The 57,671-nt window shown below is 50.1% G+C and carries 50 protein-coding genes, 1 rRNA gene, 1 pseudogene and 1 riboswitch (1 of these 53 running past the window's edge); of the genes and pseudogenes, 20 read left to right on the forward strand and 32 right to left on the reverse strand.

Going from position 1 to position 57,671, the window contains the following annotated elements:
* From DFP94_RS19165 to DFP94_RS19175, 4 genes are all read right to left on the reverse strand, one after another.
* Positions 1-310 (reverse strand): 16S ribosomal RNA (locus DFP94_RS19165); the annotation flags it as partial.
* Positions 311-976: 666 nt separating this feature from the next.
* Positions 977-1,147, reverse strand: coding sequence for a hypothetical protein (locus DFP94_RS26545; protein ID WP_181873221.1), 171 nt, complete (start codon positions 1,145-1,147; stop codon positions 977-979).
* Positions 1,148-1,490: 343 nt separating this feature from the next.
* Positions 1,491-1,916, reverse strand: a complete 426-nt coding sequence (locus DFP94_RS19170; RefSeq protein ID WP_114498092.1) for a VOC family protein — start codon at positions 1,914-1,916, stop codon at positions 1,491-1,493.
* A 50-nt stretch (positions 1,917-1,966) separates the two neighbouring features.
* The gene (locus DFP94_RS19175) at positions 1,967-2,233 is read right to left on the reverse strand and encodes a hypothetical protein (RefSeq protein ID WP_245954982.1); all 267 of its coding nucleotides are present in this window, start codon (positions 2,231-2,233) and stop codon (positions 1,967-1,969) included.
* Positions 2,234-2,434: 201 nt separating this feature from the next.
* Here DFP94_RS19175 and DFP94_RS19180 point away from each other — a divergent pair, with 201 nt between their 5' ends.
* Both DFP94_RS19180 and DFP94_RS19185 read left to right on the forward strand, forming a co-directional pair.
* A complete protein-coding gene (locus DFP94_RS19180) occupies positions 2,435-3,664 on the forward strand; it encodes an aminopeptidase (RefSeq protein ID WP_114498093.1) in 1,230 nt (409 codons plus the stop codon).
* Between the two features lie 155 nt (positions 3,665-3,819).
* Positions 3,820-5,136 carry a glycosyltransferase family 2 protein gene (locus DFP94_RS19185; RefSeq protein ID WP_114498094.1) on the forward strand — a complete coding sequence of 439 codons (1,317 nt, stop codon included), beginning with the start codon at positions 3,820-3,822 and terminating at the stop codon, positions 5,134-5,136.
* Between the two features lies 1 nt (position 5,137).
* On the opposite strand, the gene DFP94_RS19190 is transcribed toward DFP94_RS19185, so the two are convergent.
* Both DFP94_RS19190 and DFP94_RS19195 read right to left on the reverse strand, forming a co-directional pair.
* Positions 5,138-5,341: a hypothetical protein gene (locus DFP94_RS19190; RefSeq protein ID WP_114498095.1), complete on the reverse strand. Its 204-nt coding sequence runs from the start codon at positions 5,339-5,341 to the stop codon at positions 5,138-5,140.
* Positions 5,342-5,368: 27 nt separating this feature from the next.
* On the reverse strand, positions 5,369-6,127 hold the full coding sequence (locus tag DFP94_RS19195; protein WP_114498096.1) for a hypothetical protein: 759 nt from the start codon (positions 6,125-6,127) through the stop codon (positions 5,369-5,371).
* A gap of 200 nt (positions 6,128-6,327) precedes the next feature.
* Between DFP94_RS19195 and DFP94_RS19200 the strand changes: the two genes are divergently transcribed.
* Positions 6,328-8,958, forward strand: a complete 2,631-nt coding sequence (locus DFP94_RS19200; protein WP_245954985.1) for a glycosyltransferase — start codon at positions 6,328-6,330, stop codon at positions 8,956-8,958.
* Positions 8,959-9,071: 113 nt separating this feature from the next.
* On the opposite strand, the gene DFP94_RS19205 is transcribed toward DFP94_RS19200, so the two are convergent.
* From DFP94_RS19205 to DFP94_RS19235, 7 genes are all read right to left on the reverse strand, one after another.
* Positions 9,072-9,821: a glycosyltransferase gene (locus tag DFP94_RS19205; RefSeq protein ID WP_114498097.1), complete on the reverse strand. Its 750-nt coding sequence runs from the start codon at positions 9,819-9,821 to the stop codon at positions 9,072-9,074.
* The gene (locus tag DFP94_RS19210; RefSeq protein ID WP_114498098.1) at positions 9,822-10,538 is read right to left on the reverse strand and encodes a galactosyltransferase-related protein; all 717 of its coding nucleotides are present in this window, start codon (positions 10,536-10,538) and stop codon (positions 9,822-9,824) included.
* A gap of 32 nt (positions 10,539-10,570) precedes the next feature.
* Positions 10,571-11,692 carry a class I SAM-dependent methyltransferase gene (locus tag DFP94_RS19215; protein WP_181873222.1) on the reverse strand — a complete coding sequence of 374 codons (1,122 nt, stop codon included), beginning with the start codon at positions 11,690-11,692 and terminating at the stop codon, positions 10,571-10,573.
* A 22-nt stretch (positions 11,693-11,714) separates the two neighbouring features.
* Complete coding sequence (locus DFP94_RS19220; protein WP_114498100.1) at positions 11,715-12,278, reverse strand: class I SAM-dependent methyltransferase; 564 nt, start codon at positions 12,276-12,278, stop codon at positions 11,715-11,717.
* 26 nt (positions 12,279-12,304) lie between these two features.
* Entirely contained in the window at positions 12,305-13,261 is a 957-nt protein-coding gene (locus tag DFP94_RS19225; protein ID WP_114498101.1) for a glycosyltransferase family 4 protein, read from the reverse strand.
* A 378-nt stretch (positions 13,262-13,639) separates the two neighbouring features.
* Complete coding sequence (hemG, locus tag DFP94_RS19230; RefSeq protein ID WP_114498102.1) at positions 13,640-15,031, reverse strand: protoporphyrinogen oxidase; 1,392 nt, start codon at positions 15,029-15,031, stop codon at positions 13,640-13,642.
* Positions 15,032-15,168: 137 nt separating this feature from the next.
* A complete protein-coding gene (locus DFP94_RS19235; protein ID WP_114498103.1) occupies positions 15,169-15,936 on the reverse strand; it encodes a MerR family transcriptional regulator in 768 nt (255 codons plus the stop codon).
* A 1,038-nt stretch (positions 15,937-16,974) separates the two neighbouring features.
* Here DFP94_RS19235 and DFP94_RS19245 point away from each other — a divergent pair.
* Both DFP94_RS19245 and DFP94_RS19250 read left to right on the forward strand, forming a co-directional pair.
* Entirely contained in the window at positions 16,975-20,343 is a 3,369-nt protein-coding gene (locus DFP94_RS19245) for a DEAD/DEAH box helicase (protein ID WP_114498105.1), read from the forward strand.
* A gap of 201 nt (positions 20,344-20,544) precedes the next feature.
* The gene (locus DFP94_RS19250) at positions 20,545-21,348 is read left to right on the forward strand and encodes a helix-turn-helix domain-containing protein (protein WP_114498106.1); all 804 of its coding nucleotides are present in this window, start codon (positions 20,545-20,547) and stop codon (positions 21,346-21,348) included.
* Between the two features lie 64 nt (positions 21,349-21,412).
* On the opposite strand, the gene DFP94_RS26145 is transcribed toward DFP94_RS19250, so the two are convergent.
* The gene (locus DFP94_RS26145; protein WP_281269512.1) at positions 21,413-21,817 is read right to left on the reverse strand and encodes a discoidin domain-containing protein; all 405 of its coding nucleotides are present in this window, start codon (positions 21,815-21,817) and stop codon (positions 21,413-21,415) included.
* Positions 21,818-21,838: 21 nt separating this feature from the next.
* Positions 21,839-23,065 (reverse strand): annotated as a pseudogene (locus DFP94_RS19255) (family 8 glycosyl hydrolase); the annotation flags it as partial.
* 284 nt (positions 23,066-23,349) lie between these two features.
* Between DFP94_RS19255 and DFP94_RS19260 the strand changes: the two are divergent.
* From DFP94_RS19260 to DFP94_RS19275, 4 genes are all read left to right on the forward strand, one after another.
* Entirely contained in the window at positions 23,350-23,532 is a 183-nt protein-coding gene (locus tag DFP94_RS19260) for a hypothetical protein (RefSeq protein ID WP_114498108.1), read from the forward strand.
* 200 nt (positions 23,533-23,732) lie between these two features.
* The gene (locus tag DFP94_RS19265) at positions 23,733-24,572 is read left to right on the forward strand and encodes a MerR family transcriptional regulator (protein ID WP_114498109.1); all 840 of its coding nucleotides are present in this window, start codon (positions 23,733-23,735) and stop codon (positions 24,570-24,572) included.
* Positions 24,573-24,592: 20 nt separating this feature from the next.
* Positions 24,593-25,576, forward strand: coding sequence for a serine hydrolase domain-containing protein (locus DFP94_RS19270; protein WP_114498110.1), 984 nt, complete (start codon positions 24,593-24,595; stop codon positions 25,574-25,576).
* A gap of 357 nt (positions 25,577-25,933) precedes the next feature.
* Positions 25,934-26,800 carry an SDR family oxidoreductase gene (locus tag DFP94_RS19275; RefSeq protein ID WP_220270926.1) on the forward strand — a complete coding sequence of 289 codons (867 nt, stop codon included), beginning with the start codon at positions 25,934-25,936 and terminating at the stop codon, positions 26,798-26,800.
* Between the two features lie 14 nt (positions 26,801-26,814).
* Here the strand turns inward: DFP94_RS19275 and DFP94_RS19280 are convergent, their stop codons facing one another.
* The 10 genes from DFP94_RS19280 to DFP94_RS19325 all read right to left on the reverse strand — a co-directional run bounded on the left by DFP94_RS19280 (position 26,815) and on the right by DFP94_RS19325 (position 40,924).
* Entirely contained in the window at positions 26,815-27,495 is a 681-nt protein-coding gene (locus DFP94_RS19280; protein ID WP_114498111.1) for a succinylglutamate desuccinylase/aspartoacylase family protein, read from the reverse strand.
* Positions 27,496-28,078: 583 nt separating this feature from the next.
* Entirely contained in the window at positions 28,079-28,711 is a 633-nt protein-coding gene (locus DFP94_RS19285; RefSeq protein WP_114498112.1) for a phosphatase PAP2 family protein, read from the reverse strand.
* Between the two features lie 372 nt (positions 28,712-29,083).
* Complete coding sequence (locus DFP94_RS19290; RefSeq protein WP_114498113.1) at positions 29,084-30,343, reverse strand: MFS transporter; 1,260 nt, start codon at positions 30,341-30,343, stop codon at positions 29,084-29,086.
* Positions 30,344-30,373: 30 nt separating this feature from the next.
* On the reverse strand, positions 30,374-30,829 hold the full coding sequence (locus DFP94_RS19295) for a MarR family winged helix-turn-helix transcriptional regulator (protein WP_114498114.1): 456 nt from the start codon (positions 30,827-30,829) through the stop codon (positions 30,374-30,376).
* 182 nt (positions 30,830-31,011) lie between these two features.
* The gene (locus DFP94_RS19300) at positions 31,012-31,428 is read right to left on the reverse strand and encodes a PaaI family thioesterase (RefSeq protein ID WP_114498115.1); all 417 of its coding nucleotides are present in this window, start codon (positions 31,426-31,428) and stop codon (positions 31,012-31,014) included.
* A gap of 59 nt (positions 31,429-31,487) precedes the next feature.
* Positions 31,488-33,179, reverse strand: coding sequence for a long-chain-fatty-acid--CoA ligase (locus tag DFP94_RS19305; RefSeq protein WP_114498116.1), 1,692 nt, complete (start codon positions 33,177-33,179; stop codon positions 31,488-31,490).
* A gap of 28 nt (positions 33,180-33,207) precedes the next feature.
* Entirely contained in the window at positions 33,208-34,992 is a 1,785-nt protein-coding gene (locus DFP94_RS19310) for an acyl-CoA dehydrogenase family protein (protein WP_114498117.1), read from the reverse strand.
* 53 nt (positions 34,993-35,045) lie between these two features.
* A complete protein-coding gene (locus DFP94_RS19315) occupies positions 35,046-36,260 on the reverse strand; it encodes an acetyl-CoA C-acetyltransferase (protein ID WP_114498118.1) in 1,215 nt (404 codons plus the stop codon).
* A gap of 19 nt (positions 36,261-36,279) precedes the next feature.
* Positions 36,280-38,676 (reverse strand): 3-hydroxyacyl-CoA dehydrogenase/enoyl-CoA hydratase family protein, encoded by a 2,397-nt coding sequence (locus DFP94_RS19320; protein WP_114498119.1) that lies wholly within the window; start codon positions 38,674-38,676, stop codon positions 36,280-36,282.
* Positions 38,677-38,740: 64 nt separating this feature from the next.
* Positions 38,741-40,924, reverse strand: coding sequence for a (Fe-S)-binding protein (locus tag DFP94_RS19325; protein ID WP_181873223.1), 2,184 nt, complete (start codon positions 40,922-40,924; stop codon positions 38,741-38,743).
* Between the two features lie 182 nt (positions 40,925-41,106).
* Between DFP94_RS19325 and DFP94_RS19330 the strand changes: the two genes are divergently transcribed.
* The 4 genes from DFP94_RS19330 to DFP94_RS19350 all read left to right on the forward strand — a co-directional run bounded on the left by DFP94_RS19330 (position 41,107) and on the right by DFP94_RS19350 (position 45,698).
* Positions 41,107-41,688, forward strand: a complete 582-nt coding sequence (locus tag DFP94_RS19330; protein ID WP_114498120.1) for a fatty acid metabolism transcriptional regulator FadR — start codon at positions 41,107-41,109, stop codon at positions 41,686-41,688.
* Between the two features lie 43 nt (positions 41,689-41,731).
* Positions 41,732-42,499, forward strand: coding sequence for an electron transfer flavoprotein subunit beta/FixA family protein (locus tag DFP94_RS19335; protein ID WP_114498121.1), 768 nt, complete (start codon positions 41,732-41,734; stop codon positions 42,497-42,499).
* 34 nt (positions 42,500-42,533) lie between these two features.
* The gene (locus tag DFP94_RS19340) at positions 42,534-43,508 is read left to right on the forward strand and encodes an electron transfer flavoprotein subunit alpha/FixB family protein (protein ID WP_114498122.1); all 975 of its coding nucleotides are present in this window, start codon (positions 42,534-42,536) and stop codon (positions 43,506-43,508) included.
* A gap of 351 nt (positions 43,509-43,859) precedes the next feature.
* A complete protein-coding gene (locus DFP94_RS19350; protein WP_114498124.1) occupies positions 43,860-45,698 on the forward strand; it encodes an SgrR family transcriptional regulator in 1,839 nt (612 codons plus the stop codon).
* 36 nt (positions 45,699-45,734) lie between these two features.
* On the opposite strand, the gene DFP94_RS19355 is transcribed toward DFP94_RS19350, so the two are convergent.
* Positions 45,735-46,331, reverse strand: coding sequence for a nitroreductase family protein (locus tag DFP94_RS19355; protein WP_114498125.1), 597 nt, complete (start codon positions 46,329-46,331; stop codon positions 45,735-45,737).
* A gap of 187 nt (positions 46,332-46,518) precedes the next feature.
* Between DFP94_RS19355 and DFP94_RS19360 the strand changes: the two genes are divergently transcribed.
* Together DFP94_RS19360 and DFP94_RS19365 are read left to right on the forward strand one after the other, a co-directional pair.
* Positions 46,519-47,673: a DUF4062 domain-containing protein gene (locus tag DFP94_RS19360; RefSeq protein ID WP_181873224.1), complete on the forward strand. Its 1,155-nt coding sequence runs from the start codon at positions 46,519-46,521 to the stop codon at positions 47,671-47,673.
* Positions 47,670-47,861 carry a hypothetical protein gene (locus DFP94_RS19365; protein ID WP_114498127.1) on the forward strand — a complete coding sequence of 64 codons (192 nt, stop codon included), beginning with the start codon at positions 47,670-47,672 and terminating at the stop codon, positions 47,859-47,861. The genes DFP94_RS19360 and DFP94_RS19365 overlap by 4 nt, the downstream gene beginning before the upstream one ends.
* Positions 47,862-48,082: 221 nt before the next feature.
* Here DFP94_RS19365 and DFP94_RS19370 read toward each other — a convergent pair whose 3' ends face one another.
* Positions 48,083-48,397: a DMT family transporter gene (locus DFP94_RS19370; RefSeq protein ID WP_114498128.1), complete on the reverse strand. Its 315-nt coding sequence runs from the start codon at positions 48,395-48,397 to the stop codon at positions 48,083-48,085.
* A gap of 3 nt (positions 48,398-48,400) precedes the next feature.
* Entirely contained in the window at positions 48,401-48,736 is a 336-nt protein-coding gene (locus tag DFP94_RS19375; RefSeq protein ID WP_114498129.1) for a DMT family transporter, read from the reverse strand.
* Between the two features lie 99 nt (positions 48,737-48,835).
* A riboswitch (guanidine-I (ykkC/yxkD leader) is annotated at positions 48,836-48,936 on the reverse strand.
* A 179-nt stretch (positions 48,937-49,115) separates the two neighbouring features.
* Between DFP94_RS19375 and namA the strand changes: the two genes are divergently transcribed.
* The 3 genes from namA to DFP94_RS19390 are packed head-to-tail and all read left to right on the forward strand — an operon-like array spanning position 49,116 to position 51,727.
* Positions 49,116-50,126, forward strand: coding sequence for an NADPH dehydrogenase NamA (gene namA / locus DFP94_RS19380; RefSeq protein ID WP_114498130.1), 1,011 nt, complete (start codon positions 49,116-49,118; stop codon positions 50,124-50,126).
* A 51-nt stretch (positions 50,127-50,177) separates the two neighbouring features.
* Complete coding sequence (locus DFP94_RS19385) at positions 50,178-50,897, forward strand: futalosine hydrolase (protein WP_114498131.1); 720 nt, start codon at positions 50,178-50,180, stop codon at positions 50,895-50,897.
* Positions 50,894-51,727 carry a 1,4-dihydroxy-6-naphtoate synthase gene (locus tag DFP94_RS19390; RefSeq protein ID WP_114498132.1) on the forward strand — a complete coding sequence of 278 codons (834 nt, stop codon included), beginning with the start codon at positions 50,894-50,896 and terminating at the stop codon, positions 51,725-51,727. Before DFP94_RS19385 ends, DFP94_RS19390 begins: the two co-directional genes overlap by 4 nt.
* A gap of 412 nt (positions 51,728-52,139) precedes the next feature.
* Here DFP94_RS19390 and DFP94_RS19395 read toward each other — a convergent pair whose 3' ends face one another.
* From DFP94_RS19395 to DFP94_RS26330, 3 genes are all read right to left on the reverse strand, one after another.
* Positions 52,140-53,024, reverse strand: coding sequence for a radical SAM/SPASM domain-containing protein (locus DFP94_RS19395; RefSeq protein ID WP_114498133.1), 885 nt, complete (start codon positions 53,022-53,024; stop codon positions 52,140-52,142).
* Positions 53,025-53,219: 195 nt separating this feature from the next.
* Positions 53,220-53,639, reverse strand: a complete 420-nt coding sequence (gene fosB, locus DFP94_RS19400) for a metallothiol transferase FosB (protein WP_114498134.1) — start codon at positions 53,637-53,639, stop codon at positions 53,220-53,222.
* A 116-nt stretch (positions 53,640-53,755) separates the two neighbouring features.
* On the reverse strand, positions 53,756-54,940 hold the full coding sequence (locus DFP94_RS26330; RefSeq protein WP_114498135.1) for a DUF4183 domain-containing protein: 1,185 nt from the start codon (positions 54,938-54,940) through the stop codon (positions 53,756-53,758).
* A 194-nt stretch (positions 54,941-55,134) separates the two neighbouring features.
* On the opposite strand from DFP94_RS26330, the gene DFP94_RS19410 reads away from it, so the two are divergent.
* A complete protein-coding gene (locus DFP94_RS19410; protein ID WP_114498136.1) occupies positions 55,135-55,548 on the forward strand; it encodes a DUF4183 domain-containing protein in 414 nt (137 codons plus the stop codon).
* A gap of 119 nt (positions 55,549-55,667) precedes the next feature.
* Positions 55,668-56,759, forward strand: coding sequence for a S1 family peptidase (locus tag DFP94_RS19415; RefSeq protein ID WP_245954986.1), 1,092 nt, complete (start codon positions 55,668-55,670; stop codon positions 56,757-56,759).
* 97 nt (positions 56,760-56,856) lie between these two features.
* On the opposite strand, the gene rpoD is transcribed toward DFP94_RS19415, so the two are convergent.
* Positions 56,857-57,671: the 3' portion of an RNA polymerase sigma factor RpoD gene (gene rpoD, locus DFP94_RS19420; protein ID WP_114498137.1), read on the reverse strand. 82 nt of this gene lie beyond the right edge of the window; 815 of the gene's 897 nt are visible here — the last part of the coding sequence; its start codon lies off the right edge, out of view; its stop codon occupies positions 56,857-56,859.

The raw sequence follows: 57,671 nt of genomic DNA on the forward strand, positions 1-57,671 counted from the left end.
CTACGCATCGTCGCCTTGGTGAGCCGTTACCCCACCAACTAGCTAATGCGCCGCAGGCCCATCCGTAAGTGACAGCCCTGATTAGATCAGAACCGTCTTTCATTATCTCTCCATGCGAAGAAATAAATTATCCGGTATTAGCTACCGTTTCCGGTAGTTATCCCAGTCTTACAGGCAGGTTACCTACGTGTTACTCACCCGTCCGCCGCTAACTATCCGGAGAGCAAGCTCTCCATCAAGTCCGCTCGACTTGCATGTATTAGGCACGCCGCCAGCGTTCGTCCTGAGCCAGGATCAAACTCTCCAATAAAGTGAAACTTTATTCGAAAGAGCGATGAGCTCATTCAGTTACTACTGACGAGAAAATTAATTCTCATAGGATGGAATTTCAAACGATACAAAGTCGATTCAAATTCATCCATTTTAATACTCACTCGTTGTTCAGTTTTCAAAGATCAACTTCGTTTTTGCTCTCGGCTTCGTTCAAAAGGCCGGAACAATAATGTACCATATCCGCTAGCGTGTTGGCAAGATGAAATTCTTACCAAGCCGCTTAGCAACCTGCCGTTTCAGCGGCCGGAATAATAATCTATCACGGATGCTACCAAAAAACAAGTGATAATTTTTCCAGTCGAGCTTGATCATACATCGAATTGAATCGCGGATCTAAGTGTTGCCCGAACAATCCATCGAGTGTTCTTAACCGGACACTTATCGTATCATTTCTTATTCCGAATAGCTATTTGTAAATAAATCCAAACAGATTCCAACTCCCAGCCCAATCCAATGTGCGGTGACACTTCTATACAAAGTGCCCCGGCCATGGTTAATCCGATTCGTCTTATCGGAAACCGTTTTGCGGTTACCGCTTGGCTTCCTGGGCAAGTCGAACCATATTGCATCCGAAAATAAGATCTAGTCCTGGGATATGCCAGTTTTGGCGATATGAATCTTTCCGCTCGGCTATGTTCAACGATCATGCGCGCCGCATCCGGCAAATAAACGTATTATTTAGGTGTTGCTGATTCATTATTGTTTCGTATTCCTGGATCACCCCCGTTTCTAGTTGTTCCTTGCCCGCCGTCTCAATCACTTCTTTTAAAGCTTGTAAAATCCGCTGAAACGACACTTCCAGTGCTTCCACCATCAGCGATTCCTTTGTGAAAAAGCGAAATACGTAAGGCTGAGAAATTTCCGCACGCTCCGCTTATCTGAGCCTTCGTAGCCCGGTAATAACCAATTTCCGCAAAACACCTCGATGGCGGAATTGACGATATCGGTGCACCGGTTTGCAGAAGCAGTTTCTTTTGCCATAGCTAATTACACCTTCTCAACCATGAAATCATTTATTGATTGACCAATCACTATCTTGATATCGCTTATTTCATTACCATCAACCCGCAAAAGAATATTAAAATTGTGATTTTCTAAATGAAATTAGCCATGAAAAATCCGCGTAATCCGCGGATTAAGGGAATGATATCTTACTCTCAGTGCGGTCCTTGAGTGAAAACTTGAAACACCACGCCGAATTTGTCCGCTACGATGCCGTAATTGGGGCTGAAGAATGTTTCCTGCAAAGGCATCTCAACTTTACCACCCTGCTTCAAGGCTTCGAAATATTGTCCTGCTTGTTCCGGACTGTCCGTAGTAATACAAATGGACAACAGATTACCGTTTTGGGAAGCTTGACCGGGAAAAGAGTCGGAGAACATCAGTACGGACTCGCCTATTTTTAGTGTGGCATGGGACACGCGGTCTTTCATTTCAGCAGGTAAAGGGAACTCGGGATTTTCGGGCATTTCCTCAAAATTTTGAATAAAGAGGACTTCCGCCTCCAACGCTTGTTGGTAAAACTGAATGGCTTCCTTAGCGTTTCCATTCATGGTTAAGTAAGGGGTCAGTTGCACAGCCAATGAATTTCCACTCCTAGTCAGATAAGATTTTTCTTACGACTTCATCCTTATTAAGTTAAGTGATTTTCCACTTGCGCTAAATTCAAGCGATCTTCTTCCAGGCTTTCCTTCGCCCGTTCAATCGGCTCCTGGTTCATGCGCCCCTCGGCTTGGGAAATTGCACTTTCGGCATTATCCAGTGCATTGCGTGCATTTTGCACCGTTTCTTCACTTGGATGAGACTGCGCTTGCTTTACGGCACGGTGCACATTTTCAACGGATTGCTGGGCAAGCGAAATTGGATTTTGGGATTGCATACTGGAAAATGGATTCTGCACGGTCACGCCCTCCTTGATGAGTCATTCATTTTTCGTTCCTACGGTTCTAATTTGTGGCTAAGTGCCGGATATTATACTTCAAGTACCGCGGACCGGACTTTGATCGTTATAGGGCACGCCAAGCACATGTTGTCTTTGCCCCTGCCTTCTCTTTCCATGTATAATCTTTAGATAAACCAATTTGTCGGGGAGGACATTCTATTGAAAAATTTCGATATTTTATTGGAAAAATACGCTGAACTGGTCGTAAAAGTGGGCGTAAACATACAACCCGGCCAGGTACTGATCGTTCAATCGCCTTTGGAGACCGTAGAATTTACACGACTGGTCGTTGCCAAAGCTTATGAAGCCGGAGCGAAATATGTACAAGTCGAGTGGGACGATGAGATAATCTCGCGCATCCGCTACGAAAAGGCTCCGGACGACTCTTTCGGATATTATCCGAAATGGCAGGCGGACATGATGGAGCAGTTGGCTGAGGGTGGCGGCGCCCTGCTGCATATCAAGGTGCCCGATCCTTTGCTGTTAAAAGGCGTAGATGGGACGAAGGTCTCCACCGCCATCAAGGCAGCGGCCGTCGCCCGCGAGAAGTTCCAGGGCTACATCCGCACCAACAAGGTCAGCTGGTCGCTGATCAAGGCTCCGACCCGCGCCTGGGCGAACACCGTATTTGCTGATCTGCCGGTGGAAGAGCGGATTGAAGCCATGTGGGAGACTGTCTTTTCCATGAACCGGGTAGGCAGTGATGATCCCGTTGCCGCCTGGCGTGATCATATCCGCGAACTCAAACAAAGACAGGAATACATGAACAACAAGCGCTACAAGAGCCTACACTACCGCGCTCCGGGTACCAATCTGAAAGTGGAACTGCCTGATGGGCATCTGTGGCTTGGCGGAGGGGATAACAATGAGGCCGGCGTTTATTTCGTCGCGAATATGCCGACCGAAGAAATCTATTCCATGCCCCACCGGTCGGGAGTCAACGGCACCGTAGCGAGCACGTTGCCGCTCAATTTGAATGGACGGCTGGTGGAAGGCATTCAGCTTACGTTCAAGGACGGAAAAGTGACGGACTATGCCGCAAAATCCGGCCGGGAACATCTCACGTCCCTGCTAGCCACCGATGAAGGGGCTTCCTATCTTGGCGAAGTCGCGCTCGTTCCGCATAACTCGCCAATATCGCGATTGAATCGAATTTTCTATAATACCGGCATCGACGAGAATGCCTCCTGCCACTTTGCATTAGGCAGTTCTTATCCGGTCAACATTGAAGGCGGCACCAAGCTTTCGAAAGAAGAACTCTTGGCTAAAGGCGCCAACGTCAGTTTGACGCATGTTGATTTCATGATCGGCTCCGCCGAACTGGACATTGACGGCGAACTGGAAGACGGTACGATCGAGCCGGTTTTCCGTAAAGGAAACTGGGTCTAATCCTGGCCGCATCTAATAAAAAAGATCATTGTCATCCCTCATCCAACGGATCAGCAAAGACAATGATCTTTTTTTATCTTTCATTTTATAGGACCACTTAGGCTAAAGCCGCATATACTGTAGCGTGAACTCCAACCATTCAAGGGTGATGCTTAATGATCGCGTTTATCCTTTCCAGACATGCCCCGCCGCATCAGCAGCAGCTTACGGAACGTTCTCTGCTCATGTCCTTTCCACACATCCATGTCGTTCATGTCCAGCCCAGAGGAATGGCGGAGCAAATGAATTCCGTTCTGAGCCTAACCAACGATCCCTGGTTCCTTACGCTTGAAGCTGGGGAAATGGTACGACCGGAAATGGATGAAGAATTGATGCAACTGATTCAAGGATTAAAAGAACCCGTTGCGGGAGGAATTATCCAATACAGCAACTTGCATTTCCCGAAACCGGGGTCATCGCCAGTGCCTCGCGGTCCACTGCTTTGGTTCAGGGATGCCGTCATGGCTAGACCGAATGCAGGATTTCAGGAGGCTGCTTGCTTCCCGTTCGAAAGATACTTTTTGCTCGAAAAACAATATGAATTAGCCAGCCGATACGAATGGCTGGAGATCATAACCGATTCCTTGATTCTCAGTCCCCTGCAGACTCCCTTTTGGAAAAAAGAAACGGAGGAATGGAAGTTCCTTTCCCCCTTGCTACAAGCGGTATCATCCCGAACAACCGGTGTCGGCACGGACGCACTGCCGGAAGAGCCGATGGTCACCATTGTCATCTGTGCCCATAATGATAGCGCTTATCTTCCTTGGGCCGTACGTTCCGTGATGGCGCAGTCCTTCTCGCAATGGGAGCTGATTGTGATCGATGACGGGTCTACCGATGACACGAAGTGCGTCATTCAGCAGCTTCCCAAAGACACTAGAGTCAGAACTTATCTGCTTGAGGAGAATTGCGGTAAATCCTTCGCCTTGAATTATGCCCTGGAACGGGCTCGCGGCCAATGGCTCCTGGAACTGGATGCGGACGATTGGCTTGACCCGGCTTGTGTGGACACATTGCTCGAAGCCGCCCAAGACCGGCCGGACGCCATAGCGGTTTGCGCCGGCCATGTGGAATGGACCGAACGGATGAACAAGCAATTGCTTTATAATGGAGTCAAACTGCCTGTTCCCCCGCATTCCTCGCGGAGCCTAATCGATGAAGCGATGCCGGTAGCCCCGCGAATGTTTAAAGTAGCCATCTTGCGGGATCATTCCGGTTGGAATATGGAGGCGCCTTTCGAAGGCCGCTTGTATGAAGATCTGGAGATTCTGACCAGATTGGCACTACGCCATGAAATTCATTTCGTTTTCGAACCGCTGTACCACCGGCGGATCAGAAGCACCAGCATCACTCACCGTCAGCAATTTGATACTTACCGTCAGTGGCGGACCTGGATGCTGGACCAAATAAGGAAATCCGCTCCGATTCCATGAATTATCTTGGCGGAATCCGTATGAAACTTACATTCTCGGTAAATATCAATACCTCTCTGGGCTCCGGTATATAGTTGGAACTTTCCGCTTGTACGACAAATACTTCATTAGCCACTCTAAGCAGTCTGCCTTGAATAAATTGATTCGAATAGACGACCTCGATGACTCTCCCGATAAATGCGCTAAGTCTTTCCTCAAAATTCATAGCAATTCGTCCCTCCCCTATTCCTGATTATGATATGGACAGCACCTGGCCAAACGGAATCAGAACGAGGCTTCCGTCCGGCTCCAGAATTTCTATATAATCTTCGCCCACAGCCACCAAGATGCCGAATACGGGGCCAGCGGCGGTATCTACCGTTATGTTGGTATTCAATCGTGGAGTTAGGGATTCAATCAATGCGTCCCATTCTTCCGTATAGGAACCTCCGACTTGCTGTAATTGTTGCCTAAGTGTGCTGATATTGCCTAACGCATCGTCTATTTGCTGTTGTTGCGAGTTAATGCGTCTGAGAATGCTGTCCACTAGTTGATGAAGCGAGCTGATACGCGCGTTTACGGCCTCGATCGTATCCTGGGGCACGCCGCCTCGCGGAGATATTTCAATCACGGATTGCTGAACCGACGTTGCACTGGTTGCGTTAGAGTTCCGTTGAATTGTTGTATTCACCGGTCCGGGCGGCGGATTAAGAGGCGGCGAGCTTGGAATGACTTGTACGGGCGGGGTCGTTTGCTGGTTGGTGCCCATGCGAGCGGTAACCGTGTCCACCTGTTTTTGCAGATTATTTACTTGTGATATCAAGTGATTCACACTTTCGCTAAGACGGCGGATCTGCAGCTTTAAGCGTACAAACTTACTCTGCCAACTATGCCGCAAAATGCTGAGCTTCCCTGACCAAAGTTTCGTTCTTTTTATTCCGGATCCTCTTTTTTTCTTATACGCAGGTTTCGGGCAGTCCGGGACCCGTTCTTTTTCCCACAAGGTCGTCACTTAACCTACCTCCTTCGATTGATACTGGTAACATATGTAATCCGCCCCCAAGCGGTAACCCAATCAGTCAAAGTTAATAAAATGGCCTACTGGTTTCTTTTTCCGATTCATTTACATAGGTGATAGGTATTCTACCCAATCGGAACTCCTATTTGAATCATATTTTGTAAATAGACAATAGCATAGGGAGGAGAGCACAGTTGAAAAAGCCCAAAAACCGGCTCCGGAAAAAAAACACGTCTAAAGGAAACTCTCTATTTTCGAAGTCGCTTGTAAGCAATACTTTATTCCGGGAGGACCATGCTCCAACAAATAAGTCTGATCCGGCGGGAATTGAGTTACAGGCCGGAGCCTGTGAACTGTTTCCGTCAGCCGCTGCCCTTTTAGATTCTTCCACTCTGAAGGTTGCGGAGTCACGTCCTCTCAGCGACATCCGACCCCAGGACGGAGAAACGGGCGAATATCCTTTCAAGCCCGGAGTGTATGATATTTTCCGGTTTCCGGTGATTGACTGGGATTTCAGATGGCAACGGCCGCAACAAATCTCCCGGCAATTTGCTGTACACGGAAAGCGCGTTTTTTACATTACGACCGATATGACCGCCGTTTCGAAGGAAACATTAACGAAGGATGAAGTGGCCCGTTATGTAAGAATCAAAAAAGCCGCCCCGGGCGTTTGGCTCGTCACACTTTGCACAAACCGCAGACTGAACCTTTACCAGGATGAAATGAGTTCTCAGGATTTAACCTTTCTGCGATGGTCGATCGAGCACGTGAAGTCCAAATTCAACGTATCCCAGATGATTTCGATCGTCGATCTTCCCTTCTGGACTCCATTGGTCGAGAGCCTGGAACAGAATAAAATCATTTACGACTGCATGGATGATCATTCCGGTTTTTCTACAAATTCGCCTTCCATGCTGCTTCAAGAGGACCGGCTGATCCGAAGTTCCGACCTTGTTCTGGCTTCGTCACAATTGCTTTTTGATAAACTAAGCGCCCTTCATCCATCCGTATTCCTGCTGCGTAATGCGGCGGACGTTCATCACTTCAACGCGACCGGCGTTGCGCCCGCTTCCGAACTGGAGGCGTTGAAGGGGCCGGTTATCGGATATTACGGAGCGATCTCGGACTGGTTTGATATCCACTTGATTCATGAGCTTGCTTTGAAACGGCCGGAATGGAATTTTGTGTTGATCGGTCATACATTTGGCTGCGACACTTCGGTTGTAGAAGGAATGGACAATGTAATGCTGCTCGGGGAACAGCCGTATCATCGCCTCCCCTCCTTTCTTTGCCGTTTTGATGCCGCCCTGATTCCTTTTAAGGAAAACGCGCTGACCAAAGCAACCAATCCCGTTAAGCTGTATGAATATTTGGCCGCCGGGAAACCGGTAATTTCGAGTGATCTTCCTGAACTTTCCGCCGTGGCTCCCCATCTCGTAACCATGGTTTCCGGACCAGGTGCTTTCGAGCAGGCCATCGGGAAAGCCCTCGAGCTTAAAGATCCGGAACAACCGACGCAAAAGAGACAATTTGCGCAGCTTCATTCCTGGGAACATCGCTTCGAGGAACTCCAGACGGCGATCCAGCTCCATCTTTTCCCCAAAGTCAGCATCGTTTTGGTAACGTACAATAATTGGCCGTACACCCAGCAATGCCTGCGCAGCTTGCTTCGCCCCGGACATTACCCGAATCTGGAGATTGTCATTGTCGACAACGCTTCAACCGACCAGACGCGGAACCGCTTGGAAAGCATCCGGGATGAGCGGATCAAAGTGGTCGTTTCCGAGAACAATCAGGGATTTGCCGCCGGAAATTCCTTGGGCTGCCAACACGCCACCGGAGAATATTTCATTTTGCTCAATAATGATACGATCGTTCCAGACAGCAGTTGGGTATCCAGGCTTCTCCGGCCGCTTATGGAATATCCCGACGTCGGTATGTCCGGACCGATGTCCAACTTTGTCGGCAACGACCAGGCTCTCGATCATTTTGTCGGAGATCCCGTCACGGGAGCCCATCCGAACTGGCTGCAGGATTACTATTTGTTTCATAAGGGCGTATCCCGCGAAACCGATCTGCTCGGATTTTTCTGCGTCGCCATGAAAAAAGAAGTGTGGGAAGCCGTCGGGCCGCTCGACACGGGATACGGGATCGGCATGTTTGAGGACGACGATTACTGCGAACGGGTCAAAGCAGCCGGTTACCGTCTGATGATCGCGGAAGATGCATTTGTTTATCATCACGGCAGTGCAACAATCAAGAAATTGGAGCCGGATGTGTACAAATCCCTGTGGGAGAAAAACAAAGCGTATTTTGAACGAAAATGGGAAAAACCTTGGAGAGATCCCAAACGCCCGGAAAATTGGTTTCACGGCGCTGAGACCCCGGAGGAAGTCGCTTCCCGATTGAAAAAATCAAATCAACGAAGCATTTTGGTGCTCGGAGGAAAAAACTGGACGGCTAACGCTTCGCATTGGCAATCCATTGTAAGGGAACTAGGGTCTCGTCAAAGCCGCATGCTGATTATTAACGCCTTGCGGCATTACAATCAGCCTATCATGGGCATTCGTAAAGCAGGGCCACAAATATATTTGACTAATGTGGTCGATCTGTTTAGTCAAGCTTATTTCGATGTCGTGATATACTGCGGGGAGCAGTTGGCCTACCCGATACACGCCGGACGGCAAATTGCTATTTCGGCCTCTTATACCCAAGACCAGCTTGCTGCGCTCGGCAACGCATTACCAAGTCTGGAATATTGGAGTGGTACTGATCAGGTCTCCTTGATCGACATGATCATGGACCCCGCCCCTATTTTAAGCTAAGACAAATCATTCGCCAGTCCTGTATAAATGTTGCAAAAAAACAAGAAAGCCCTCACCAGATCAGGCATGTTAAGCGCCTGTCGGTGAGGGCTAATTTTGTTCATCTTTTTCTCCTAATTGGACTGCTTCCGCAAATACCGCCGAATAACCGCCGGATGCTGCCCGACAAACGCTGCGGTCGAGATCGCGTATTCGGAATGGGTGAAGTTCCAATCCGCATCTCCTTCATTTTGAAATAAATTCACGTCCCCGCGCCGGTTGTCATTGAATTTGATTCTTTTTCCGATGGCATAATGGTAATGATACACTTTTACATCGCTTCTTGCCCGCGGGATATTCCAGATGTTGACGCCACCCGGCCCCTGCAGTGTGCAGTGATGCTTTTCGTCCCGATAACGAATCCCCCTGCTGGCTCGCCACATTCTCGTAATATCGTTAGACCAGCGCTCATCCCCCGGACTGTTAACCCGCAGGGTCCAGGGGTCCTTCCAGAAGTTGACGAACGGGAACTGATAGATGTCCACGTTTTCACTGCCCATGAGCTCCGGCAAGTCTTCCCGAAAACGGTCTTCCATCATTTCATCGATATCGAGATTCATGATCCAGTCCCCGCTTGCCTGTTCGATCAGGAAATTACGGACCAAAGACTCGTTCCAGTCTTCACTGTAAGGAAGTCCGGTTTGCCGCATGGTAAAGAACTTAATTGGGTATTGGCGCCGAAAGCCATCAATCAGTTCCGCCGTACCGTCCGTGCTGCCCCCGTCCGCCATAATAATTTCGTCGGCAAATGCAGCTACGCTCTCCAGATATAAAGGAACGAACGTCACCTCATTCAAAACAGGAACGATGACCGACAACTTCATCTATATCTGCCCCTCCTCCGGATTAATTAACCTCTTTTTTTCCTGGATAAGACGGCTCATTTCCGTAATATTTCCAAGCGCGGCCTTATACCGCTGATAAAGTAGATAATTGTCATCATAATGGGGGTTTCCGCTTGGTCCGACGAAAGGGTGCCAAAAATGAATTAACTCCCCGTCAAGCCGGACATGCTTACCCACAAGCGTATCCAAAGCGTAGGCAAACGCCTCGTCTTCACCGCCCCACCCGCTAAACCGCTCATCGTACCCGCCGACTTTTTCAAAGGATTCCCGCAGCAGCACATTCATTCCGCCGACGAAATAAGACGCATTCGCTGGCTTCGTTTCCGGCGCCGTTTGTAGCGGCCAGGGATGTTCTTCTCCCGTGACAAGTCGTTCCGAGTACGTCTGAGATAACCTGTTGATTTGTGAAAAAGGAATTACCCAGCAATCGTCATTCAGCCGTTTTAACGACTCAACGATTAATTCCGGGTCATAAATAATGTCATTGTCCGCGATGATAAATACGCGACCGCGGGCCTTTTCTGCCGCCCGGTTGATGGCAAGCGATCTGCTGAACGGATCTTCTTCCACTTCCCCGACACATAGTTGCGTTCCCGGCATCATCTTGTCGTAGAACCGCCTTATATAACGGAAAGCTCGATCCCTGGGTCCATCGTCCGGTTTGTATGGTATCAGCACGGATATATCTTGAAACATAAGTTCCATCCCTCCAGACTGACTTCGAATGGTCACTTTAAAAAAACGCCAAGCTCCCTATATTTTCCGGTTCCAAACGTGTCCGCCAGCTTCAAGTAGCTTTTAAAACTCGTGCCGTTTAGAAGCATGCTTTTTTCCTCCTCGATGTTATCGCCGGATTCCCAAAACAGCATACTGCGGACGCTGCGGTTGACGACGGCCAGAAACGGTTCCCGTTTCATGGGGTCCCGCATCAAATGGTAAAAAACGGTCAGCAACAATCCGATTTCATATTCTTTGTTTAATTGCGATCTTTCCATAGGTTCGGTGATTAGTTCGAATGGGGTTCGTTCCAGCAGGTTCAATTTCTTCAAGAGCTCGAAATGATATGAATCGGGTTCAATGCCGGTCACTTTTGCTCCTTCACGAGTAAAGTGACGGGAGTAATAGCCGATGTTGCAACCTATGTCCAGCACGTTCTTGTCCCGCAAATTCAACAGGCCGATATATTCCAGAATGTAATCCAACCGGGTCTTATATACCTCATCTCGTTCACAACGCACGTTATAAAAATGCGGATGAAGAATCGGGGTGTAAAACAATTTCCTGTGTTGGCCGGTTATCGTCGCTTCGGTTTCCAATAAGGCGTGATCATTCAGCCAGCGCTCGTAATCCGGTTTCGTCATTCTGACCGGAAGTCTCCGCAAACCAGAGCAGTATAGAAATGAGGCACGGTGATGTCCGTCATGGATATTGAAGCGGCCGGGCGTACGATAGCTGACCTCAATCGGATAATCGCTAAAAAAGGTGGAGCCGGTTTGGAGATAATCCCGCATATTGATAAATTCCATCTGCCGCTGCATCAGAAGTTCGTTATTATCCAGTTCCGGGCTTTGACCCCGAAGTGTGTGGATCTTAACGTACCAGTCCAAATACGGCTCCGGCGATGCGGCGGGGACACCCATCAGATAACGGAACAACATCCGGTGCGGTTCTAATCGGGCAATCGAAATATCCGAGAATGACAAATGATGAGCGAACCACATTTCGGTGAAATCGGGAATTAAATGCTCCCTGTTTGCCGTTCGGACATCCACATCCGTAAAAATAAGTTCAACAGGGACTTCGACCGTAACGCTTACTTCCGAATATTGTTCCTTTTCTAAATTGTCCATGAGCATCCCCCCTTGCTTGAAATCAGGGACGACCCTGAAACAGATACGTGGCAAACTCTCGATTGATATAGTCTTTGAACTTCTTCTTAGCAGCGGTGGGGAATGGATCCAATTCCGTCATTGTCCATTCGCTGCGGTGCATTTCGTAGTCATTGCCGTACTCGCTCCCTTGAGGCCAATCATTGCCGATCGGAATGTTAAGCAAGACATATCGCCCGGTTTGAAGGCAGGCTTCAAGCAAAGCGATTGCCCGTTCTTTATCGAAATGTTCCAGCACGTCGCCGAGGATGATCAAATCAAACGTACCAACCTTGTGTTGTGTGAGTAATTCGTAGGCGTCAGCGATATGAATTTCGTTATAAAAGTACGAATGGTATTCGTCTACATTTTTCGGAAATATTTCGATGCCTTCGATCACGGTCATCCACTGCTCCCGATGCACCCTTCCCTGCCAAACGTCCAGAAATTCCCGGCAAATCATCCCCCATCGTCCGAACCCGATGCCTATATCGAGTACGCGGGACGGAGAAACCTGCCTGATCAGTTCAATGCAATAGGAAAGATTTTGCCAATTCGATGTCCCCATACCTTTCTGTCCTCCTGTATGCAGCTTTATATTCCGAACAGCACCTCTAACCATCGGCCCACAGCGTTTTCAATCGTCCAGTTCGCTTCGATCCGCTCCCTGCATTTGAAGCCGAGCTCTTGCAAATTCTGACGCCGACTTTTGTCTTTATAGAAATTAATCACGTTCATATAATCTACCGGATCGTCGCTACGGAGAATAAGCCCATGAGCATCAGGATGCGCCGCTTCTTTTACATAGCCGACATCGGTGGAAAGCACCGGTTTTCCGCAAGCGTAAGCCTCCAGCGCCGGCGCCCCGCCGCCTTCATTCGCCGACGTAATCAGCAGCAAATCAATCGAATGATAAAACATTGGCATCTGCTCATAAGCATAGAGACCGGGCGTATCCTTGAACTCCACCTCGGGATCGGATTCAAAATGATTTCGCAACGGCTCATATAAGGAGGCATAATTTTTGGACTTTTTAGCTTTGTCACCGGCCCAACCAATGACAAGCGGCCGCTCGGCCCGATCCATTGCGATATTGATTTCGGGGCGGAATAAATAATGATCGACGAAATGTCCGACATATTCAACCGAGGCGGACGGGGCGAGCTGCTTTATCGTCTCTGTCAGTTTCCGGTTCATCCCCCCGATCCGGCTGATCCTGGGAATGACGAGCCTCAAAAACTCAGGATCCGGAATGAGGGGATCGCTCCACTCCCGAAACGTGTCATAGTTCCGGCTGAAATAATAATAGGATACGGCCGCGGAGGAATCGATGCGGAGATTCCTGAATAAGGCATAAGCCGCCAGACCCAGGCACATCGCCGAGATAACGCGATATTTCGAATTTAGTGATTCGCTGCCATAGGCCAGCAGATAATCGTCAAGTTCGCGGGCGGATATAATATCCAGGGCGGGATGATGCTGTTGAAGAATTTTTGCGTGCTTGCCCAAGATCCACCAGTCCACATCATAAATCATCAGATCTTTTTTCATTGAATAGCTTCACCTCCGGCTGAACCCTCTCTATCGCCTTATTTGATCATATTCGAGCCTTCCCCCCCAAGTTACGGGAGCGGCGAAATTGATGAATTTGTCCATTAGCGCAAAAAAAGAAGGCTCCGCGGTTTGGAAACCGCGAGCGCCCTCTGTTCGTGGGAAGCGATATTTAAGGTTAAGCAATTTTCCAATTGCTAGGGTATTCTACCTGACAAGAAACGAAGCAATTTCTTTCGTCTCTTTCTTTTTCCAAGAGAGTTCATGGTGAATCAACTGCCTTTCCGGACTCATGAATCAATCATGACATCCGTTTTCGCTGTATGATCATTACCACTTCCCACTTATTTTATATATACCCGCCTCAACAGCGGTGAATCATAATTGTCCGGCAATCCGCGCCGCCGTTTTTTCCCCGTTCGCGATACAGTCGGGGATTCCGACGCCGTAGTAGGAGCAGCCCGCCAAATAAACGCCGGGATAAGCAGCGGCCATTTTCTGTTCGAGCGACTTCACCAGCTCATGGTGCTTGATGTGGTAATTCGGCATTTCATCCAACCATTTGGTCACGAGATGCGTTACGGGTGCAGCCTCGATTCCGAGACTGTTTCGAATATCGCCAAGCGCAACCTCCAGCAGTTCTTCCTTGGACATGTCCTTCAACCTGGCAAAAGACGGCCCCGAGCTCTTATAAAATAACCGGACCAGCAGATGGCTCTCTGCCGAGGTATGCTTCCATTTCCGGCTGGTCCAAGTGCATGCGTCACAAACGACGTTATCCGATTGCGAGACGATGAATCCGGTCCCGTCTACAGGCAACTTTTCATCGGGAATATCAAACCCGAGGTACACGCTGATCATCGAGCTGTTCTTCAGCTCATGAAAGTCCTCGTTCAGGGAGTCGTCGCCAAGAATGGACTGGGCCACAGAGTGAGACGTTGCCATTACAACAAAGTCGGCGGTTAGCTCTCTTTGATCAGATAGAACAATTTTATATTGATTGCCGGTCTTGGTTATCTTTTCTGCCCCAATCCCTATGATGAATTCCGTCTCGGGAAGCAACTCGCTATGCATCTTGTCGACCAAAGTGGAAACCCCGTTTTGAAAGGAAAAAAATTTACGGTCTCCTTTCCCTTTGAAAGCTTGCCGATTTTCAGCCAGCCCCTTCATGATGCTGCCGTATTTATTTTTGTAGTCCAGCAAATAAGGTAATGTTGAGGCGATCGTCAGCTCATTCAGCTTGCCGGAATATACCCCGGACAGGACGGGTGCGATTTGCTTTTCCACGATTTCTTTGCCGAGGAAAGCTTCGAGAAACAGGCCGACCGAATCATTTTTCGTAAATTCCCCATCGTTTGTCGTGTAAAAATCTTTAAGCGCTTCAACCTTGCCTTCAGCCGAGATGAGCTTGCTGCCCGCCAGAGATTCCAGACTGAGCGGGATCCCGAATACCGCCTCTTCCGGAATCAACTTCAGTTTGCCTTCCGTATAAATGTAGGATTTGCCCGTCGCATTATAGACAACCTCGTCACGTAAGCCAAGTTCATCAATCAGTTGATCCATGTTGGGCTTTCTGGTAACCATGGAATCGGCACCGGCTTCCATGAAGAATCCGTTTCGGGAGATTGTATTGATTTTTCCGCCTAATTTTCCATACGATTCCACAACCACAATGCGGGCATCCAGCTTCCGCTCCGCAATTTGGCGATTTAAATAATAGGCCGCCGAAAGACCCGTAATCCCCCCGCCAACAATAACGACTGTTTTCAATACCCTTCCACCTCGATTAGAGAACTGTTTCACATACTAATTAACATGATACCCTAATTGCCTATACGGAAACAATGACAAGGGTGGCAATGCAAAAATGAAAACCCGGCCAGTTCGGCCAGGTTTTTTCGGGCGGATTAATTTTCGGCTCCGGTATAGATCAGAATGGCATCCCGCAGAAATTCAGCCGCTCCCGGCCGGGCCCGGTCATCGTAGTAGGCCTTAAAACGCTCATCGGCCACGTACATTTGCGCCAAACCCGCATGCGCATCCTTGGAGTATTGATCCCAGTAAAACGTCAGCCATTGCCGGTGCATATTGGCGGCCTCTTGTGCGGAAGCTCCGGCAGGATCGCCGGATTGCATTCCTTCCTCAAGGGCGGCAAACATCTCTTTTTCCAGTGTCTGTACTTTCTCATACTCCGCCTCGGTCATATGTTTAAGCTTGGCATTCGATTTGTCGACCGTTTCATTGCCGTATTTCTCGCGGATTTCGGTACCGTACTTCTCTTCGTTCTCGTCGATCAGCTTCTGCTTGAAGCCATCGAATTTTTCTTTATCCGACATGGTTATTCTCCCTTCATTCATAGCGATCGTTCTATCCACATTCGCAATTAACGCATCCAGTTGCTTTTTCCTGTCGAGGAGCCGCTCACGATGTTCGATCAGCGCCCGGGTTCCGTCAAAGCGAGGATTGGTGACGATGGCCTTAATTTGTTCCAGGGGAAAATCAAGCTCCCGGTAAAACAAAATTTGCTGCAGCCGGTCCACCTCCGCCTGACCATAGATCCGGTACCCGGATGAACTCATCCTCGCCGGCTTGAGAATGCCAATTTCATCGTAGTACCGCAGCGTTCTGGTGCTTATCCCCGCAAGACGCCCCAACTTCTGAACCGTATATTCCATGTGTTCACCTCCTGACATCCTCAATGTACACCTTTCCGCAACGTCAAGGTCAACCCCTAAAATAAATTTACCCTAAAACCAGGGAAAGCTCGCACTACGTATAGATTCGAGCTGTATCGTGCCATTCACTTCGGTGCTCTCTGATACACTGCAGCACTTTGTTTCTCAAATTAAGTTTGGTTACTCAGGTGCGGATGCGATGCTTACCGCTCTGGCGGGCTTTGTTGCTCTGGTGACGTAGTTGCTCTGGTGGACTTTGTTGCTCCGGTGCGGTAGTTGCCTTGGTATGCTTTATTGCTCGAGCGAGTTTTGGCAGCTTTGATTACGTTTTTGTTTCTCTGGTCCGATGTTGTGTTCATTTATGCTGGAATGCGTAATATTCTATGTACTAAGTTCTGTTGAACCCTCTCCTTTCCCCTGGCTAACGGACATAAGCGACCTTAAAGTACTCAAAAACTCAAGCTCAAAAATCTAACGGACACAGGAGACGTTATTTGCATGATTTGAGCCCAAAAAGGATAGATTTCACCCTATTAAGGTCTCTGGTGTCCGTTAAATTTCGAAAAGGGCGAATTAATACGATTTAACGTCTCTCCTGTCCGCTAGAAGTCTGAGATCCACTCAAGGAACAACTACTGAAGACGAGATTCGAAGCTAAACAAAAAATCCCATCCTGGCTAACAGGATGGGATTCCAGAATTGACGCGAAGCTGCGTTAATTCGGCTTACCAAGCGTAAGCTTGAGGGGCCTCTCCAACCATCCAAGTGTCGGCGCATTTTGTAGGAGGACAGTCCGGCCCCATTGTTCGGACCGTCATTTTGATCGTTCATTTCTCCGTAGCACAATGGGTAAAATATTCCATTGTCTTCACTTTAAGCCTAGCCTGTCATATACCCTTAGTTCCAGGCTGCACGTAACTTCCAGTAATCAGTTTTCGAAACGTCTTGATTTTACGTTTACACCACCACCCTTCCATCTCGCTCACATTCTGGTATCATGAAATATAGCCAAAATTTTTGTATTCAGGAAGGTAAGCCATGAGTTCAACCTTAACGCAGCGGATTATCAAATTGCTTTGCGGTCGGATTTCTTATGACCGGGGCGAAGCTTATTTCCGTCAAAAAAAAGTTCACTTTACACATACCGATCCGGAATCCGGCCAGTATCAGGCTATGGTGCACGGAACCGATTTCTACCGCGTATATGTGCACATAGACCTCAATGGAGACGTTACTGCGGAATGCAACTGCCAGGCATTCGTGTCCTATAACAACTACTGCCAGCATATTGCCGCCGCACTGCTCGGCATCCACGAAATGCAGAACGGCGCTTTCGAGCCGGTGCATTCCGTATCTTTGCTGCATCCGGATAACCGGCCGTTGGCGGCTTTGGACTCGGCTACCCATCATACCAACCAAACCGTTCCAAGCGGTCAACCCGACGATTCGACAGTCCGCGATCCCATCCAGCGTCGGGGAGGCAGTTCAACCCGCGATGTCTGGCTGACCCGGGACATGATGGGGCTGTTCGACCCCAAAACTTCGCGGCGGATTCGCAGGGAGACCCGGTTTGACTCCCGTGCCCGCTTGCAAACGGAGTTTATCTTAAAGCCGGTCTCCTACGGCGTAGGCAAGCATTTACTCGGGCTTGAGCTAAAAATCGGAAACAAGCGGCTCTATATTGTTAAACATATCCGAGAGTTTCTCGAAAAAATTGAAGCTGTCCACCCCTATCTCTTTTCCGAACATTTCACGTATGACCCTGACCATCATAGCTTCGAAATAAACGATGATGACATCATCCGCCAGCTTGTCACCATCTCTCGTAATGAGCAGCTTTACAGGGAGAGCTCACCTACACATGGTTACCCGGGCAGACGATCCGGAGACGACCGTATGCTGATTCTGCCTCCCTATGCTTGGGGTGCCCTGTTGCCCAAGCTCTTGGCCGCCTCCTCCGTGAAACTTGATCTCGGACCCGGGCGAACGTGGAATATGACCCTATCCGATGAGCCGCTACCGGTGCAATACTACTTCGATCCATCCGACGAGGAAGGTTACCGGCTCGGTATTCAAGGTTTGGACGAGCTGACGATTCTCGAAGCGTACGGACTGGTTCTTTCCGGGGGAGTCCTGCTGAAACTGCCGGAAGACGGCTGCCGCCGGCTGGCCGAGATGAAGAGCATGCTGGATGCCTCGCGCAGGCATCATATTCATATTGCTGCCGAGCAAATCGAACCGTTTATGCAAAAAGTGCTTCCCGGCCTTATGAAGCTCGGCAACGTAACGATCGCGGAGTCGGTAGCCGACCGCATGGTGCGCACTCCGCTGAAAGCCCGTCTGTACCTGGACCGGGTACACAACAGGTTGCTGGCCGGCCTTGAATTCCAATACGGGGATATTGTGCTTAATCCCCTGGAGGAAGGCGCTGTGCGCGGCACCGATCTGATCCTGCTGCGCGATGACGATCAGGAACGCAGCATCCTGGATTTGATGGACGAGAGTTCCTTTATTAAAACGGAAAGCGGTTATTTTCTGGATGATGAAGACGCCGAATACGATTTCCTGATGCATGTCGTTCCCAAACTGGAGAAAATGCTGGACGTTTATGCCACGTCGGCAGTCAAAGTCCGAATCCGCCCGGTCTCAACGCCTCCTAAAGTTTCGGTTCAAATGGACGAACGGACGAACTGGCTGGAAATTAAATTTGATCTGGGCGGTATTTCCGAGCAGGACATTCGCGGAATCCTGCAGGCATTGGAGGTCAAACGCAAATACTATCGTTTGCCAGAAGGCGGGCTGATGCCGCTCGAGAGCGATGAATTCAAACAAATCATCAATTTCATGAACGACATCGGTCCGCACCGCTTAATCGAAGACGGAACCGGCTTCCGCGTACCGATTACCCGCGGTCTGCATCTGTTGGATGAACAGCGGTACGGCAACGTCATTAAGCTCGGGAAAAGTTTCCGCCAGCTCCTGCATCATATTAAAAATCCGGACAATCTGGATTTTCCGGTCCCCGACCGGTTGGTGCCAGTGCTGCGGGACTACCAAACCTATGGCTTCCAATGGATGAAAATGCTCGCAAAGTACCGGTTCGGCGGTATTCTAGCTGACGATATGGGACTCGGCAAAACGCTTCAAAGCATCGCCTTTCTTGTCTCCGTGCTGCCGGAAATCCGTGCCCAGGAGCTGCCGGCTATCATTGTAGCCCCTGCTTCGCTGGTATACAACTGGCGCAACGAACTTAAGAAATTCGCGCCGGAAATCCGCAGCGTCATTGCCGACGGCAGTAAGGGAGACCGGCTCCGCATCATTAACAACTCGGAGAATGCGGATGTCGTCATCACCTCTTACCCGCTGCTGCGCATGGATATCGAACAGTTTGCCGCCAAATCGTTTCATACTCTTTTTCTCGATGAAGCCCAAACCTTCAAGAACCATACGACGCAGACGGCGCAGGCGGTCAAAACGCTTCAGGCCAAACATCGTTTCGCCCTGACTGGCACGCCTATCGAAAACGCGCTGGAAGAATTGTGGTCGATCTTTGATGCGGTATTCCCGGCTTTATTTCAAAGCCGCAGACAGTTCAACGAATTGAGGCGGGATCAAGTCGCCAAAATGATCACCCCGTTCCTGCTTCGCCGCTTAAAAATCGACGTACTGAAGGAACTTCCCGAAAAGATCGAATCCGTGCAGGCCTCCGAACTGCTCCCGGATCAAAAGAAGCTGTACGCCGCTTACTTGGCTAAGTTACAGCAAGATACGCTCAAACATTTGAACGAGGAAGACGGCTTCCAGAGAAACCGTATCCGCATCTTGGCCGGCTTAACCCGGCTGCGCCAATTATGCTGCCACCCTGCCCTGTTTGTTGAGAACTACGAAGGCGGCTCCGCCAAATTCGAACAGTTGCTGGAAATCGTTGGTGAGGCTCTTAGCGCCGGTAAACGATTGCTGATCTTTTCGCAGTTCACCGAAATGCTCCGCCTGATCGGAAGGGAACTTGGATATAAGGGCGTACCTTTCTTCTATCTCGATGGAAAAACTCACTCCGCCGAGCGCGTAGAACTTTGCAACAGATTTAACGACGGGGAACGCGACTTGTTCCTGATTTCCTTGAAGGCTGGAGGAACCGGGCTGAACCTGACCGGAGCGGACACCGTCATTCTTTACGATCTGTGGTGGAATCCTGCCGTCGAGCAACAAGCGGCTGACCGGGCCCACCGGATCGGGCAAAAAAATATCGTTCACGTCATTCGCCTCGTTACGGAAGATACCGTCGAAGAAAAAATGTTCGAGCTGCAGCAAAAGAAGAAAGATCTGATCGATGAAATCATTCAACCGGGACGAGAATCCGTATCGACTCTGACGGAACAGGAAATTCGCGACATTTTAATGATTTGAACCCGCCCTCTCAGGAGGGCTTTTATTTTCGCGAATGAAATCTTCGCCTTTTAGATTGACCGACGCATGAACATGTTACAATAATGACAAAGCAACCTAGCTTCTTCCCGATTTTACTTCCTGGTGATAGAATTATTGAATATTGGGATGTTTGCACTTCATGTCATTATGTAATTATTTCACGGGATAAAGGAGCTCCACATGGAAGCACAATACCAGATTTCCTACTGCTATCACGGAAAAATGCAATGCGAGCCGGCCTACTTCTGGGGACCTGGAATCAAGGAGCAGTACAAGTTGCTCTTTATCCACAATGGGCGGGGCGAATATCATTTCAACGGGCGAACTTACAATTTGGAAAAAGGACAGGGGTTTGCTGTCTACCCCGAGATGATTTGTTTTATGAAAGCGGATGACGGAGATCCGTGGTTCTACTCCTGGATAGCATTTGAAGGCCGGGACGCCGAAACCTTGCTGGAGAATGCCCTATTGGACAGAGACAACCCCGTGTTCGACTTTTCCCAGCCGGCCTGGTTCGATGCCTATCTTCAAGAGTTTGATTCAGCATGCAAGAAGAAGAATCTTCATGGACTGGCCCTTCAGAGCACCCTTTACCGTTTCTTTGCCGATTGGCTTGATACCATGATGGTCCATCGCAACCCGGTAAATTCATCTTCTTCCAAAGAACGTTACGTAAATCAATCGATCGAATATATCCGCATGAACTATTACAACTCGGTTAGCATTTCTGAAATCGCCCGGATCGTCGGTATCGACCGCGTTTATCTTTCTACCCTGTTCAAGGAGAAAATGAGCGTGTCACCGCAAAAATATTTGTTGCAGTTCCGGATGAACAAAGCCTGCGAGCTGCTGGGAAACCGTAACCTATCCATAGCGGACGTTTCCCGGTCTGTCGGATATGGAGATCCCTTACTCTTTTCCAAAATGTTCAAAAAAGTTACGGGATTGTCCCCCTCTCATTTTCGAGAGCGCCTGCATGCCTGATGATTTCATATCAAATTAAAAAAGCCGGATCATCAGTTGACCCGGCTTCTTCTATAATTGAAAATTATGGTGTCGACGCTGCGTACACCTCAAACTCATACAACGAGTATCCGTAAGACGTTCCCCGAACGGTTCCGAACATTCTTACGAAACGCGCATTTTGTGGAGCGAAAGTGATGTTATCTTCGCCTCCGTCTCCGTTCGTCGTCGTATTCACATCGGTCCAGTTGACCGGACTTGACCCTGTATCACTTGATACTTGGATTTTGTACTGTGTGGCGTAAGCCGCCTCCCACCGCAGTTTCACTGCCGAGATATTCTGAACGCTGCCCAAATCGACATAGATCCATTCCGGATCGCTTCCTTCATTGCTGGCCCATCGTGACATGAGATTTCCGTCAAAAGCTTTGTCCGCCTCAAATCCGGTACCTTCAATCGTGCTGGTTACGGCCTGTTTATTTAATGCCAAATTAGTGACGGGAGGCTGGGTTTCCGCTGTTGGAACCCACCAGTTTCCGGATATAAATAACATGTTCAGCAAATTGTACGTATCGCTGAAATAGTCTTCCTTCTTGTTCTTCATCCAATCCCAACCTGCATTCACCCAGGCCTGGTTGGAGCTGTTCGCGGCGCCTGCGGAGATAAACGGTGACACGAAAACCGCCGTGGCATAATCGCCGATTGCGGTACCATTCATTTTGTATCCATTTTTAATATTTGCCGGCGAACCGTTGGTCTTGGTTTTTATCCAGGCCGACAACTTATCTGCTGCAGCCTTGCCTCTCGAATCTCCGTAAAATGCATAATCCATCACGATTCTTAAAGGAAAACGGCTGGCGTTATAGTAATATTGATTCGTTTCTTTAAATTCATCGAGATACCACTCTGGCGCCGGTTTGGGCGGGTTGTCGACCACAAAATCGGAGATTAGCCCGGTTGAAGAAGAATAGCTGGTCGTGAACTGTTCATAGACCGAATAGAGATGATCGATCACCTGAATCCAGACCGGATCACCCGTCACTTCATAAAACGCGCGGAAATGGCTCAGCATCCAATCCGAAGGCCGCGTATTCAGCGCATCTTTAGAATCCCAATCCCCAAGGTTCAGCCTGTAGTTCGTGGTTACGTAACTGGCCTTAATTCCGTCCGTAATCATTTTCTTGGCTTCGTTCAAATAATTGACGGTTCCATCCGATCCCCATTGCTGATGCGCCAAAATTAGGGAGTAAGCGATGTCCAGGTCCCCATCCGTAGCCGAACCGAAATGACCTTGGGCTTGCACGCTGTCCGCAACGACCCAGCCCATCAGATTCGGGTTGCCGGAGCTTTTGTAAGCCCTTGCAGTTTTAAACAAGCCATTGAAGATAGTTTGGGCGTTAGAATCATGTCCGGCCATCAAGACCGTAATAATCATGCCGTAACCTTGTCCTTCCGAGGAGCCTAAAGCTGTAAAACCGTCCGGGTCGCCTGTTATATTGCCCTTCACATAATATCCGCCAGGCAGTGACGTTAAATTATTCTTCAGATAAGTCGACTTCCAGTAGTCATAATAAGAAGAAACCGATTGGTTCATAGTGCTCTGGGTGATGTGATTAGGCTTGATCATTCCGGGATAATTGACTTGCTGGGGAAACGGTTTGCTGATTCCGGCTGCGGAGGCGTTTGGAACGGATATTACAGAGCCGGCCGGGATTAATAGCGCCAGAACTGTCAGCATCAGAAGCTGTTTCAATCTTAGGCTTGGCTTTTTGGGGCGGTTACCAGGGGTACTTGCTTTTGTCCTTGTTAAATACATGATCATTCCTCCTTGAGTAGTAAATAATTGAACTACACTAGCGGAACACTTCTTAGCAAGGATGTCCTATATAGGTATCTTATTACAAATATTGAAAAATATAAACATCTAAGGCTCATGTTCCTTCAAAATGTTTGTAAATGGAGGTATCGGGTAACTATAAATAAGGAATTACCACAGTTCAGTCACAGAAGGAGGAATTTAACATGCCGCATCAAGATAACGAACAATACCGTGACGAATCCGAACTCCGGAATAAACTGGATCATGAAGGGGATTCGCTGGCCGAGAAGAAGAAAATGAAGAACGGCGTAGATATCGAACCGGAAGCCGATGAGTGGGTTGCCAAACCGGTAGCTTCTACGGATTCGGATTCCTCAAAACAATAATATTGCTACCTTAAGCCGCCCGTTAATATCGGGCGGTTTTTTGTTGTTTTCGAAGCTGGCGCCAATGGGTAGGGTGCTCAAGGGAGCAACTCCCAAATATTGCCTCCTATGACGGAAGTGTACCCTCTTGACTTTGCCCTTAGGGTAAAGTTTACAGTATGGATAGAAGAATACAATAGTCAAAGCATAGAGGTGGTTTAGTGTTATCTATTGGAGAGTTCTCAAATATATGTAAAGTGTCTACAAAGACGCTTCGTTATTATGCTGAAATAGGGCTAATTCTGCCTGATGAAATCAACCCAGAAAATGGTTATAGATATTATTCTATCGAACAATTAGAAACGATGTTATTTATCAACCGCCTAAAATCATACAATTTTTCTTTAGAACAAATTAAAACAATACTTGAATCAGAAGAATCACAGGACGAAAAACTTTACTTGGCACTTAACAGAAAGAAAAAAGAAATTGAGAAACAAGTACAAGAATTTGAAAAAACTTTAGACCAACTAAATATTGATATATCAAATTTGAAACAAGGCAAGTCAATTATGTCATATCTGGAAAGCATTGAGGTTCAACTTGTAGAAGTACCCATGATGTATCTTCTATCTATCCGAAAAATGGTTCATGAATACGATTTTGCTGAAGAATATGGTAATTGCTTTAGTAAATTATTCAGGAAAATTGCAGACGACAAATTAACTTTGCTTGCTCCACCAATGGTGCTTTTTCACAGTGCAGAATTTAGTCCATTTGGTTTAGAGACTGAATTTGCTATTCCAGTAAAAGAGTGTGTTACAGGTACAAGGGATTTTTACCCAGGACTATGCTTAAAAACAGTTCTATATGGCTCTTATTCCGACCTACCTTCCGTATACACTAAACAAAGTGAATGGGCAGAAAAGGAAGGCTATGAATCTAGCAACGCTCTTTATGAAGTATATGTAACTGACCCCTCTCAAGTTTCAAAAGAAAGTGAGTTTATAACTGAAATTTATTATCCTGTCAAAAAGAAAGCTAAGCTAGAAAGACAATAATTGATAAAGGAGTAAATGATATGAATCAAGAAAAAGTCACAGAATTGGAAAAGAAAATAAACAATGATTATAGCAATATTGCAGGCATGGTTGTACTAAAAGAAGGTGAAATTCGATATGAAAATTACTTTAATGAATGCACTGCTGCTAGCCGAATCCATGTTTATTCAGTAACAAAAAGTATTATCTCCATATTGATTGGGATTGCCATGGACAAAGGTTACATCAAAAGTATCAACCAGAAAGTAATAGATTTTTTCCCGGATTACATAGTTAAAAGAAGTGAAAAAACAATACAGAATGTTACACTTAATAATTTACTGACAATGACAGCTCCGTATAAATATAAGTTATTTACACCCTACATAAAGTATTTCACAAGTGATGACTGGGTAAAATTTAGTCTTGATTTATTAGGAGGTAGGGGGCAGATAGGGGAATTTAGATACACTCCCCTCATAGGACCAGATATTTTGTCGGGCATCCTTGTAAAAGCAACTGGGCAATCTGTATTTGAATTTGCAACAGAAAATTTATTCTCGCCACTGGGAATTACTGTTGAGAGTAACGTGAATTTTCATAGCAAAGAGGAACAACTCGCATTTAATAAAGCTAAAAATATCAGCGGCTGGGTTGCAGACAAGGCTGGAGTAAATACAGGAGGATGGGGTCTTACTCTCTCTCCTACGGATATGGCAAAAATAGGCCAATTATATTTAGATGGCGGAATGTGGAATGGAAAACAAATTGTATCGACAAGATGGATAGACGAGAGTACAAAAGAACATAACCGATGGGAAAAACTTAATCTGTCCTATGGATATTTATGGTGGGTAGAGAATGGGAATGGATATGCAGCTATGGGAGATGGAGGAAATGTGATTTATGTCAATACAAAGAAAAAAATAGTAGTTTCTATTGTTTCTCTTTTTGTGCCAAAGGTCAAGGATAGAATAGAACTTATTAAAGAGCATATTGAGCCCATGTTTGAAAATTGTGTATAGAAATAATAACTGGGAAAACCTCTGCCCCATCGGGAATTAAAAAAACCGTTGTTGCGGCGGCTAGATAGGTATGTGTTGTATAGAAGAAAGTAACCAAACGGCGTTTTTGAAAAAAGTCGAAGCCCCCGTTCTATTTATCGGAGGGCTTGGTAGGTACGCCCTTTTTATAAGACACGGCAGCATTCAAGTAGGAATGTTGCCGTGTTTTATTATGCCAATTTTGAGCAATGCGAAAGGCCGTTAAATAGGGAGTTTATGCTTTCCTTTAGGACACTGTCCTAAACCGGAAGGGTTAAACCGTTACCAAATCGAATACTTGTTTATTATATGATAATTATCTTAAGGGGGCAGAGCATTATGGGCGTGTTTGCAAACAATTTGTTAAGCGGTAAGGTCATCTTAATTACCGGTGGAGGTAGCGGACTTGGCCGGGAGATGGGCAGCCGGTTTCTGGAACTGGGCGCGAAGCTCGCCATTTGCGGGAGGCGTGAGGATGTACTGAGACAAACTGCTGAGGAGCTCAGCCACGGCAATAATCAAGGTAAGTTTGAGATCTATTATAATACTTGCGACGTCAGAGATCCGGAGCAGGTCCGAGACCTGGTCTCAGCCGTTGAGGAGCGGTTCGGCAGAATCGACGTGCTTATCAACAACGCCGCCGGCAATTTCATCAGCCCGACGGAAAGATTGTCCCCCCGCGCCGTAGACGCCGTGCTGAACATTGTCCTGCACGGCACATTTTACATGACCCTGGAAGTCGGCAAGCGCTGGATTGACCGTCAACAAACCGGGACGATGCTCAATATTGTAACGACCTATGCCACCACCGGCTCCGGTTACGTCGTTCCGTCAGCGGCGGCCAAAGCCGGTGTGCTGGCTTTGACCCGGTCGCTGGCCGTCGAATGGGCGCCTTATGGCATCCGTCAGGTGGCAATTGCCCCTGGCTCATTCCCCACAGACGGAGCGTGGTCCCGTCTCTCCCCCACGACCTCACTTGAAGAAAAAATGATGTCGCGAATTCCCCTGGGGAGAACCGGATCGCCGGATGAGCTTGCGGACTTGGCCACCTTCCTCATTTCGGATGCTGGAGGGTATATCAACGGGGAAGTCGTTACGATCGATGGCGGGGAATGGCTTCGAGGGGCCGGTCAGTTTAATGATCTTTCTGAGCTCACCGCCGAGGAATGGGATGATATTGCCAAACTGACCCGGAAAGGAAAATAAACGGGATCGCCGAGTTATTTCAGTAATCCGGCTTCCCGCAACAACCCGCAAACCACATCAACCTGGTACCGGACGCGTTCCACCTTGTCCAGGCTCCAGCAAGTTTCGACCGTAACCGCCCTTGATTTCAAAACTCGTGCGGCTGCCGTCCGGGATGAGCCGGGCAGTTCATGCAGTCGCAAATTGAAATGACGCGATTTCAGGGGAATCGTGAGGTTAAGGCTACGGATCAAATTTCGCAAAGCGGGCACAGCTCGGCTGCGCGGTTGGGTGATCAGCGTTTGTCCCAATGCTTTTGAATTGCTCTGGGACAATCCGTTCGCTTCGTGCAAATCCAGATACCATGAGGGCTCCAGACGTTCTGCTAGTTGATAAAGGGCTGAAGCCAAGGGATGGCCCGCCTTTTTACCGGGTCCTCTCGGAAACGTCCGGTTCAAATCGGGAACGCCGCGAATTCTTTTACGGTAAGCGGTTTGATGAACGATCGGGACGATCACCAGCCTCCCTTTTTGAAGCACAAGTTCTCGGGAAGACAGCCTGTCGACCAGCTGTTTTGCGGCCTGAATGCTCGCCGTCTCATTTCCGTGAATCCCGGCTACCACCATCACCGTCGGCCCCTTCCGCCTGGTTTGGAAATCATAATAAGGAGTAGCGTAAGACGACCCGGACGCCAACCCCTTTTTCTGAATCGGCACGAACCTCACCTCCGCTATTTTTCGTACCCCTTCGATTTATCTTTGGTTACTATCGTATTCCATTTTGCGTTAACAGCTTGGACCTCTACCCGGTCCTGTCCAAAAAGAGCGAATCTATGAACAAAATACCCCCTTGCTCCAAACTCCACCTCGCGCTGCCCCATTCAAAGTACAATAGTTACTCAACCCTTTGTACCTCGTCCCTAACCAATGTTACTCTTCACGGCCTTAATCCTGGGAACTAATCATTTGTGCCTGACTCATCAGTACCTTACGCCTCGCCGACCAATTAACTGGATTTCCTCCAGATAATTTTCCATTAGTATCCCCTTTGACTTAAATAAATGGAAAAACTACATCTATCAACGCAGGTTATCGGCCTCACAAGCATATTCGGCTAAATTAACTGGAGGTTTTCCAGTTAATTTGTGTACCACACACTTTTGCGGATAATTAGCTGTAGGTATTCCAGTTAGTTAATAATTTCTTCAATGGCAGCTCTGACCAGTAACAAAGTAAAACCGCCGGAGAAATTTCTCCGACGGTTTCTTATCCACCAACGCCAAAGCGCTAAGGTTATATTTCATTGCACTATAAAGCGTTTATACAACCAAATGGAGCATGAGAGCCAGAATCCCCCTGCAAAGTAAGCCCCGAGCACATCGCTTGGGTAATGCACGCCAAGGTAAATTCTGCTCAAGCCGATGGTGACAATGAACATAAGGCTGAGCAAGATTAGTATAAACCGTCTTTTCCTGCCGGGAAGATGCCGCCAAAGCAAATAGGCAAGCGTTCCGTAAAGACAAAAAGCTACCATTGAATGCCCGCTTGGAAAACTGTAGCCGGTCACCTCAATCAAACGGTGAAACGTTGGACGTTCCCGGATAAAACAGATTTTGAGCAAACTGTTAAGGATCGCAGAACCAAGCATCGTGCAACACAAAAGCAGCAGTTCTCTGCGATGCCCCAACACTCCGTATAAAAAAGTCATGGCAATGAGGGTAATCAAGGCTACCGATGTTCCATTGCCGATGCTAGTAAAAAACTCCATAACTCCGGTTAGACCCGGTGCTTCCCTCCCCTGAACGGCATCGATCAAAGTCCGATCGAACTGGCTTATCTGGCCGCTTTGCACGGCAACAGCAATTACGGTGAATGCAACTGCACATATCAGCCCGGTAATCGCTGTAATAGGCATGGATCTACTGGATTTCATCTTCTACCCCACCTAGGCTCCAAAGGAACGAAGAAAACCGGCCGCCTGCTCCCGCTCAATACGAAAGTCTTTAAGATCCAGTGTGCGTATATTGCGTCCTCTACTCCTTCATAATGCTGGTCATCATACTGAAACATTATTTTCTTAATCCTCTCTGCCGATGTAGACAAGTATTCGTCTTATGAGTATAACCCTTTGAAATCACATCTTCCAAATTTTACGCTTGGTTTCAACTCTTGCTGCAAATCGGAACCGGGGTGAAAAAGGAGTTCCAACACGGAAGGTGATCAAGAGAACCCACAAAAAAATAAGGCATACGGTGCACAGCACCGCAGCCTTATAGTCACATCTCAGCCAATACGGATGACTTTCCTAAAGTCGCGGAGGAAAATCCGCCTCTGTTTTCCCCTTATTCTTATAGCGGGAAAGCAGATAGATAGACAAATATAATACGATAAACAACACCATAAAACCTGCGGAATATAAATACATCTGCGCATAGTTCGTGGCGGATGCGATGGCACCGAGAATGATTGCGCCGATAGCAACACCAAAGTCGGTGGAATTATAAAACATACTGTTCGCGGCTCCATATTGTTCCGGTGAGGATGTACGCAACATCCATGCCTGTATCGTCGGCTGAATCGCTCCGAAGCCGAGCCCGTACAACAAAGCCGAAACCACGAGCATCGGCAGCGTTGCAGCAAAGGAAAGCACCGTCATGCTGACAACAACCAGCAACGCCGCCGGGATCAATACCGCGGCATGTCCCCGGCGGTCGAACACCCGTCCGGAGATCGGACGGATAATAATGATCGTTACCGCATTGAAGAGGAAAAACAAACCAACCTGTTCCAAATGAACGAATTCGCCGAACAAAGCGATAAAACTGAGCAACCCGCTGTATGTGATCGACAGAACCATGTTTAACAATGCCGGGAACAACAGCTTGCGGTTGAAGGGTGTGCGAGAGATCGGGTTTGACGTTCCGCCTTTCAAATTTTCGCGAGAAACCACCTTTGCCGCTCCCTCTCCATTATTGATTCGCGTTGCGCGCGGTATGGAGCGTGTCAGTATAAGAATCGGAAGAATCACGATGACGGTGACAGTCCCGATTATAGTGAGCGTGCCAAAACCGGACTGCTTCATCACATTCAATCCGATCATCGGGCCGATCGACATGGCCAGACTTGAAGACAGACCAAAGTACCCGATTCCTTCCCCCATACGCCGAAGCGGGATGATTTGCGATACAAGGGTCGGAAGGATCGTACTCGCGATCCCGAACCCGACGCCGTACCCTGCCCGCATGATTAACAGCGTTCCAACCGATCCGGCAAAAACATAGATACCGGTCGTAACGGCTGCAATAATCAATCCGGTGAATATCAGCACATTGCGTGAGTATTTTTTCAATAAAGCTGCTGTCAGAAAACGAGTAAGTATAGCTGAGATGGCAAAGACGCTGGTAACCAGACTGACTTGCAGATCTCCGGCTTGAAACTGATTTTTGACGTAAGCCGGAAAAGACGACAACAACATTTGCAAATTTAAAAACAATAAAAACGAACAAAGCGTTAGTGAAATAAACGACTTTGTCCAAAGCGCTCCCTTATGTTCTTCTTGATGCATAATTTTTCTCCCATCCTACTCTGTTCTTTTCTATTCTTTATTATCTATAATCTCACTGACATGATCGTTAATTCGCAAGAGCAGCTCGGTAAGCAGGGCATACTCTTCTCCGGTTAAACAGGATTTGACTTCTTCGGTTACTCCCTCCTCGATCCGCATCGTTTCGCGAATCAACGATTTTCCCCGTTCCGTACTGTAGACCAGAAAAGACCTCCGGTCCTGCAAGCCCGTTTGTTTGTACACCAAACCCTTGCTTTCCAGATGATCCAGAATTCGCGTCGTTGTCGGCTTGTCCTTTCCGGTTCGTGCCGCTATTTCGCGTTGTATCATGCCTTCGGAGCGATCGATCTGGTGCAGTACCGACCATTGTTCCGGCGTAATGTCATATGCTTTCAACCCTTTTTGTAAAAGGGATGCGATTTTCCGGTAAGTTACCCCCATAATAAACCCGATGGCTAAACTCTTGTCTTGATCTTCTGTGGTCATGAATCCTAATCCTCTCTTTTCTATTGGTTGTTCAAACAACTATATCTAAAACAACTAAATATGTCAAGACGGTGAAAACAAGCCGCTATTTAAGATGAATTGTTTTCCATGCTTTCAAACAATGAGAATTTAAACATGAATAGCCCGCCTCGGCTCCGTCCCGGGCGGGCATTTACAGATGATCAGAGCACTCGAAACGTTCCCGTTCCGAAGGCGCAAAGCGTTCCGTCCTCCAGACGGGCGAATGCTTGGGCGGTAATCGACTTGTGCGAAAGGTGAACAAGTTCCGCCGTCACTAGAAGACGGCCCTGACTGGCTTTGGTGACATAATTCAGATTCAGGTTCGTCGTCACTACGCTGGCTTCGGGTTTGGCGATCATCGCGAGCAGACCCATGGCCGAGTCGATGATCGTCGCATGTACTCCGCCATGTAAAATACCGATCAAGTTCAGGTGAAGCGGTTGGATTTCAAGGGAGACAACGACCTGGCGATCGCTCACCGACTCAATAGTACAGCCCAGCACATCCCAGAAGGTTCCCTTCGCTGCTTCATTCCACTGCTCCCACTTCGGATGCATCTTAAATGAATTCGTTTCCATAATTTCAACCTCCTAACCGATTACTCATTCGGGGTAGGCACTTTCCTTGTCATCGTCCATTATGCTCCCGGTTCGTTAGGGCTTCGCCCCATTTCTTCTTCAATCAGCTTACGGCGCAGCACTTTGCCCGCGAGGGTTTTAGGAAGGCTGGCCCTGAATTCGTACACCTTCGGAACTTTATAAGCAGCAAGCTTCTCCTTGCACCAGCGTTTCAAATCCTCGGCATCCGGCTTGGATCCCGCTCTCGGCACAATATAAGCTTTCACCGTTTCCCCGCGGTAAGGATCAAAAATTCCGGCCACAATGGCCTCTTCCACATCGGGATGCTCGAAGAGCACCTCCTCCACTTCCCGCGGATAAATATTGTAGCCGCCTGCGATGATGAGATCCTTTCGGCGGTCCAGAATGTAAAAGAACCCGTCCTCATCCATCCTCCCCAGATCCCCCGTCAAAAGCCAGCCCTCTTTCAGACATTTGTAGGTCTCTTCAGGCTGATTCCAATAGCCCCTCATCACCTGAGGGCCTTTTACCGCAAGCTCGCCGATTTCGCCGACCGGAACTTCCTCCAAAGTATCCGGCTGCACGATTTTAGCCTCGGTATCTGGAAACGGAATGCCGATCGAGCCGGTTTTCCGCTTCTCCCAAATATTGTTGGCATGCGTCACCGGCGAAGCTTCGGTTAATCCGTAGCCTTCGATCAGCTTCCCGCCGGTCAGCGACTCAAACCGGGTTTGCACCTCGAGGGGCAGCGATGCCGCTCCGCTGATGCATACATTAATGGAAGACAGATCGTATCCGTTGATTTCGGGATGGTTGATTATCGCCACATACATGGTCGGTGCGCCCGGAAAAACGGTAGGCTGCTTCTTATGGATCGTCTTCAGCACCTGGTTGATTTCAAACCGGGGAACAAGGACCAGCGTACCTCCCAGCGCAACCGCCTGGTTCAGCAAGACGGTCAGCCCGAATACGTGAAAAAAGGGCAGAGCGGCCATGTACCGCTCCTTGCCTATCCGTGAGCGGTAGAACCACAACTTTGTTTGCAGCGTATTGGCGACCAGATTGCTGTGGGTCAGCATGACTCCCTTGGCAAAACCGGTCGTTCCTCCGGTATATTGCAGCAGCGCAAGATCTTCATCCGGGTTCACTTGGACCTGAACGGGTACCGTAGAGGAACGCTTCAGCAAATCTTGAAAAGAAAGCACCCGATCCGTGTAAGTCACCTTAGCTGCCATGCCTTCTTTTTTAGCCTTAATGGGGTACAACAGGTTTTTCGGAAACGGCAACGCATCCTTAATTGAAGTAACGATGATGAATTCCAAGGGCTGCGAACCCATGGATTGTTGCACCCTTTGCACAAGTACATCCAGCGTAATAACGATGCGCGCCCCCGCATCCTTCAGCTGATGCTCCAATTCCCGCGGCATGTAAAGCGGATTGGTCATCACTACGATGCCGCCCATCAGTAAGGTGCCGTAGTAAGCGATCACCGCTTGAGGACAGTTCGGGAGCATGATCGCCACCCGGTCCCCTTTGCCTATCCCGAGCCGCTGCAGCGCATCGGCAAACCGGTAACTTTTCTCCAGAAGCTCGGCATAGGTCGTCTTTTTCCCCAAAAAATCAAGCGCCTCCACCTCCGGATATTGCGCTGCGGTATGAACGAGAAACTGGGCTAAATTTTGCTTCGGATATTCATGGGTCGGTGGTACTTCGGCAGGATAATGTTTTAACCATGGCTTGTTGGATAACATCGCCTTTCCTCCCATCCGATCAGCTTCACTACACCACGTATTTCTCTCCTTCAATCACTTTGGCCGCGATTTGGCGCTTTAATTCCAGCGTATTGACGGCGGGGCGTTTCGCAAGCTTCTTGAGGACGGACAACTGCGTCCGCAGCGTATCTCCGGTTTCCATCGTCGCCAGCACCTCTTTCGCCCACGATTCGATCAAGCCAAACTGCTCATGGATAAATGACGTCGTCATCGCAATCGCGGTCCCGGCTTTGCCTTCTCCTGAGCGGTCCATCATTTTCCGGGTACGGAAGAGAGCGCTTTCCATCGCAAAAATCGAAATCATGATATCGGCCAAGTGGCTCAATACTTCCTGTTCCCGCTCCAGATGCAACTGATATTTCTGTACGGCCTGCGCGCCGGCCATCAGGAAAATTTTCTTTGCCATGGCCAGCAAATGGGCTTCTTGTTCCAGAGTAGCCTCAAATTCCTTCGATGGCATCGGCTCCATGAGCTCCGACTGCAGCTTCATCGCCTTTTGCATCAGCGGCAATTCGCCCTTCATCGCCCGCTTGACCAGCGTACCGGGAATCAGCAGCCGGTTAATTTCATTCGTGCCTTCAAAGATCCGGTTAATCCGCGAATCGCGGTAGATCCGTTCGATCCGGTACTCCTGAATAAAACCGTAACCGCCGTGGATTTGAACGCCTTCATCCACCACGAAATCAAGAGCCTCCGAACCGAACACCTTGTTGATCGAACATTCCAACTGATATTCCGCGATTGCTTTGGCTGACTGGTAACCGACATCCTCACCGCTGTGATCCACCTCGGCGAGACCGACGTCAAACAACCCCGCAGTCCGGTATACCATGCTTTCCAGCACAAACGTACGGATGTTCATCTCCGCCAGCTTCTTGCCGATCAGCGGGAAAGACGATATCTTGCGGCCGAATTGGGTTCGTTCATTAGCATAAGCGGCGCTCAGCTCAATGGCATCCTTCGCCGCCCCTACGCATCCGGCAGCCAATTTGAAGCGCCCAATGTTCAGGATATTGAATGCGATCAAATGACCTTTGCCGACTTCCCATAACAAGTTCTCGACAGGCACATGGACATCCTCCAGAATCAGCGGACAGGTGGAAGAGCCTTTGATTCCCATTTTTTTCTCTTCCGGTCCGATGCTGACGCCCTGCATTTCCCGCTCAACGATGAACGTGCTGAAATCTTTGCCGTCCACCTTGGCATACACGATAAAAATGTCGGCAAAGCCCGCATTCGTAATAAACTGCTTCGTGCCGTTCAGCACAAAATGGGTGCCGTCCTCCGACAGCTTCGCCGTCGTCTTGGCGCCGAGCGCATCCGAACCGGAAGACGGTTCGGTCAGGCAATAGGCCGCGATTTTTTCACCGGTCGAGAGGCTCGGTAAATATTTTTGCTTCTGCGCCTCGGTGCCGAAATAAACAATCGGCAGCGTTCCGATCCCGACATGGGCGCCAAAGGAGAGCGCAAACGAGGAAGCCTTTGTCAGCTTCTCGTTAATGAGTGTCGTGCTCACTTTGTCGAGCCCCATCCCGCCGTAAGCTTCGGGGACATCGGCTCCAAGCAGTCCCAGATCGCCTGCTTTCCGCAGGAGGTCCACGGTCAAGCCGTAATTCAGCTTCTCCACCTCTTCGTCGCGGGGAGCCACTTCGCCTTCCACGAACTGCTCCGTCGTCTCGGCGATCATCCGCTGTTCTTCGCTGAAATCCTCCGGCGTCACGATTCCCCGGTAGTCCACATCCTCAATCACAAAACTTCCGCCAAGCACCTTATCCATCGTTTCATGACTCATTTGTGATCCTCTCCTTTTGCGATTTTTCAATACCCCACACGTCACGGACAAAGCTAATGACAGTCATCCGTTAAGTTCGATGCACTTTGCGCGTGGACCTCGAACACGCCGGCGGCCCCCATGCCGCCGCCGATGCACATCGACACGACGCCGTAACCGCCCCCGCGGCGGCGCAGCTCCTGAATGAGCGAGATGGTGAGCTTCGTCCCGGTGCAGCCGAGCGGATGACCGAGCGCAATCGCGCCGCCGTTGACATTGACCTTGTCTTCGTCAATGCCCAGCTCGCGGATGATGTGCAGGCATTGCGAGGCGAAAGCCTCGTTAATTTCGAACAGCGAGACGTCGTCCAGGCCTATCCCCGCCATGTCAAGCGCCTTCGGAATCGCCTTCACCGGGCCGACGCCCATCAGCTCCGGTTCCACGCCCGTTAAAGCGAAGGAGCGGAACGTAGCGAGCGGCGGCAATTCCAATTCCTCGGCCCGTTCCCGGCTCATCACGACGACCGCGGCTGCGCCATCGCTCATCTGCGATGTATTGCCCGCCGTTACCGTGCCTCCCGCCTTAAAGCCCGGCTTCAATTGAGCCAGCGCTTCCATGGTCGTATCCGCCCTCACGCCTTCGTCCGTATCGTACGTAATTGTCTTGCGCTCCAGCCTCCCTTGAGCGCCAATTTGAGAAAGCTCTGCGGTGACCGGAATGATCTCGTCCTTGAATTTCCCCTCCGCGATCGCTGTCGCCGCTTTTTGATGCGAACGAAGCGCAAACTCGTCTTGGTCCTGACGGGAGATGCCGAACTTCTCCGCCACCCGTTCCGCCGTATGGCCCATCGCCATGTAGACCTCCGGCATCTCATCGACGATCCTTGGATTCGGCGACACCTTGAAGCCCGTCATCGGCACATGGCTCATGCTTTCGACGCCACCGGCGATCAGAATCTCCGCGTGGCCAAGCATGATCCGTTCCGCCGCGAAAGCAATGGATTGCAGCCCGGACGAGCAAAACCGGTTGATCGTAATGGCGGGCACCGTCACCGGAAATCCGGCATACAGCGACATGATCCGGGCGAAATTCAGGCCTTGCTCCCCTTCCGGCATCGCACAGCCGATGATAATGTCCTCCACATCTTCCTTCTTTAATCCCGGTGCCCGCTCAATCACAGCTTCCAGCACCGCTTTGCCCAGATCATCACTGCGGGTTTGCGCCAGGCTCCCCCGCTTCGCCTTGCCAACTGCCGTGCGCGCCAAAGAAACAAGTACGGCTTCTTTCATGGATTCAGCCTCCTTTTCATTAATTCCGCAGCGGTTTGCCCTTAGTGAGCATGTATTGCATCCGCTGTCTCGTTTTCGACTCACCGCACAGGCTCAAGAAAGCTTCCCGCTCCAAATCCAGCATGTGCCGTTCCGTCACCAGGGAGCCGGCCGGAACGTCTCCGCCCGCCAGCACATGAGCCAGCTTGTTTGCAATTAGCAGATCGTGGTCGCTGATAAATCCGCTCTCCCTCATGCCGAGCGCACCGAGCCGAAGCACCGCTTTACCCTCACTGCCGACAACACGCAATTTGCTTTCGGGTATCGGCTCGTAGCCGGAAGCGGCTAAGCGCAGTACCGCCTGCTTCGCCTCATAAATCGTATGATCCGGATTCAGTACTACCCGGTCACTCGGTCTTAGATAGCCCAGGTTTTTGGCATCATGCCCGCTGGTAGACACTTTCGCCGTCCCGACCGTTTCAAAGATCCGGTTCATGTAAGGCTGGAGATCGGTCTCAGGTAATCCGGCTTGCTGACTGGCCCGAAGGGCGAGTTCCTTGCAGCCGCCTCCGGCCGGAATCAGACCGACACCGACTTCCACCAGCCCATAGTAGGTTTCCGTCGCCGCAATGACCTGGTCGGCAGGCATGCAAGCCTCCACGCCGCCGCCCAAGGTCATCCGGTGCGGCGCCGCAATCACCGGTTTTTCAAACCTTTTCAATTGATACATCGTATTTTGAAATAACCGGATAATATCATCGACTTCGTCCCATTCCTCGTCCTGGGCTTCCATCAGCAGCAGCATCAGATTTGCTCCAACGCAGAAGTTTTTGCCCTGATTGGCGATCACAAGCCCGGTGAAATTCCGGCGGACTTCTTCGACGCTTTGCGAAATCATCGACAAGATATCGCCGCCGATCGCATTGTTCGGAGAGTGGAATTCCAGGCAAGCTACCCCATCGCCGAGATCGATCAGGCTGGCGCCGCTGTTTCCCTTCACCACCCGGTTCTGCATCTTCAAACCCTTCAGCGATATTACTTCCGGCGGCAGTTCCACGTCTTTATAACGTCCTTCGAAAACATGGAACAGCTTGCCGTCCTCTTTCCGGTAGAAGGAAGTGTTGCCCGCCGCGATCCATTCCTTCACCCAGGACGGAACGGTCAGCCCCTCGGCCTCCATCTTCGACACGGACCTGACCAAACCGATAGCATCCCAGGTTTCGAACGGGCCCATTTCCCAGTTGAATCCCCATTTCATCGCTTCATCGATTTCCCGCACGCTTTCCGCGATTTCACCCAGCTTTTCGGCAGCATACACCAGCACCTGTTTCAGCACGTTCCAGGCCAGATCGGCATACCGGTCGCCACCGGCCAGCAAGGCGACGGTTTTCGCCTTGGCGCCTTTCGCCAGCTTGGCGGCTTCCAGCGAGCCGGATGCCGGCTTCTTCTGCGGACGGTACTCCATACTTTGCAAATCGAGCGCGAGGATCTGGCTTCCGTCCGGTCCTTTCGCCTTCCGGTAAAAGCCCTGGCCGGATTTTTCCCCGGTCCGTCCCTGGGCAACCATCTGCTTTAACACCTCGGGCGCGGCGAACACCTGCTTCTCCGCTTCATTCGAAACGTTCGAGTACACGTTATCCGCCACGTGAAGAAACGTATCGAGCCCGACTAGATCCAGCGTGCGGAAGGTTGCGCTCTTGGGCCGCCCCATCGCCGGACCCGTGACCGCATCCACTTCTTCTACCGTATACCCCTTGTCGATCATCTCGCCCAGCGTGACAAGAAGGCCGTAAGTTCCGATCCGGTTGGCGATAAAGTTCGGCGTATCCTTGGCGAGTACAACCGTCTTTCCGAGCGTTCGCTCACAAAATGAACTTAGCTCCGTCACAAGCTCCGGGTTCGTCATTTCTCCCGGAATGATCTCCAGCAGCTTCATGTACCGGGGAGGATTAAAAAAATGGGTTCCGAGAAAATGACTCCTAAACTCCTGCGACCTGACCTCCGCCATGGCATTCACGGAAATCCCGGACGTATTTGTACTGACGATCATGCCGGGTTTCCAATATGGCTCCACTTTGGCCAAGAGCTCTTTCTTGATTTCAAGATTCTCGACAACCACTTCGATCACCCAATCGGCCTCACCGATTTGGGAGAGATGATCCTCCAGATTTCCCGGCGTGATACGCTCTGCAAAATCATGGTCATATAACGGCACGGGCTTCGTCTTCTTCAAATTCTCAATCGCCGAAACGGCCAGCCGGTTACGCACCGCCGGATGCTCCAGCGTATAACCTTTTGCCGCTTCCGCAGCAGTAAGCTGTGCCGGTACCCTATCCAGCAGCAGGCAGGGAATGCCCGCATTAGCGAATTGGGCGGCGATTCCCGAGCCCATGATACCGGAGCCGATGACGGCTGCTTTTCTAATCGGTTTATGCATATTCCTGATACCTCCGTTCAGATGAATATAAATGATGTATGACATGCCGCTGGTCTTTCTTGAATCAGGCTCCTTGCCTTGCAGGCGATGTTGATTCGCCGAAAACGGAGAGTTCCAGCAGCTCCGCGATATCTCTGGCTTTCACCCGATCCTCGACCTCCTTCATTTTGGTGCCGTCCTCCAGCATGGTCAGGCAATACGGGCAAGCGCTACTGATGACGGTCGGCTGTACCGCCAGCGCCTGCTCCGTCCGGGCCAGATTGATCCGCTTTCCGCTGCTTTCTTCCATCCACATCATCCCGCCCCCGGCCCCGCAACACATCGCGTTCTCCCGCGAGCGTTCCATTTCCACAAGCTCCACGCCGGGGATTGCCTTCAATACATCCCGGGGTTGGTCGTAAACCTCGTTGTACCGCCCCAAATAGCAGGAATCATGATAGGTGATCCGCTCCTTCACTTCATGTTTTGGCGCCAGTCTGCCTTCCCGGATCAACCGGTCCAGGAACTGCGAATGATGCAGTACCTCCACCCCCTCCATTCCGAATTCCGGATACTCGTTTTTGAATGTATTGAATGTATGCGGACAGGCCGTAACGATTTTGCGGACCCCATACTTTTGGAAAAGGACGATATTCTCCCGGCATAGCTGCTGGAACAGCAGCTCGTTGCCCATCCGCCGCGGCGTATCACCCGAATTTTTCTCCTCATTGCCGAGAATCGCAAAGCTTATGCCGGATTCTTTGAGCAGCCGGGTGAAAGCTCGGGAAACTTTGCGGCTGAGGAGATCGTAGGAGCCCATCGATCCGACGAAGAACAAAACTTCGAAATCCGGATTTTCTTTCACCGTCGGTACAACGACGCCCTCCACCTCTCCGGTCCACACCGCCCGATCATTCCGGCTGATGCCCCAAGGATTGCCTTGACGCTCGATATTGGTGAGCGCACGCTGTCCTTCCTGCGGCACGCTGCCCTGCATCAGGACGAGATGGCGGCGGAGATCGATAATCTTGTCGACATGTTCGTTGCCCACCGGGCACTGGTCTTCGCAATTCCGACAAGTCGTGCAGGACCAGATTTCCTCCTCGGTTATGACATCGCCGACCAGTTCCATTGCGGTGAGATCGGTACCTTGTTCCCGTTCTTTCCATGTCTTCTTTTGCCAATCCAGTGTTGGCGTGATATTCGTTACTTCTGCAGAATCAGAATCGTTCCATTCCACTTCGGCTTCTTCCTGCGTCATCCCATGCGTGACCCTTCCGGAGGCTGTCCCGATGACAAATTCCGGAGCCCATGGGGACTTCCCAGTGAGCTCGGCGCCCTTTTCCGTCAGATGATCTCTGAGCTTGGTGATTAAATGCATCGGAGACAGACTTTTACCGGTATTTGAGGCAGGGCAGACATTAGTGCAACGTCCGCACTCCACGCAGGCATAGAAGTCCAGCATTTGCTTTTGGGTGAAATCCTCGATTTTACCGGCCCCGAAGCTTTCGGCTTCTTCGTCTTCCAAGTCGAGCGATTTCAATCGGCCGACCGGTTCCCTGCGCCGCAGCCATATATTAAGAGGAGCCGTAATGAGGTGAAAGTGCTTGGATTGAGGTACGTACACGAGAAATGAGAGCAGAATCAGCAGATGCAGCCACCAGAACACATAAAATGTTACTTTCGCTCCGATGGCGGGAAGACCGTAAAAGACTGTGGCGATTAGTGAGGAAATCGGGGCAAGCGCAGATGATTCAAGACCGAGCCATAAACGCTCGAATCCCAGCGACAATAGCACCGAAAGCATAAGCGAATATATGAAGAACACGACGAGGCTGGGCTTCCACCCTTTTTTCAGCCGGGGAAGCTTCTCCCCGTAACGACGGTATGCCGCATAACCCATGGCAATGAGGATCAGTAAAACGGTAATTTCCTGCAAGAGTCCGAACACCTCGTAGGCGGGGAGAGGAAGATGTACTCCTTCCGTCAAACCCTTGACGATCAAGTCGACCGCACCGAACTGCAAAATAATAAAACCGTAAAAAACAACGATGTGCATGACTCCGCTTTTTTTGTCCTTCAGCAGCTTCTTCTGTCCGAACACTTGGGCCATGAACTCGCCCCATCCGCCTTTCGACCGCCAGGAGAAATCCGCCCTCCGACCTAGCTTTACATACAAAAACCGATGATAGACAGCTCTGTAGAACAAATAAATCCCGTATCCCGTCACCGCCAAAAACAGACCCAAATGAAGCAACTGCCACACCATCTCTGCTCCCACCCTTTCTTTCGAATTGATTGAATCGGATCAGGTCAAGCCAGGGTAAGCGTTTACATTATGAGATTTTAAAAATGCGCCTCTATTGACAAAGCGCTTTCACTATCCTAAGATGAAGAAAAATGAATGAGTATTCATTCAGTTGTTTTAAATTTTAGCATTGAGGTGGCTTTATGACAAGTAGGAAACAGGAAAAATTTGAAATGATTTTGGATGCCGCGGAAAAAGTCATTGCGGAAAACGGGTTTCACGGTTCCCAGGTGTCCAAAATCGCCAAGGAGGCCGGAGTCGCCGACGGTACGATTTATTTATACTTTAAGAAAAAGGAAGATATCCTGATCTCCTTATTCGAAGATCGGTTGGGTAAGCTGGTCGCCCTGTTTAACGCGAGCATGCTTGAATCAGGCACTGCGGCCGAAGCGCTGTACAAAGTGTGCGAAATTCATTTCACCCAGCTCGAACAAAATGTGAATTTGGCTTATGTAACGCAAATCGAACTGCGCCAGAGTTCCCTTGAATTGCGCAAAGCGATTGGATTGTCGGTAAAGCCCTATATCCAGTTAATCGAGCATATTTTAAAAAGAGGCATCGAAGAACAATCCTTTCGCTCCGATCTGGATACGAAGCTGACGCGCCAGCTTATTTTCGGAGCCATGGACGAAGTGGTCACTTCGTGGCTGATCTCAGGGCGGAAATACTCCTTGTCAGCCCAGGTTGACAGGACGGTAGATTTTTTCTTGCGCGGTTTGAAATAAGAGGTTGGCTCAAAAAAGTGGACTTTGAGAGGAGACGTACCTGATGAACATTTACGTAATCCTGAAACAAACCTTTGATACGGAGGAAAAAATACTCGTTCATGACGGTGAAATTGGCGATGACGGCGTGAAATATATCATCAATCCCTATGACGAATATGCCGTCGAAGAAGCCCTTCGGCTTAAGGAACAGCACGGAGGAAAAATAATTCTCGTCTCCGTGGGCCCCGAACGGACCGCCGAAGCGTTGCGGACCGCGCTGGCAATGGGCGCCGACGAAGCCGTGCTGATCTCTGACGACGAGATCCGTACCGATGAATCCGGGATCGCCGCCCTGCTTGCCGCCTATTTTAAGGGACAGTCGTACGATGTGATCCTCGGCGGCTACTTCTCGGTCGATAACGGTGCGGGGCAGGTGGCGGTCCGTCTGGCACAACTGCTGGAGATTCCACATACCTCGGCCATCATAAAGCTGGAAATTGGCGGCGGCCAGGCTCTGGCGATCCGCGACGCCGAAGGAGACACCGAAACGGTCGAAACTTCCCTCCCGGCTCTCTTCACCGCCCAGCAAGGACTTAATGATCCGCGCTATCCTTCCCTGCCCGGAATTATGAAGGCAAAGAAGAAGCCGTTTCAACGGCTGGGGCTGGATGATCTCGGGCTCGGCGAAACCGAAATTACCCCAAAAAGTCAGCGCACCGCCCTTTTCAGCCCTCCGGCCCGTAAAGCCGGGGTAGTGCTGCAAGGCGGGCTGCCCGAACAGGCTGCAGAACTTGTCCGGCTGTTGAAAACGGAAGCGAAGGTCCTTTAAATCCAAGCGCCTATATTTCGAGGAGGGATATTCTATGGGTAAAACGTATGCTGTCGTAGCCGAAGCGCGCGACGGAAAATTGCGGCAGGTTTCTCTGGAAGCGCTTCAAGCAGCGGCTATGGCAAAAGAAGACGGCGATCAAGTGACCGCCGTGCTGCTCGGATACGAACTTTCCGGACCGGCTAATGAACTGGCCGCCCGCTTTCAGGGCCAGGTGCTCGTGATCGACCACCCCGATTTAAAAACATACCTCGCGGAAACGTATCTTGCCGCGCTCTCCCAAGCATTCGACACCCTTCGTCCCGATCTAGTCGTGTTCGGTCATACGGCGGTTGGACGGGATCTCGCTCCGAACATCGCTTCCCGCTTGCAGGCCGGTCAAATTTCCGACGTGACCGCGATCGAGAAGAATGGCGGCGAAGTACTTTATACCCGCCCCGTCTATGCCGGCAAAGCTTTTGAAAAGAAGGTGTTTCTCGGCGGCAATGGAGTTATCACTCTGCGTCCTAACAATATCCCGCCTGCAGAGCCGGCTTCTTCGCCTGCCGAAATCGTGGCTTTTGACTATACTCCAGAGCCGTCTTTGCGCTCGGCGGTTAAAGAAGTCGTTCGCAAAGCGACCGGCAAAATCGATTTGACCGAGGCTCGGGTGGTCGTCTCCGGCGGCCGCGGAGTCAAAAGTCCCGAAGGCTTTAAACCTCTGGAAGAGCTGGCCGAAGTGCTCCAGGGCGCAGTCGGCGCCTCCCGAGGCGCATGCGATGCGGGCTACTGCGAATATGCCCTCCAGATCGGGCAAACCGGCAAGGTCGTGACGCCCGAAATCTATATCGCTTGCGGCATTAGCGGGGCCATTCAGCATCTCGCCGGAATGAGCCAATCCCGAGTCATCATCGCCATTAATAAGGATCCTGAGGCGCCGATTTTTAAAGTGGCCGACTACGGGATCGTCGGCGATTTGTTTGAAGTCATTCCCCTCTTGACGCAGGAATTCAAGCAAATGCTGGTTTAAACTTAATCATTTTTTGAAACTGTCATCCTGCCCATAAACCTGGCCAGCCAGGTTTTCTTTTTTTTCCGGATGCGGTAGGTCATTCTCCGCTCTCTGCATTCATTCCGGATCTGGCGAATATAACTGCAAGGGTTGTGAAATGATTTCAATTCCAATTCCTTTCTGTACAGCTCCTCGTAATTCATTTTAAAACCTCTCCCCTTCCTTCTTCACCGATTGCCGATGTGTCAACTTGCTCTCATTATCATCTTTAAAATCAGGAAGAAAAAGTGTACACTATGGAAAATGCATTTCCCCTTTTCCGGATAATCTCTTGCTTTGGGGGAAGCCAATTGCCTTGGGAGGTGTTCTATGCTCACAGCAGAGCGTTATATCACACTGTTGAACCATTATGCCGGGCCGGTAACGGGCGAACAGGAGGAATATGAGGTGGCGCTTGAGGATTTAACGGCGCTGTTTCACTGTACGGAACGGAATGTCAAGCTGATCGTCCGCAAGCTTCAAGAGGAGGAATTAATCGGCTGGATTCCCGGCCGGGGCCGGGGAAACCGTTCTCGCATTCAATTTCTCGTCAAACGCGAGTTTTTTCTGCTGGAGTTTGCCAAGCGGCTGGCGCAAAAAGGGGAATATCGCTACGCTTTTGAATTCCTGCATCAGTATGAAGAAGACAAATTGATTCTTGAGCAGTTTATCAAATGGTTGAACAACCAATTCGGCATGGAGAAATTAAGCGATGACATCCAGGCCAGGGATGTGTTTCGCCTTCCGGTATACAAAGCTCCGCTTTCGCTGGATCCTGCAGAACTTTACTATGGCTTTGACTCCCATCTGGTCCGGCAGATGTTTGACCGCCTCGTCCAGTATGATTCGGAACAGGAAGCCGTCGTGCCTCTGATCGCCCATCATTGGGAGAGCAATGAATCCGGAACGGAGTGGACTTTCTTTTTGCGTAAAGGGGTCCGCTTTCACCATGGAAAAATATTAACTGCCGAGGACGTTGTCTTTACTTTAGAGCGCCTTCGTACGGAGAAGATGAACGCCTGGCTGCTGTCTACGATGGAGCAGGCGGAAGCCTTGGACGCTAGGACCGTCAAAATCAGTTTGCGGCAGCCTAATTGGCTTTTCCCTCGCCTGATGTGTTCCTCCTGCGCTTCCATCCTCCCCTCCGATCTCGGCGGTCAGAATGAATCCAGTTATTGGATGCTGCCCAGCGGCACCGGCCCTTTCCGAATGGCGGTCTGGAACAGCAACAGGTTGGAGCTGACGGTAAATGACGATTATTTTCTGGGCAGACCTTATCTGGATGGGGTTAAGCTAATTTTCTTACCCGATAACATCCCGAATATATCCAAATTGAAATGGGAGCAGCTTATCGCCAATGACTCCCGTATTCCCGCCAAAGCCGGTGAGGATTGGCAGCGCATCGAAACGCTAAGCAAAGGCTGCAGCCTGATGACGTGGAACCGCAACAAAAAAGGGCCTCAGCAATCCTTATCCTTCCGCCAGGCTGTGAATCTCATCATTGACCGGATCGGGATGATTCAGCATTCAAGCAAATCCGGTTATCCCGCCCGAAGTTTTGTGCCGCAGGAAGAAACCGAGTTGGGTATGTTCTGGTATGACCTCGATGCAGCCAAACAACTGCTTGAGCAATCGGGATATGACGGCTCCCCTTTCCTGCTCGTAACCAGGGATACGGACGCCGATGAAGCCGAATGGATTCAGAAGCAATGTGCGAAAATCGGCATTACGATGCACCTCCGTTATGAAGAAAGAAGCGCGCTTACCCGGGTTGAAACGGTTCAGGAAGCGGATGCGATGCTGACATGTCTCGTTTTTGCGGACGATGAGGTTTGTGAACTGGAAAGTTATCTTCAAGCGAACAGCTCGATCTATCAGCACTTGGATCCGGGACTCCGAAAGTGGATTTTCCAGCTTACGGATCAAATCCTTGCCACCAAGTCCAAAGAAAAAAGACGTGCGCTATTGCGGCAAATTGAATACCGCCTCCGGGACGAAGCCCAGGTGCTGTTCCTGATTCACCAAAAATTAAGCACCTATGTACACCCTTCCGTGCGCGGTCTGGTCATCAACAATTTGGGCTGGATGGATTTTAAAGATATTTGGCTTACTTCGACAAACGAGCGCCAATTGGAGAGCCCGGTGCGGAAAATGAAAAAAAGCGTTTGACAGGTTACTGTCAAACGCTTTTTTATGAATGTCCGCTTATTTAAAAACTTTGAGTCGGGTATCGATCGGTGCGAATTGCTTTTCGCCAGGTTCTGCGGCGATGCCGCCGAACGGCAATTGAGCAATCAGTTTCCAGCTTGCAGGCAGGTTCCATTCTTTAGCCACTTGTTCGTCAACGATCGGATTATAGTGTTGAAGCGATGCTCCCACGCCTTCATTTGCCAGTGCAGTCCAAACGACGAATTGCAGCATCCCTGAAGATTGGTTGGACCAAACCGGGAAGTTGTCGGCATACAGGGCAAACTGCTCTTGCAGACCTTCTACAACCGCTTGATCTTCAAAGAACAATACCGTACCGCGACCGCTGCGGAAAGATCCCATTTTTTCTTCGGTCGAAGCAAAGCCTTCAGCAGGTACGATTTTACGCAGTGTTTCTTTGGTCAAGTCCCAGAACTTGTCGTGCTGTTCGCCAAACAATACTACCACTCTCGCGCTTTGCGAGTTAAAGGAAGATGGAGTATGAAGGACGGCCTCTTCTACGATTTCCTCGATCCGGGACTCCGATACCGGAATTTCTTTGCTGATTCCATATACACTGCGTCTTGTTTTGATTTCGTTTAAAAATTGACTCATTTTGTTTACCTCTCCTTATTCAAATTAAGAATATTGTACAACACTTACATTTATTCAGTGACTATGGATAGTATATTACATGAAATATTTTTTGTTTGCAAGACGTTCTTTAAAAATATTTTGCTCATATTCTAATTTGTTAAGTCTGGGTTATAATGGAAACAAACTGGCTCGGGAGGTAACTTTCGTGGCAAGAACAAAAATTTTCATCAGCTCCGTTAACGAGGACGGGCTAAAGCCGCTTCGACGAAGCGTTTTTCGGGAACTCGAATCCTTGGGGCATGAACCCGTCATGTGGGAAGAAAACCTCGGTCCCTGGCCCGCTCATGTCGATCCTGTGGTTCGTTGCCTGGAAGCCGTGGAGCAATGCGATATTTATCTGCTTTTTATCGGAGACAAAGCCGGTACATATCATGATAAAGCGTCAAGAACGATAACTCATATGGAATTCATCAAGGCGCATGAAGAGGAAAAAAGTATCCTAGTATTTGGCGATGTTGAAATTAAGGCGGCTTTCTTCAGCAAAGTCAGGCCGCTCCTTGAACAGTTCATCGACGGTTACATATCCAAGGAAGACCGTTTTCCCTCTCCCTCTCATATGATGGAGATGTTAAGGAACGACGACCGGGTCCCCAAAAACATCGATCCTTATGTATGGTTCCTTCTGTATGACATGATGTTACGCAAAGTGTACATCGATGACCTGTCGATCGGGGTAATGATTGATTGGAAGACCTATTTCAGCGACCTGCTGCGCCGGGGCTCCCTGCTGCTTCCGCTGGAAGAGTCCATTGAGCAAAATGCCGAACGGCTTGACCAATTTGACGAAGCCTTCGAGCTTTTGACCGGCTTGATGCCCCAGTTGCAGATTACCGGGTTTCGTCAGGCGCAAAAATTCCTGGAATTGATGATAAGCCGGCTACCCGGCGGCATGATTGAACAGCAATACGGACAATATATGAGTGAATCCGTAGGACATTATGACGATTGCTGTGCGGCCACGCTTTATGAACTGCGGGATAACGGCCTGAATTTTGTGGCCAAAGCAGGGACTGCGGCTTCCGTACCGATTTTTATGCTGGACGATAAGAGCTCTTACGCCGTACTTACCCTTGAATTGGGGGATCCGGGAGAGCAGGTGTTTTTCAAGGAAGCCAAGAACATGATTTATCACTGCATTCGGTCCGGCAATTATGTCATCACTTTACACTACCCGGCCGATCCCGACTGGAATTATAAGAAATTCATCCACTACAAAGAGAGTGTCAATCATGCTATAATGAGTAAAAATCCGCTCATCATTGAATTTATCAAATTATGCCTGGGGGGAATGCACCCATGAGTTCCGGAGTCTTCGTATCCAAAAACGGACGGGTGAGCAAAGCTGTCGGAAGCCAGCCCAAAGAAGCGCTGCTGTTTGCTCCGCTGTCCAAAAATTCCTCGCAAATCTTGCGCGAGCAGCGCACGGCAATGAAACGCAACAACAAACAAATCAAAGACCGATTTGCCCAGGCTACCAAACGGGCATAAATAAAAAACGCTCTCCCGGTTTCTTTAACCGAAAGAGCGTTTTTTTGTATATGCGGATTAAACTATCCCTGTTCATACCGAGCAGAAGAATCATGAAGCCGGTAGAATTATTGCTGTAAATGCAACAAAATAATAACTGAATATGACGTGTCTTTTTTGCACTTGTAATATAAATCGATGGAATTTCGAGTATTGCCGTACTCAAAGATAACAATCTCGAGTTAGCTGACTAGCTTCAAGCCAACAGCCGATCCAAGCACCATGGCAATAAATACAATTCTCAGGACATTTTTTGGTTCACCATAAAAGATCATTCCGAGAATAGCTCCTCCGGATGCTCCTATTCCTGTCCATACAGCATATGCTGTTCCCATCGGCAGAGTTTTCATGGCTACGGACAAGAACAAAAAGCTTAATCCAAAACCTGCAACCAATAAGAGGAATGATGCCGTGTTACGGTCCTTGTTCACTTTATTGATCATTAGGACTCCGAACATTTCACATAGCCCCGCTAAAATAAGAAATACCCAATCCATGTGTTACGCCGCCTCCTTTTCCTTATCTTTGCTTAGCATTTTTAGCCCAATAACACCCAATAGCAGCACTGCAATGAATACCATCTTTTCAATTCTAATAGGAGAATCAAATAAAATAATTTCCGCTAATACAGTACCCGCTGTACCTAAACCAACAAAAACAGCGTACACAGTACCCACTGGAAGGAATCGAGAAGCCCTGATCATCAAGGTGAAACTTACAATGATGGCAATCACCGTACCTCCCCATTCTAGAAACCCGCCGGCATGTTTTAATCCAATAACCCAAGCCACCTCAAATACCGCAGCTATAACGACGGACAACCACGTTTTGTTCATTACTTTCATCCTCCTCATTAAAATTGCACCACATGAAGTTTTAATTAAATGTGGCGGAAATATACAAAAGCCCGGGAAACAAACTGTTATTAACAGTTTATCTCCCAGGCTTTTATCCCTCCGTGTCCGCAGAGTATGCTCTGCGTGCCCCCTCTCGGACCATGACCGGCGACTGCCGCGGAACCCTAGGAGACAAAGTGAGTCCTATGATACACGATGTTGATGTTCGGGTCAAGGTCAATACAGAAAAATCGATTGGACCAGCGTCCGTTAGTTATTTCCATGACTCGACTTGTATCAGGAAATGGTTTGATCTAACATAGACAACAGAGGAATGAGTGCCAAATCCATGTATGTATTGAGAAAGGAGGAGAAGAACATGAGCAGTAAGCTGTTTTCTCCGTATACCATAAAAAAGGTGACCCTAAAGAATAGGATCGTTATGGCTCCGATGTGCATGTATTCAGCTTCGAATGAGGATGGAAAAATCGGAGATTGGCATCGGATTCACTATGCCACCCGAGCCGTTGGCGGCGTGGGATTAATCGTTGTGGAAGCGACGGCCGTCCTGCCGGAGGGCCGAATCTCCTATCGCGACCTCGGAATCTGGAGCGATGAGCATATCGCCGGGTTGAAAGAGATCACGGATCTCATTCACCAGCACGGGGGCAAGGCGGCTATTCAGTTGGCTCATGCGGGACGGAAGGCCGAATTGAACGAGGATGTTTTCGCGCCGTCGGCCCTTCCTTTTCCCGGGATGAAAAATCCGTTGGAAGCGGACGAGAATTATATTCGCCGTGTTGTCGAGGCCTTCTCGCAGGCGGCTCGCCGGGCCAAGGAAGCCGGATTCGATATTATCGAGCTTCATGGCGCCCACGGCTATCTGATCAATCAGTTCCTTTCCCCGCTTGCCAATCGGCGGCAGGATGCCTACGGCGGAACAGCGGATAACCGTTATAGGCTGTTGGGCGAGATCATCGATGCCGTTAAGACCGAATGGGACGGGCCGATATTTGTACGCGTCTCCGCAAACGAATACGATGAAAACGGGAATTCCCTGGAGCAATATATTGAATATTCCCGTACCCTGAAGACTCAGGGCGTGGACTTGATCGACTGCAGCTCCGGCGCCGTAGTCCCTGCCAAAATCGATATTTACCCGGGTTATCAAATCAATTTGTCCGAACGAATCCGGCGGGAGGCCGGAATTGCAACCGGCGCCGTAGGGCTCATTACAAGTGCTGTACAAGCCGAAGAAATCCTTGGCAATGAACGCGCCGATCTCGTATTTCTCGGACGGGAGCTGCTTCGCAATCCGTACTGGGCTTTCAATGCCGCCAAAGAGCTTGGCGCCGAGATCGACCGCCCGCAACAGTATGGAAGAGCTTAAGGCGCCTACCCGATTTGACAGGAACCTGTGTAAGGAGTTGGCAACTGGCGTATGACAAATCAAAATAATCCTCAAGAACAAAACCCGCGTTCGGCTTATAAGCGGGTGCTTATCATGACCGCGGTCGACGCCGAGCGGGAGGCCGTGCTTCGCGGCCTGGGCCGGGCGGCGTCGACGGCTGGCGCGGATATAGCGCCGGTCGTCGACGTACGGCTGGCCGGGGTCGGGCCGGCGCGCGCCGCGGCGTCCACGGCGAGCGAGCTGGCTAGCGGCGCGTACGACCTCGTCGTTAGCGCCGGTATCGGCGGCGGCTTTGAAGGCTGCGCGCCGATAGGCTCGCTCGTGGTAGCGAGCGAAATCATCGCGGCCGACCTCGGCGCGGAGACGCCGGACGGCTTCGCCAGCGTGGACGAGCTCGGCTTCGGCTCGGCCGCCGTGGCGGTCGCCGGCAGCCTGGCCACCGGCTGGACGGCGGCGCTTCAGGCAGCCGGGCTCCCGGCATGCTACGGGCCGGTGCTAACGCTGTCCACCGTCACGGGGACGGCGGCCACGGCCAAGTTGCTGGCCGAGCGCATACGGGGCGCGGCTGCCGAAGCGATGGAAGGCTTCGGCGTGGCCGCGGCGGCACATCGGCTGGGCATCCCCGTGTTGGAAATCCGTGCAATTTCCAATAGGATCGGCCCCCGCCAGCGCGAACTTTGGAAAATCGGCGAAGCTTTGCAAGCCTTGGAAGAGGCTTGCTCAATACTACCGGAGGTGCTGCAAACATGAATATCGCTTTTTCGCCCTGCCCCAATGATACGTTCGTTTTTCATGCCCTGGTGCACGGTTTAATCCCCGGTGCGCCGGACTTCGACGTCACTTATGCGGATATCGATATTACGAACGGCCTCGCGGCCGGCGGCAACGGTCCAGATATCCTGAAAATCTCATACGCCGCCCTGCCCTGGGTGCTGGACGAATACGCCTTGCTGCCCTGCGGCGGCGCGCTCGGGCGCGGCTGCGGCCCGCTCGTCCTGACGGCGGACGGACAGCCCAGCGCGGCGGATCTCGCGGGCCGGCGCGTCGCCGTGCCGAGCGAGCGCTCGACAGCCTACCTGCTGTTCCGGCTATGGGCAGCGCAAAACGTGCCGGGCGGCATTGGTGAGATCGTCGTCCTGCCGTTCGACGAGATCATGCCTGCCGTGAGAAACGGCTCGATCGACGCCGGGCTCGTCATTCATGAGGCCCGGTTCACCTATCGGTCCTACGGGCTCTACATGCTCGCCGATCTCGGCAACTGGTGGGAATCCGACACCGGACTTCCCATCCCGCTTGGGGCGATCATCGCCCGCCGGTCGCTAGACCTGGAAGCCATCTCCGGCTGGATTCGTGCATCCGTGGAATATGCCTGGTCACATCCGGAGGCATCGGCGGAATACGTTCTCGAGCATGCCCAAGAGATGTCCCCGGACGTCACCAAGGCCCATATCAACCTGTACGTCAACGACTACACGTCCAACCTCGGCAACGACGGCTATGCGGCCGTTACGGCCCTGCTTGAACGGGCCGCGCGCGAAGGACTGGTCCCGCAAGTAGACCTGTCGTTATTAAAGAAGTAACGCCAAAACAGCCTGGGGGAGATGATTCCCAGGCTGTTTTAATCAAGTTTGCTGGCGCTTCTGGTGCTTCTGGTGCTTCTGGTGTTTCCGATGTTTCTGGTGTTTCCAGTTGATCTAACGGACACAGGAGACGTTATCGACCCTGAAATCATACTTTTTGTGCGCTAACGGACACAATGGACCTTAAATGACCTCATCAGGTTCAAAATTCGGGGAAATGTCCAGATTAACGGCTCTGGTGTCCGTTAGATTCCGAAATAAGCAATTTCTCGGAGTTTAACGTCTCTCACGTCCGTTAGATTATCTTATGGGTTCCGCTCCAGCGTATCTCCCCTAAGCACGGATTAGGCCATGGCTTCAGTGAACCAACTTGCCACATTTAACCCTCTTCTCCGATTGCAGTCAAACTCGCTTACGTTTCGCCCCCGAACCTCTGGCGGTACCCGCATTTGCGGCATAATTCTTCAACCGCGACCCGCCGCGAAAATCCATCATACAGCCGGTTCGCCCGCTCTCCTTCAACAATTTCCGAAAACGGGGTCTCATGGACGTTGCCCAAATTGATGACGCCTTCGCCATCCAGACAGCAAGGAATGACCGTGCCGTCGACGAGGATTCCGGCCTGATTGCGCAGCGCATGGCAGAATCCTCTGCCATCGTCTTCCTTGGCTTTTAAATCGGGCCAGTCGAACTCATGATCCTGATTCAGGTAGATACGGTCGGCCAATTTAATGCCGGTCCCTGGCTGAACTTTTTCCTCGATCCGGTAATCCAGTCCGAATTCCTTCTCGATCAGTTCCAGCGTTGCCCGATTGCGGCTGCGTTCCAAGTTGGTTTCATTGTCCTTCGTCAAATTCCAGAGCCGAAACGACACGAGCAGATCGGAGATCGCGGTTGCCTCTCTTACGAAAGACAAGACGCTCGTAATGTATCCCTCCCGGTCCTTTGATCCCTCATGACCATCGAAACTGTGCAGGGAAAAATTCATCTGCCGCAGCGCGGGTTTACCCAGCAGTTTGGTTGCATTCTTGCGGATTAAGGTGCCATTAGTCGTAATATTGACTTTAAAGCCCTTTTCATGACTGATGTCCAGTAACTGATCGATTTTGGGATGCAACAGCGGCTCCCCTTTAACGTGAAAATAAATATAATCCGTGTGCGGCTTGATATCGTCAAGAATCTTAACAAAATCATCGATCCCGATAAATTGGGCCTGCCGATGGGTCGGCGGACAAAAACTGCAGGCCAGATTACAAATGCTGGTTGTTTCTATATAAAACTTTTTGAATTTTTTCATGATTGCCTTAACCTGCTTCTCTCCGGTATTTTTAACAATTTTTAATAGCCGAGGGGTATGCGTAAGTGGATCTAATACCTCTCATCCATCGTTCCTCCATCAAAATATGATTTCTGTCACATCAAAATATATTCTATCTCAATTTGTCGGAAGTCCCAACTGAAAATTTCCTTAGTTCTGCCCCGAAGCGATTCCTTAATCAAAAAACTGCATATGCGGCTTGTCCGCCTTATAGTAATCTATTCTGTCCGCCAAAGTTCCTGTGTGAAACTCAAACCTGTGGCCATCGGGATCCAAGAAATAGACCGAACGTTGATCCCGCTCGTCCCGCTCACGTCCCGGTAGCACCTCGGCTCCCGCTTGCACCAGCTTGTCCATCCATTTGTTCCAATCCCCCTCTTCAATCGTAAAAGCGATATGTGTGTATGTACGAGGATACAAACTACGTTCTACTTCTTCCTGATTCAAGGCAAGCCAGAGTCCGTTCAGATCAAAATAAGCCAAAGTTCTTCCCGCAACCATTAACTTGGCGTCAAAGACTTTTTGGTAAAAATCAATCGATTTGGCCAAATCGGATACCGAAAAACATAAATGATTAATCCCTTGAAGCTTCATTTCTTATTTTCCCCTCCGTCCAAAAAATCCAGGCCAGCGGAGCCAAGAAGACTCGGCTCCGCTCGCTATATCCTATTGGGTCAACCTTCGCGGTGCAACGCGTAGCGTAATGACGATTATGCAATTTTCGATAATACATTCAACTCTATATTTTCAATAATTATCGGAGTCCCTGCAAGTATAATATCCGAGCCTAGATTGAGCGTCAAAGCGGTCGGTTGAATGGAGTACAACTTGCCTTCTTGTAACATACCGTTCAAATACAAGTTGGAATAGCTATTTAAGCCTATCCCTTCAAAAACTTCAACGGGTTCGCCCAGATCATCTGTGAACTGTTTGGCCTCAACAACAGTCAGCGCCTCCAGATTGGCATCGGGAAAATAAAAGTATCTGTATACGGTCGGCACGATCGTAAGATCAGCTGTGCCCGGTGGTCCTTGAGGCCCTTCGGGCCCTTGCAACCCCCGTTCTCCCTGAGGTCCTTCCGGTCCCATCACTCCCTGTGCGCCTTGTTCTCCCTGAGGTCCTTCCGGTCCCATCACTCCCTGTGCGCCTTGTTCTCCCTGAGGTCCTTCCGGTCCCATCACTCCCTGTGCGCCTTGTTCTCCCTGAGGTCCTTCCGGTCCCATCGCTCCCTGTGCGCCTTGTTCTCCCTGGGGTCCTTTCGGTCCCATCACTCCCTGTGTGCCTTGAGGGCCTCTAGCTCCTTCCGGTCCCGGTGGTCCCGGGAAGCCTGGCAAGCCCTGAGGACCTTGCAGTCCCGGGAGGCCTTGAGCTCCTTGCGGCCCGGGAGGGCCCGCCATGCCTGGCATTCCCGGAAACCCCAGATTCCCTTGTATTCCTTGATCGCCCTGAGGTCCGTTTGTTCCCTGCGACCCCTTTTGACCCGGGGGGCCCTGTATTCCCTGCGGTCCCCGCAGGCCATGCGTTCCTGGCAGGCCTTGCTGTCCCTGCATCCCCTGCAAACCATGCTGACCGGGCATGCCTTGAATTCCTTCCGGCCCCTGACCGCCCGGCATACCATGCAGCCCATCTGCCCCTTTCGGCCCTAGAATTCCTTCCGGCCCAACTGCCCCATGAACGCCATGCGTGCCTTCTACACCCTGTGGACCAGGAATAACCGGCGTCTCATTCGGGCTTTTACCGTTCTTTGGTCCTCGCAGACCAATCCGGCCTCCAGACTTTTTGGGCCGACACGAGGAAGGTTGACCTCGTTTTTTACGGGATTTATACCGGGAACTTCGCTGCAGACAGCGGTTCAATCGTTTTCGGGAGTTGTGCTTCCTACGCCTTTTTAACACCTATACACCTCCATTCGCCACCATCGTCTCCAATATCATATGTCGGCCATCCGACTATGAAACAAACGAACCGCCTTATTTCTGGAACAAAGTCTCCGAAAGGGATGAAACGCCGTTTCAAGCTGAAAAAATAATCATTATATGTTATAGAATCGAGAATTGCCTCGATATCCCGATAATAGGAGGTGAACAACATGCCAGTTATTAAACCTGTATTTACTGCCGTTTCCACGGCCCCTGTAGCTACCGGCGGTGTAATTACGACGGCCATTACCCCTGACACTTCCCGTTACTTTGTGACGCTCACAGCCGGAATGATTGGAGCCACCGAAACGACGATCCCCGCTGCAAGCTTTGTCGATGATGCGAACGGACCAGTGGCGGCCCTGCCGACTTTGGCGGCAAGCGATTATTTTAATGTCTATATTAACGGCGTTCTTCAACAAGCGTCCCTCTCTACGCTGACTACGGCAAGTCTGGTATTGGATACCGTCGATTTGACCGCAGGAATTCCGATCCAATTGGAAGTCGCAAGCTTTTCCACCGTCGCCTCGAATATAACGACTCAGCCCACCATCTCCGCACCTACGATTACTATCATTACTTGATTATCCGCAAAAAAGCCCGGCCAAAGGCCGGGTTATTTTTTACATATCCAATTGGCCTGAATCCGCCATACCTCCTTGCCATGCATTGCATAGTATAGAGCAAATAAGAAGAAAAGGTGATGCTATTGGTCAGTTTTCGCAAGGCTTATTTGCTGAAAGAGCGTTATTCCGCCCGGATGCTGAAGCAGCGAGGGGTTCATGGTGTAGGCGTAGGCTTCAAAGAACCTTCCCGCCCCCGCAAAGGAGCGGCGATTATTGTATATGCCGATACGGTCTCTGCGGCAGCCGCTAAAAACAAAAGGGGTAAAACCAAAACCCAACCTGTATCCCTTCCGCCAAAATTGAAGTCCAAGGTTCCGGTTCGCATCGTTCGCTCGTCCAGGTTTCACAAAAACGGTTCATCTTCGCCCCGGTTTCAGAAACGCATCAGGCCCGTCAAAGCCGGATACAGCGTAGGTACGCCAGATGTCTCCGGGACCGCCGGGCTTATTATCAGTGATCAATGCCGCCCGCATAGCCGCTATATTTTAAGCAACAATCATGTCCTGGTCAATGAAAATTCGAACCGGACCTCGGTTACGCTGCAGCCTGGGGGAGCAGATGGAGGAACGATTCAACGGGACAAAATCGGCTTCATGGACCGTTTCGTCAAGCTGCGCAAAAAGGGCCCCAATTTCCTCGATGCGGCAACTTCAAAACCGCTCCGCCGCAACCTGCTGTCTCCCGAGTATGCCGTATATGGAACCGTCCCCGGCTTTGTCCGCACTTACCGGATCGGCGACGGGTTTAAAAAGGTGGGCCGGACGACCGGAGCTGTAACGGGTACAGTGGAATCGATTCACACCGATGTTCAGGTCAATTACGGCGAATATGGTAATCTCGGCACGATCACCTTCAAAAACCAGAGCGTCATCCGTGGTAAGCGCCCCGTATCCCTGAGCGGGGATTCCGGTTCCGTCTGGCTGACCAAGCGGGGAAACCTTGCGGCGGCGGTTAATTTTGCCGGCTCGGACGAAGGGTATCTCTCCATCGCTTATCCGGTCGACTGGTTCATGAAAGTATTCGGCACCCGCGTTGCCCGCAGCTGTAAGCGGCCGATCATGACCCCAGGCAGGGGAAGTAAGCACAATTATATGTGCGTACGACCGCTTGATTCCAAAATGGGAAGAAAGCTACGCCCCCAAAAATGTCGTTCCGGAAGTAACTCGTAAATAAAAAAGAGGAAAGCTGCCGCATCAGAAAGGCCGTAACCAAAAGGCCATCTGTGGTTGCTTTCCTCTTTATAATTTCAACACTCAAGATCGGTGCTTATTCCATGAAATCCTTCAATCGTTTGCTGCGGCTAGGATGTCTCAGCTTCCGCAGCGCTTTGGCTTCGATCTGCCGGATGCGTTCCCGGGTCACTCCGAATTCCTTGCCTACTTCCTCCAAAGTCCGGGTCCGTCCATCATCCATGCCGAAGCGCAGACGAAGCACGTTCTCTTCCCTTTCAGTGAGCGTATCAAGCACTTCTTCCAGTTGTTCCTTCAGCAGCTCGTATGCAGCCGCCTCCGCTGGAGCCGGTGCATCATGGTCTTCGATGAAATCTCCGAGGTTCGAATCGTTTTCTTCGCCGATCGGCGTCTCCAGCGATACCGGCTCTTGAGCGATCTTCATAATTTCACGCACTTTTTCCGGAGTAAGATCCATTTCCTTGGCGATCTCTTCCGGCGTAGGTTCACGGCCGATCTCCTGAAGAAGTTGTCTGGAAACCCGGATCAGCTTGTTTATTGTCTCCACCATATGGACGGGAATCCGGATCGTTCTCGCCTGATCCGCGATAGCTCTCGTTATGGCTTGACGAATCCACCAGGTAGCATAAGTACTGAATTTGAATCCTTTGGAATAATCAAATTTCTCCACCGCCTTGATCAGGCCCATATTCCCTTCCTGAATCAAGTCAAGGAAAACCATGCCGCGTCCCACATAACGACGGGCAATGCTTACGACAAGGCGCAGATTCGCTTCGGCCAAACGGCGTTTGGCTTCCTCATCTCCCTGCTCAATGCGTTGCGCCAGCTTGATTTCTTCATCGGCGGACAAGAGCGGCACGCGCCCGATTTCTTTTAGATACATGCGAACCG

Source organism: Fontibacillus phaseoli (genome assembly GCF_003337355.1).
Classification (GTDB): Bacteria; Bacillota; Bacilli; order Paenibacillales; family Paenibacillaceae; genus Fontibacillus; species Fontibacillus phaseoli.

Coding starts and splice junctions, on each gene's coding strand:
- DFP94_RS19365 (WP_114498127.1), top strand. CDS start 47,670: ATGAGTTCCGGAGTCTTCGTATCCAAAAACGGACGGGTGAGCAAAGCT.
- DFP94_RS19340 (WP_114498122.1), top strand. CDS start 42,534: ATGGGTAAAACGTATGCTGTCGTAGCCGAAGCGCGCGACGGAAAATTG.
- DFP94_RS19315 (WP_114498118.1), bottom strand. CDS start 36,260: ATGAAAGAAGCCGTACTTGTTTCTTTGGCGCGCACGGCAGTTGGCAAG.
- DFP94_RS19390 (WP_114498132.1), top strand. CDS start 50,894: ATGAATATCGCTTTTTCGCCCTGCCCCAATGATACGTTCGTTTTTCAT.
- DFP94_RS19245 (WP_114498105.1), top strand. CDS start 16,975: ATGAGTTCAACCTTAACGCAGCGGATTATCAAATTGCTTTGCGGTCGG.
- DFP94_RS19250 (WP_114498106.1), top strand. CDS start 20,545: ATGGAAGCACAATACCAGATTTCCTACTGCTATCACGGAAAAATGCAA.
- fosB (WP_114498134.1), bottom strand. CDS start 53,639: ATGAAGCTTCAAGGGATTAATCATTTATGTTTTTCGGTATCCGATTTG.
- DFP94_RS19290 (WP_114498113.1), bottom strand. CDS start 30,343: ATGCATCAAGAAGAACATAAGGGAGCGCTTTGGACAAAGTCGTTTATT.
- DFP94_RS19310 (WP_114498117.1), bottom strand. CDS start 34,992: ATGAGTCATGAAACGATGGATAAGGTGCTTGGCGGAAGTTTTGTGATT.
- DFP94_RS19395 (WP_114498133.1), bottom strand. CDS start 53,024: ATGAAAAAATTCAAAAAGTTTTATATAGAAACAACCAGCATTTGTAAT.
- DFP94_RS19225 (WP_114498101.1), bottom strand. CDS start 13,261: ATGAAAAAAGATCTGATGATTTATGATGTGGACTGGTGGATCTTGGGC.
- DFP94_RS19350 (WP_114498124.1), top strand. CDS start 43,860: ATGCTCACAGCAGAGCGTTATATCACACTGTTGAACCATTATGCCGGG.
- DFP94_RS19415 (WP_245954986.1), top strand. CDS start 55,668: ATGCTATTGGTCAGTTTTCGCAAGGCTTATTTGCTGAAAGAGCGTTAT.
- DFP94_RS19215 (WP_181873222.1), bottom strand. CDS start 11,692: ATGGACAATTTAGAAAAGGAACAATATTCGGAAGTAAGCGTTACGGTC.
- DFP94_RS19210 (WP_114498098.1), bottom strand. CDS start 10,538: ATGTTTCAAGATATATCCGTGCTGATACCATACAAACCGGACGATGGA.
- DFP94_RS19285 (WP_114498112.1), bottom strand. CDS start 28,711: ATGAAATCCAGTAGATCCATGCCTATTACAGCGATTACCGGGCTGATA.
- DFP94_RS19260 (WP_114498108.1), top strand. CDS start 23,350: ATGCCGCATCAAGATAACGAACAATACCGTGACGAATCCGAACTCCGG.
- DFP94_RS26545 (WP_181873221.1), bottom strand. CDS start 1,147: ATGGTGGAAGCACTGGAAGTGTCGTTTCAGCGGATTTTACAAGCTTTA.
- DFP94_RS19270 (WP_114498110.1), top strand. CDS start 24,593: ATGAATCAAGAAAAAGTCACAGAATTGGAAAAGAAAATAAACAATGAT.
- DFP94_RS19185 (WP_114498094.1), top strand. CDS start 3,820: ATGATCGCGTTTATCCTTTCCAGACATGCCCCGCCGCATCAGCAGCAG.
- DFP94_RS19235 (WP_114498103.1), bottom strand. CDS start 15,936: ATGGAATATACGGTTCAGAAGTTGGGGCGTCTTGCGGGGATAAGCACC.
- DFP94_RS19320 (WP_114498119.1), bottom strand. CDS start 38,676: ATGCATAAACCGATTAGAAAAGCAGCCGTCATCGGCTCCGGTATCATG.
- DFP94_RS19355 (WP_114498125.1), bottom strand. CDS start 46,331: ATGAGTCAATTTTTAAACGAAATCAAAACAAGACGCAGTGTATATGGA.
- DFP94_RS19370 (WP_114498128.1), bottom strand. CDS start 48,397: ATGGATTGGGTATTTCTTATTTTAGCGGGGCTATGTGAAATGTTCGGA.
- DFP94_RS19325 (WP_181873223.1), bottom strand. CDS start 40,924: ATGGTGTGGCAGTTGCTTCATTTGGGTCTGTTTTTGGCGGTGACGGGA.
- DFP94_RS19335 (WP_114498121.1), top strand. CDS start 41,732: ATGAACATTTACGTAATCCTGAAACAAACCTTTGATACGGAGGAAAAA.
- DFP94_RS19385 (WP_114498131.1), top strand. CDS start 50,178: ATGACAAATCAAAATAATCCTCAAGAACAAAACCCGCGTTCGGCTTAT.
- DFP94_RS19300 (WP_114498115.1), bottom strand. CDS start 31,428: ATGGAAACGAATTCATTTAAGATGCATCCGAAGTGGGAGCAGTGGAAT.
- DFP94_RS19205 (WP_114498097.1), bottom strand. CDS start 9,821: ATGAAGTTGTCGGTCATCGTTCCTGTTTTGAATGAGGTGACGTTCGTT.
- DFP94_RS19275 (WP_220270926.1), top strand. CDS start 25,934: ATGGGCGTGTTTGCAAACAATTTGTTAAGCGGTAAGGTCATCTTAATT.
- DFP94_RS19330 (WP_114498120.1), top strand. CDS start 41,107: ATGACAAGTAGGAAACAGGAAAAATTTGAAATGATTTTGGATGCCGCG.
- DFP94_RS19295 (WP_114498114.1), bottom strand. CDS start 30,829: ATGACCACAGAAGATCAAGACAAGAGTTTAGCCATCGGGTTTATTATG.
- DFP94_RS19190 (WP_114498095.1), bottom strand. CDS start 5,341: ATGAATTTTGAGGAAAGACTTAGCGCATTTATCGGGAGAGTCATCGAG.
- DFP94_RS19375 (WP_114498129.1), bottom strand. CDS start 48,736: ATGAACAAAACGTGGTTGTCCGTCGTTATAGCTGCGGTATTTGAGGTG.
- DFP94_RS19410 (WP_114498136.1), top strand. CDS start 55,135: ATGCCAGTTATTAAACCTGTATTTACTGCCGTTTCCACGGCCCCTGTA.
- namA (WP_114498130.1), top strand. CDS start 49,116: ATGAGCAGTAAGCTGTTTTCTCCGTATACCATAAAAAAGGTGACCCTA.
- DFP94_RS19305 (WP_114498116.1), bottom strand. CDS start 33,179: ATGTTATCCAACAAGCCATGGTTAAAACATTATCCTGCCGAAGTACCA.
- DFP94_RS19220 (WP_114498100.1), bottom strand. CDS start 12,278: ATGGGGACATCGAATTGGCAAAATCTTTCCTATTGCATTGAACTGATC.